Below are 57,671 nucleotides of genomic sequence, written 5' to 3' on the forward strand. Positions count from 1 at the left end.
GGCTCAACCTGATCGAGGGCTTCTTCTCCAAATTTGCTCGCTCAGTGTTGCGCCACATCCGGGTGACATCAAAACACGAGCTGAAGCAACGCATCATGGCCGGCATCGACGACGTGAACCGCCATCCGGTCATCCACACCTGGTCCTATAAACTCGCCGAGGCCGCCTGATATGATTCGAACCAAGGAAACGCTCGACTAGTGGTCGAGTCCACGCTCCACGAGCCGCCTTATTGCCTCTGATAGCTTTGGTTGGTCAGGTTGGCGCTCTGCCCATTTGAGTATTTCGGCGCGAAGCTCGGGTGACCCGCGAAAACCGAGCAGCGGCGTTTGACCTGTAGCTGGCCTCCCTCTCGACCTTTTTTGCTTAACAGGGGTTGCCTTCTTCATATTTTTTGTTTAACAATTATTCAGGTTGGGACTGGCACGATGCGTTTGCTCGCAGTTGACGAAGATTTGCCGGGGTTCGGCGTCTACACAGGCTCCGACCATAGGTTAGTCTACGCAATCGCGACCGAGACAGGCGGCGTGCCTGTCACGGAGGTAATTGGCTCCATTACCGAGATGAGCTTCGAACAGGCGCGACGAGTTGCCCTTGAGCGGAGATCGGCCCAAAAACCACCCTCACCTGATCCGGTAAGGACGCACGCGAAACGTCCCGTCAAACGCCATCTCCACCCGCCAAGGAATCGGAAGGGACAGGCCGCGCCAACCGAGTCGGTCCGCCGTGTTGAGGTAAGCGCCCCTCCTCCTGATTCGCCTCGCAAGCTTCTGACCTTCGCCGAACTCAAGTCGAAGTACAACATTCCCTTGGGACGACGGCAAATCGACCGTCTGGAGGCGGAAGGCAAGTTTCCGAAGCGCGTCCCAATCGGCGTCCAGAGGGTTGCTTGGATTGCGACCGAGATCGAGGCCTTTATCGAGACCCGCATCGCTAAGCGCTCCGAAGCACTCGGAACTCTCGGGAGCGGCGGGGCTCTGAGGCGAAACCAGCGCGCCCCTTGAGGCCCCTGCTGGCGTGCTTCCCAATTGCTTCCCATGGAGCGTTCCGTTCCGTGTGTTGCCCACGATTTGCGGAAGGGACTTATGAGGTTGCCACGACAGCAGTCGCAGGCTCGCGATCAAGCGTTGGTGCGGTTCACCAATCGCCTGATTCAATTATGCAATTTGCGATCTGCTTCCCATATGCTTCCCATAGGCGCATTATGGGAAGCGTTGCCGAAATGCAACAACATCAAATCGTTGATTTTGTTCGGAAATTTGGCTCCCCGGGCTGGATTCGAACCAGCGACCATCCGATTAACAGTCGGATGCTCTACCGCTGAGCTACCGAGGAAAAGGGCGAACCGTTCGTTCGCGCGCGGCTGCGTATAACAAAGCCGCTTGCGCTTGCAAAGGACGAATTCGTCGTCATCCGCAACGCGCCCGGGAGAGGCCAGGAATGGCCTCTCCTCCGGCCGGGCCCGGCAAGGACTATTCGGCCAGGAACGAGGTGGTCTTGGTGCCGGGGTCGTAGCGCAAGCGTAGCGCGGTGAGCTTGCAGAGATTGACGTTCTTCCACAGCACCGACTCGTCATAGTTCTTCCAGTCGACCCGGATGTTCCAGACGCAGCCTTCATCGTCGTCGTCGAACTCCACATAAGTGCTGGCCTGGTTCTGCAACACCTTGTCGAGCTCGTTCTCCCATTCGTCCAGCCCGTCATCCGGCGCGTTGAAACCCAGGAACTTGATAGCATAGCCGGTCTCGTTGACGACGGTGACGTTGCGGGCATCGGCCGCAAGCGACGGTGCGGCGGCGATCGACAGGCCGATGGCAATCAGTCCAGACAGAAATTGCTTCATTGCGAAATTCTCCGATCGAAACAGGTCTCAGCGCCCGACGTCGATCGACGCAGGCGCCGCGGCAAACAAAACGTTGCCTCAAGACAAGTCCGGAGCGGGATCGACCGATTCAAGGCACGATCGATCCGCGCTCCGGAACATTCGCGCGACGCGCGACGCGCCCCGCCTGTTTATCGTTTCGAATTCTCAGCAGCAATGAACGGGCATTCACAGGTCGGCGGCGTTTGTTTTCTCCGTTACTGGCCCCGGCACGGCCGCGCCGTTGCTCTTTCCCGTCACGGCGCCAACCAGCGCCCTCACCGGATCCTCGTCCGGCGCAAAGCCGCTCTGGCGCAGGATTTCGTCGATCATCGGACGCAGCGCATGGACCTTGAGCAGCTCGCCGGCCAAACCTTCGCCGAAGCCGACATTGCCTCCGCTCGCACCGTTGCCGCCGAACGCGCCGCCGGTGTGCAGGATGCGGACGTCCTTGAGGTTCGCGATCGGCTTCACCATCTCCGCCAGCGCGGACGGCATGGTCTCGATCCGCTTCTTGGCGATCTCGAAATCGATGACGTTGCTGCCGAGCTTGTTCTGCGCCTCGTTCTTCATGGTGATGACCGCGGCTTCCGCCTCGCCGATGTTGCGGACGCCGACCGCCTTGATCTTGTTGGATTCGGCTTCGGCGGTGGCCAGCGTCTTGACGGCTTCGGCGCGATCGAGCGAGGCCTTCTTCTCGGCCTCGGCCGCGACGATCAGCTCGGTCGATTTGCGTTCGGCCTCGGTGCGTGCGGCCAGCACCTGGGTCAGGCGGGCACGATCGGCGACTTCGATGGCGCGCGCGGTGACGACCTTTTCCTCCGCGGAGACGGCCAGCGCCTCGGCGGTCTTGGCTTCGGCGACGGCTTCCGACGTCTCCTTGCTCTTCGCCGCGATCTGGATCTCGTTCTCCTGCGTCGCGATCTGAATCTCGCGCTGGGCGTCGGTCTTGCGCTTGTTGATCGCCAGCTCCGACTCGATCACCGCGGTTTCCTTGACCTGCTTGGCGCCCGCCTCCTTCTCGGCAACCGCGCGATCGGTGTCGATGCGTGCGTTCTCCTCGGTCAGACGCGCGGTTTGCGTCGCGGTCGCGACCTCGGCGCGGGTGCTCGCCGTCTTGTTGGCGATGTCGCGCTCCTGCGACAGCTCGGCTTCCTTCTTGGTTCGCTCGATCCCGAGGGTCTGCTGGCGCGCCTCGAGGTCCTTCTGCGCGATCGCCACCTCGTTATCGCGCACGATGGCGTTTCGATCGCGGCGCCGGGTCTCGGTGACCGTCTTGAGCTGGGTCAGACCCTCGGCGTCGAAGAAGTTCTCCGGGTTGAAGAATTTGACGTCGGTCTGGTCGAGCTTGGTCAGCGACACCGATTCCAGCTCGAGCCCGTTCGACTTCACGTCGGACTCGACCGTGGATTGCACGTGTTTTACGAAATCGGAGCGCTTCTCCTGGAGCTCCAGGATGGTCATGGTCGCCGCGACCGAGCGCAGGCCGTCGACGAATTTCGCCTCGACCTGGTTGCGCAGCGCCTCGGCGTCGTTGGTCAATGCACCGAGGGTCTGGCTCGCGAGCGCGATGCTCTCCTCGTCGGGACGGACGCGGACGTAGAACTCGGCAACGATGTCGACGCGCAGGCGGTCCTTGGTGATCAGGGATTCCCGCTCCTTGCGCTCGACGGTGAGGCGCAGCGTTTTCAGATTGACGCTGGCATAGGAGTGGAAGATCGGCAGGATCATGGCGCCGCCGTCGAGCACGATCTTCTTGCCGCCGAGCCCGGTGCGCACGAAGGCCTCGTCGCGCGTGGCGCGCTTGTAGAGAATGGTGAAGACGATCCCCAGGACGACGATCAGCGCGACGCCGATCACGGCCGGGACTGCGATGTCGAACATGACTTTCTCCGCTGTGGGACTTGCTAATTGCTTAGAGTTGGCTTGGACGGCTTAAGTTCATCGTCGGCCTTCACCGCGACGAATCGCGTGCCGTCGCGGTCGACCAGGAGGACCATGGTTCCCTGCGGCAAAGGTCCCGATGACGGCGCCGCGACCGCCGAGACGAAATGGCGGTTGCCGTGGATGTCGGCGACGCTGACGCGGCCGGGCGGCCCCTGATCGAGCGGGCCGACGACGACCTCCCCGATGCGACCGACGAGATCCCCCAAGCCGACGACGTAGCTTTCGTCCTTGGGAATGATCCGCGCGATGGTACGGCTGGCAACGCGGACTAGCGGAACCGATGCGGCGACTGCCCCGATCGAGGCGACCGTGGCCGGCAAGGGACCCGCAACCATTCGCGCGAGGTCCTGGATCAGAAAGCCGGTGATGGAGAAGGCGCCGAGCAGCAGCAGCAGGAAGATCAACAGCGGCACGCCTCCGACATTGATCCAGGAGATGGCGTTGAGCACGCCGTTGTCGCTGGGATGAGCAAAATCGATGTTGGTGCCGAGCATCTCGCTCAAGGAGGCCCCGACCAGCATCGAGATCACCTCGACCGAGCCGACGATGACGATCATGGCCGCCGCAATCGCGAACGGCCTGACCTCGGGCGCCATGACGTGTTCGAGCAGAGCGCTCATGACACCGTACTCAGGCGCCCGACTTCAACCGGGCCAGCCTCGCTGCAATTTCCTTGTCGCGATGGAGCGTGCTCAGCTCGTCGATGTCGCTCGAATAAGGAATTCCCGGCGGCACGCCGGTGGCCCGTGCCACCGCCCTGCCCGCCCGCAGCGCCTTCGCGGCGGCGGAGGTGCCGCCGGATTTCCGCGACGACGTCGATGCCTGTGGGCTGGCCTGTGCCTCGCTCTTTTCGAGATCGGCGCGTCGCTGCTCGGCATCCTGGAGCGCCGACAGCACCGCGCGGAGCGACGTCACGCATTGCTCGATCTTTTCGTTGTTCTCGTCGATGGCGCGGGAGAGCACCTCGAACTGCGCCTCCAGGTCCATTTGCCGCGCGATGCCGGCGCGGGCGAGATCGTCGCGCCCGTCTGCGATCGCGGCCTCGATCTTGGCGGTCAGATCGGTCATCGCCCGCTCGATCTCGCTGCGGCGCGCGTTGAGGCGATATTCCTCGGCCCGCGCAGCGGCGAGCGAATCGCGTGCTTCGGTCTCGGCGCGCTCGATCTCGCGGATGGCCTGGCCGACCACCTTCAGCTTGTTCTTGCCTTCTGCCTGCTCGATCGCGTCGTATGCGATCCCCGCGATCAGGCGCCCGACCCGGGACAGGAAATTGTCGGGAGCGGCAGCGATGGTATCCATGGCGTTCTCCTCCTCTGGCAGGCTGTTCGGCGTGACGCCGTAGTGAACTTCGAAACTGTCGTCGGTGCGGATGAGGCGCGCCGGCAAGCTCTGTCCCCAGCCCTCGGCATAGCCGGCGTAGTCGAAGGGCACGCTGAAGCGCCCTTGCACGGTCGCAATCGAAATGGTGGCAGGCCCCTTGATCTTGGCGAGCTTGTCGTCGAGCGGCAGGCGGCGCCCTTGCACGGCGCGATACTCCGCGCGGTCGCGCAGCCCCAACGTCACCAGCCGCGAAGGCAGCGCCGTCTGTTTGCGGATCGGCTCATAGGCATGGGCATGGAGCAGGACCACATTGGAACCCACATTGTGGATCCGCGCCACCTCGTCGAGGATTTCCATCATGCGGTCATAGGCCTGGAATGTCGCCTCGATGGCGGCCTTGGCGGCCGGGTCAGGGGCAAGCCGGTAACGCAGCGCGGACGGCGCGTATCGGGGCGATTGGCTCATCGAAAGCACTAAAGCACCATTTTAGTGCTTTAGGAAGAGGAACCTCGATCACGTTCTGCTGATCCTTATGCACTCTGTCGGTTAGTCGCGACGCTCCGGGCCCACGTTCAAAGCGGCCGATCACCCCTAGCTCACGGCAGATCAAGACTTCCTGCACGCGACGGTTGCAATTTGAGATGAAATGCGGGAAGCGTTCGGTAGGCTGTCACTCTCTCGGCGCGTTGTAGCGCAGCGGCGGTTCCGGATATCGCTTCGCTCAATCCAGGCCACGCGCCTAGACCGTCAAGGCCGCCGGCACACCAGATCGATCTCGATCAGCGCATCATAGGCCAGGCCGGTGACGCCGACGCAGGTGCGGGCCGGCAGGCGATCCGGTGCGAAGAACGTGCGATAGGTCTCGTTCATGGCCGCATAGTCTTCCTTGAAGCGCGTGAGATAGATCCGCGTCATCACGACGTGCTCGAGGCCGAGGTCGAGGCCCGCGAGAACCACTTTCAAATTCTCCATCACGGCCTTCGTCTGCGCGACGATGCCCTCGGGCAGCACGCCCGGCGTCTGCGGCGTATCGGGCATCTGGCCGGTCACGAAGACGAAGCCGTCGGTCTCCACCGCGTGGCTGAAGGGCGCGACCGGCTTCGGTCCGCCGCTGATCATGTGGAATTTCACTTGGATGTCCTGGTTAAGATGCGTCCTGAAACAGGCGCTTGCTGAGAATGGCGTGCACGCCCCAATTGCCGTCGACGACCTGTGTCACACCGAAATCGACCGCCGCCGACATCAGCGCGATCGCCTCGTCCTCGCTGAGGCCTTTGACGTTCATCAGAAAGCGCCGCATCTTGCGGAAAGCGTCTTTCATGGCGAGATCGAGCGAGGATTTTGCGTAGACCTCGCTCTGCCCCTGCGCGCCGAACTCGGCGAGATAGTTGGGGTGGCTGAAGCCGGTCAGCACCCAGTCGCTCTCGGTCTCGATCAGGGGATAGGAGAGATCGGCGAAAGGACGGCCGGCGAGATCAGCTTTCTTGTGCAGGATCACCTCGAAGGTGCCGGTCATCGAGCATTCGATCGCGGTGCCGCTGAGCTCGCCGTCGCCCTGTGCGGCATGGGGATCGCCGACCGACAGCAGCGCGCCGGGGACCGACACCGGAAGATACACTGTCGCCCCCTTCCCCAGCCGCCAATTGTCGAGATTGCCGCCGAAGTAGGACGGCGGCACGGAATCGACAAAATCGAGCTCGCGCGGCGCCAGCGCGATGACGCCGAAATGCGGCCGCAGAGGAATCTTGATGCCGTCGAGCACGGCGTGCCGGCGCTTGATCGTACCAGGTGCGACGGGAACGCCGGGATAGTCGTAAGTGGCGTGCACCACGCCGAAGGGATCGGTCTGCGGCTCCCAGCGATAGGAATAGAGCGCGCGGGCGTGCGGCAGCTCGGCGTCTTCGAAGATCTCATAGATGGTGACGGCTTCGCGCGGCTTGGGACCGCCGAGAAATTCGTTGTAGTGATAGCCCCACCACGCTGCGACAGAGGAGCCGAATACACGGCCCGCATGGCTCGGATTGCGACTGGCCCGCGGCACGATGTCGAGGATGCGCACCTCCAGCACATCGCCGGGCTGGGCGTCCTTCACCGCGACAGGCCCGGTGCAGATGTGCACGCCAAACCCCTCGCCGGCACCGCGGCCGAACACGCTGGCATCCATCGGGCCGGCGCCGCGGCGGTCGACGTTCTTCTTGCCCGGCGTCCAGCCGAATACGCTTTCTGCGGCGCCATCGCCTGATATCATCAACTCGGGATCGTCGGAGGCGTGCTGCGTCAGCGTCTCAATGGTGATGGTGTCGCCTGACGCGATCTCGATCTGCGGCGGCAGCGAGCGGCTGAAATAGCCCCAATGAACGCGGCTGGCCTCGACCGGGAGATGGTGATGACGGCGTTCGGCGGTGGTCGGCGCCCCGGCGCCAGCACAGGCGACTCTGCTGCGGACCTCCACACTTTGATGCGCGCGCAATTGCGCCAGCGCCTCCTGCGGCCAGCCACGTTGGCCGGCGACGCCATGTTGCACGGTCGCCCGTTCGGCCTCCTGCTGTCGGAACTCGCGCGGCGGCAGGCCGAAGCGATGCCGGAAGGCGCGGCTGAAATGCGCGGAGTCGCCAAAGCCGTAGGCGTAAGCGATCTCTGAGATCGACCGATGCGCCTCCGACGGACTGGACAGATCCGCCCAGGCGCGCTGGAGACGACGCTCGCGAACATAGTGGGTGAAATTGTCGCCGACCGTCTCGAACAGCTTTTGCAAATAACGCTCGGAAATGCCCTCGGCTTGCGCGACACGCGCCGGCACCAGATCGGGATCGTCGAGGCGACGCTCGATGGTCTGGCAGATCCGGTGCAGCAGCGCGGCCTGCGTCGCGCTCGCCCCGGCGTCGGACGTCGATGCCGCCAGTTGATGCGCGAGCGTCAGGAGAAGATCGACGAGCGACTGCGCGAGCAAATTCCATTCGGAATCGCTCAAAGCGTCGAGCGTGCGCGCGGTCGCGTCCAGCAGGCGCGAGAACACCTCGGCAAAGCCGCTGGTCGGAACGACGCGCGGCTCGCCGAGCCGCGGCTTACCCGAAAGGCGTCCGTGCAGCGCCTCGGAGGTGACTGACAGCACGATGGCGCGCATGTCCCGCTGGAACACGACGCTCCAGTCCCCGCTGCGCGGCAGCATCAGGAGATGACCGACGGGAACGATGCGGTGTCCGCCGGCGGTTTTCAACACCATGCCGTCCTCGACCGGCATCAGCGCGATCGGAAGGTCTTCGTTCGCTCGTGCCAGCGGACCGACGCTCTGCGCGCCCGCGGCCATGCGCGTCAGCGCAACACCGGCAGTCTGGCGATGGGAGGCGGTAGCATGCCCGTCAAAGAAGGAATGGCCGCCTGCCGGCTGCAGGCCGACCGCCGCAAGCACGTCCCGCCAGGCTTCGGGCCGGTCGTCTTGCGCGTAGGACTCGCTCGTGAACGGGCGAAAGCTCATCGGATCGACCCAGATTGCAGTCGATCGAAGCAACCTCTGTGCCAGACGCACGCGGTCCTCCGTCGCTGCGACGGGCCGCAAATGGTCTCCGCTTGTCACCTGCTCATCCCGAAAATGGTCCGCGTCTCAATGCATTAGTCGCAGCGGAAAATGTTCTTTCTGATCGTGCCGTGGACGCCCCAATTGGCGTCGACCACCTGCGTGACGCCGAAATCGGCGCCGACCGACATCAGCGAGATCGCCTCATCCTCGCTGAGGCGGTGCACCGTCATCAGAAACCGGCGGAGCTTCCTGAACGCATCGCGCATCGCACGGTCGAGACTGCTGTGATTGGCAATCTCAGTTTGCGCGTCGGCGCCGAGCGCGGCGAGATAATTCGGATAGGTGAAGCCGTAGAACGACCACGCATGATTGGTCTCGAGCATGGGATGGTCGAGGCCTTCGAGGCTGGTGCCGCCGAGGTCGGCCTTCTTGTGCAGGATGAATTCGAAATCGCCGGTCAGCGAGGTCTCGATGGCGGTGCCGCCGAGCTCGCTGTCGCCTTGCGCGGCATGGGGATCGCCAACCGAGAAATAAGCGCCGGGGACCGCGACCGGATAGAACATCCGCGCGCCCTTGCCGATGCGCCAGTCGTCGATATTGCCGCCGGTATAGCTCGGCGGGATCGAGCTGACGAAATCGGCTTCCGATGGCGCAAGGCCCATGGTGCCGAAATGCAGCCGCGCCGGCACCCTCACGCCGGAAAGGATGTTCTCGCGCTTCCTGATGGTGGCATGGTCCACGCGCACGCCCGGATAGTCGATGGTCGGGTGCACGATGCCGTCAGGATCGGTCTGCGGGGTCCAGACGTAATTGTAGACGGCCTTCGCATAGGGCTCGCCGGAGGTGTCGAGCTCGAAGATGGTGACGACCTCGCGCGGCTTTGGCTCCTCGATCAGGTCGTGATAGTGGAAACCCCAGTTCGCCGCGACATTGGAGCCGAAGCAGCGGCCGGCATGACAGGCATTGCAGCTCGGCCGCGGCCGGATATCGAGGATGCGCACCTCCAGAATGTCGCCGGGCTCGGCGCCTTCGATCGCGACGGGGCCGGTGAGCAAGTGCACGCCGATCCCCTCGCCCGCGCCGCGGATGAACGGGCCTTTCGTCGGGCCCGAGCCGCGGCGCGCCACCGCCTTGTGCTCGCGCGTCCACAGGAACACGCTTTCGGCACCGGGGTCGCCCTGAACCATGCGCTCGTAGTCGTCGTTGGCGTGGTGGGTCAGCGTCTCGATCGTGGCCCGGTCTCCGGAGCGCAGCGTCAGGGCCGGCGTGACTGTCTTGGAGAAATAGCCCCAATGGACGGTCTTCGGCGAAACCGGCAGCGTGACATGCTTCATGACGTGACCTCTTCGGGGATCTTGCACAGGGTGGAGAGAGGGCTCATCGCACCGTCTCCGGCGCCTTGTCGGTTTCCATCACGCTGAGGAAACGCGCCGTCAGCGGATTGCGTGGATTGGAGAGCACCTCGTGCGCCGGCCCCTCCTCGATGATGGTGCCACCGCTCAGGAAAGCGACACGGTCCGCGACCTCATCGGCGAAGCGGATCTGGTGCGTCGAGATGATCATGGTGAGGCCGTCGTCGATCGCGAGGCGGCGGATCACCTCCAGCACTTCATTGACGAGCTCGGGATCCAACGCCGAGGTCGGCTCGTCCAGCAGCAGCACGCTCGGATTGGGCGCCAGCGCGCGGGCGATGGCAACGCGCTGCTGCTGGCCGCCGGAGAGATGTCGCGGCAGCGCATCGGCGCGGTGTGACAGCCCGACGCGGTCGAGCAGCTCGGTGGCGCGGCGGTCGGCGTCGATCCGGGTCATGCCGTGGACCCAGCGCAAGGGCCCGGCGATGTTCTCCTTCGCCGAGAGGTGAGCAAACAGGTTGAATTGCTGGAACACCATGCCAACGCCGACACTGGCCCGCTCGTTGGCGATAGCGCGCGGCGACAATGGCTTGCCATTCTCGCCGAAGCCGAGCCGCCTGCCGCCGACGCGCACCGTGCCGGCGTCCCAGTTCTCCAGATGGTTGATGCAGCGAAGCAGCGTGCTCTTGCCGGAGCCGCTGGGACCGAGCAACGCGACCACCTCGCCCACGCGCACGGTCAAGTCGAGGCCGTTGAGCACCTTTTGCCCGCCGTAGCTCTTGGTGAGGTCCTTGGCCTCGACCGCGATATTGTTGCGCGCGATCGTCGCCGCGCGGCGGGCGCGCTCCTCGCGGGTCAGGGCGAGCGGCGGCGTTTCGGCCAGCTCTGCCGGTGCAGGCTCGGGATCGGGGCTGGCCGCATCGGCAAGGTCGAGCTTGGTGACGAGTTCGACACGGCGCCACGGCAGATAGTCGGCCAGCTTGCGCTGGCGGCGCGTGGTCCGGTCGAGATCGAGCAGCCATTCGACGAAGAGCTGGATCGCGCTGATGGTCGCGGTCAGCAGGAGATAAAGCAGCCCCGAGGCAAAGAAGATCGAAAAGAAGTCGAAGGTCGAGGACGCCAGCTGCGTCGAGCGTAACGTCAGCTCCTGCACCGCCACGACGGAGGCAAGCGATGAATTCTTCAGCGCGCTCACCGCCTCGTTGCCGAAGGCCGGGATCATGGTGCGGATCGCCTGTGGCGCGATGACCCTGCGCATCAGCACCGACGGCGTCATGCCGAGCGCCTGCCCCGCCGTCACCTGGCCGCGGTCGACGCCAAGCACGCCGGCGCGCAGCATCTCCGCAATGAACGGCGCCTCGTTGCAGGCGAGCGCAAGGCCTGCCGCCAGCACGGCCGGCAGCTTGATCCCGATATGCGGCAGCGCGTCGTAGGCGAAAACCATTTGGAGGATCAGCGGCGTGCCGCGGAAGATCACGGTATAGGCCCTGGCGATCGCCGCCAGCGGCCAGAAGCGCGAGAGCTGCATGCCGGCGAGGATCAATCCGAGGATCAACCCGCCGCCGAGCCCGAGGGCGGTCACCTCGAGGGTGAGCTCGATGCCCGCGAGCAGATACGGCATGCTGAGGTAGTGAAGGAACAGCGACATCAGTCGACAGTCATGACAACGTGATCGGGTTTGGTCGAAGACGGGCGCTTCGAGGACGGGCCACCTCTCGAAGCGAAGCTTCGGCTACGTCGCATCGTTCGATGCGATCGGGATGAAAGGTTACGCCCCCTCACCCGGCGCTTCGCGTCGACCTCTCCCCGTCGAGGAGAGGTCGACCGCGCTCAGTCAGTCAGCCGTGAGAATTTCCGGCTCGATGAAATTGTTCACATCGAGCCCATGCTTCTTCAGGAGCGCCATGTGCGTGCCCGCCTTCTGCACCTCGATCAGGGCAGCGAGCACGGCGTCACGGAATTTCGGCTTGCCCTTGGGAACAGCGATGCCGACCGAGTATGGGATCGTCACAGCGACCGCCTTCTCCAGCTTGTCCGGATAGGCCTTCACGGCGCTGTCGACGGTGTTGACGTCGTTGATGTAGGTGTCGGCGCGGCCGGCCAGAATCGCCTGGATGCAGTTGGCGTTGTTGTCGTAGAGCTGGATGGTCGGCTCCGGCTTGCCGGCCTTCTTGCACTCCGGGATCAACGCCTGGATCAGGGGCACCTCGACATAGCCGGTGTTTTCGGCAGCAGCGGCGCCGCACAGCGACAGGTTGATGCCGTTGATGCCCTTGGGGTTGCCCTTGGCGACCAGCACGCCATCGAACACCTTCGAATAGGTGATGAAGTCGGCCGCCTTGGCGCGCTCCTTGGTGGCGTAGATGTCGGAGATCACGATGTCGGCCTGACCGGCGGCGAGCGTGGTCAGGAGCGCCGCGAACGTCACCGCCTTGTAGGTCAGCTTGAAGCCGAGACATTCGCCGATGGCTTCGCCGAGATCGATGTCGAAGCCGATATATTTGCTGGGGTCCTTGGGATCGATCGTCTCATAGCCCGGCGTGTGCGGGTTGATGGCGTTGACGAGCGTCTTGCCCTTCCAGTCCGGATACTTTTCCTGAAGCGCGGCGCAAGCAGCGGGCGCTGCGGCCTGCGCGCTCAGCGGTGAGGCAACCACGAGACCGAAAGCAATGGCGGCGCCGAGCATGAGCTTGCACCGCGGCAATGATGCGCGCGCCATTCCCCGCCGCGCCTGGGGCCAAATCGATTTCTCCATCTCGCCAGTTCCTCCGAAATGTCATGGCCTCTGCCATGCTCCAGTGATCGGGGATGAAGCGTGCGGGAGTGGGCAGTGAAAAGCTTGTCCGCGGGCGTACAAAAAATTGGACGGAGCCCGCCCGGCATTTGGGCAAACGGTTGCCCAAAAACTGTCCGCGGACCGCGACGCAAGTGAGGGATTCCGAATTCGGGGGATTACGAATTGCTCTCGGCCGCAGCAGCGATCTGCCGGCTCGCCGGATCATTCGGTGAGCTCATTTGACGGAGATATGACGATTGGCGACCAAGATGCGGTGAAGGTACGAAGCATCCACGTCCAGCATCCGCAGCAAATCCACAGCATATCCACAGGGTGGCTGTGACGGATTCGCGAGCCCCTGCGAGGGACTTGCTGCGCACAAACCCACAAGCCGGCCGTTCAGCCACCCGCTTGGTCGAACACGGATCGGCAGGCCTCGCTGAGGCTGGCGCGGTTGCGGCGCAGGCAGGCGGTGATGGCGCGGACGTTGGGGATCTCCCCGGCGCAGAGCCGGTAGACGTCGGGGGTACAGGCCCGCCGCTGCTCCGCCGTTCCCTGTGCATGGGCCGCAGAGGCAAACAGCGTCAGGAACAGCCCGACCGTCGAGGCGCCCCGCGCCCGGCTCTTCACGCCCGCAAACCGCAAGAACCTCGCCTTCATGACCAGTCTCCCGCTCTGCACTGCCCGCTCAGGCCTGCATTGGCCGGCACGGTGCAAAGGGGTTACGAGAAATAAACCGCCAGGAATGTGATCTCCTTCACACCCGCTGCGCGGCGGCGGCACGTAGGGTTGCCCTGGGGATTTTCAGGAATCGCTAACCATTCGGATCCCGATCGCCGCATCGTTAAAATGCGAACGATCGGGTCAATCCGGTAACAAATCGGCTTTGCGACATTGCGCCGTCCGCGTTCTGCGAGGGTGTGATGAGCGAAGCCGAATTCAATTTGCTGCTGGATGCTGTCCGGGACGCCATGGTCTTTGAGGATTTCGCGCCTGTGCCGGTGGAGGAATACGTGCCCCTCTCGTGGAGCTTCCATGCGACGCCCAAGGGGACCAATGACAAGGCTGCCAATGACAACGATGGAGCCTGGCCCCTCTTGCCCTTCCCCGACGACTGGTACGCGGCCTGCTGAGGCCACTTGAAGTGAACCGATGCGTCCGCCTTGCGGGCGGTTCGGCACGACCGAGCGCCGGGGACCGGCGCAGCCCCGATCAAGTCTTGACGCGTTCCTCGCCCTGCTGCGGCGCCCGGTCGGGTGCAGCCGGCGGGAAGATGCTGTCATAGATCGCGCGCGCCTCCGCAATGAGGCGGGCCCGCTCCAGCTCGGATTTCGGGACAAATCGAACGACGTCGCCCACGTGCTCTCTAGCTCCAGGGTTTGGATGCGTCTCTTCGCAGATGCGAAGTCTATGCCAGAGGACCTGAATCGCACCTTTCCGCCAAGCCCCGGGCAAAACCGGTGGCTGGCTGACGCGTGCGGCGCCGGCGGAACCGCCTATAAGTCCAAATTTTGCGGAAAATCAGAGACTTGTGATGGAGGCCACGACCAGAATTGAACTGGTGTACACGGTTTTGCAGACCGTTGCGTAACCACTCCGCCACGTGGCCCCGTAAGGGCGGACCAATATAGGGGATCAATGGCTTAGGCAACCCCACGGCCCGCGGGTAGCACAGCGAAATGTCCAGCCGAAATCAGGCGCGCTTGCCGCGCCGGAAGTCGCGCCGGCGGCCCTTGGGCGCGGGCTTGGGTGCCAGTTCCGGCATCTCGTCCTGGACCTCGCGGTAGCGGGCCAGCATCCGTTCGAAACTGGCATGAAGCGTCTCGGCGATATCAGAGCGCCGCTCGAGGGCGGCGAGGATCGTCGCGGCGGCTTCGATGGTCGAGAGGCCGTCGCGGCGCGGCTCCTTGCGTAAGCGCCCGTAGCGAGAGGGACGTGCCGGATTGAGGATCACGCGCTGGCATTTCAGCATCCAGGGATTGCGCCACCACAGCGCCTTGGCCTGGCTCCAGGTGCCGTCCAGCAGCACCACGCCTTCGAGCTTGCCGAGAATCGCGCGCTGGTTCTCCGCGACCTCGCCCTTGCGGTTGAGCGCGACAATCTCACCTTCGGCATCGAGATCGGCCGCGCGTGCCGAGCCGAGATAGAGCACCGCCCAGTGCGAAGCATTCTCGACCGGCCGTCCCAGCGCCTTGGACAGGCTCGGCCAGGACAGGCCGACCCGCACCGTTGCATCGGCAAAATGCCTGGCCAGCAGCCGCGCCGTGCCGAGTGCCCTGTCCTGCTCCTGCGGATGCTGCAGGATCAGGAGCGAGAGCCGGTTCTCGATCGGCATCACGCTGTCGCAAATGCACAGCGGCATCGGCTTCTGGCAATGCGGGCATTCGGGGATCGGTTCGGCCGGCGCGGCGGCAGTGTCGGGCGGATTGGACATGGTCGCCGCTATACGCTTCGCGCGGCGCTGCAACAACCTATTCCGCCGGTGCCGCCAGCGGACGCGGCTCGGATCGCCGCCGCAGGCGGTCGATCAGGAGGTAGATCACGGGCGTCGTGTACAGCGTCAGGATCTGCGAGACGAACAGGCCGCCGATGATGGTGATGCCGAGTGGGCGGCGCAGCTCCGTGCCGGGGCCGGTCGCGATCACCAGCGGAATGCCGGCAAACAGCGCCGCCATGGTCGTCATCAGGATCGGGCGGAAGCGCGCCTGGCAGGCCTCGAAGATCGCCTCGGCCGAGGACAGGCCGCGCTGGCGCTCGGCATCGAGCGCGAAATCCACCATCATGATGCCGTTCTTCTTGACGATGCCGATCAAGAGGATGATGCCGACGAAGGCGATCACCGTCAGCGGCGTGTTGGTGAGCTGCAAGGCCAGCAGCGCACCCAAGCCGGCTGAAGGCAGTGTCGAGATGATCGTGAGCGGATGGGCGAGGCTCTCATAGAGCACCCCGAGCACGATATACATCGCGACCAGCGCGCCGAGGATCAGGAGCGGTTGACGACCGCTGGTTCTGGCGAAATCGCCGGCATTGCCGTCGAAGCTGCCGCGAATGCCTTCGGGCATGTGCAACTCGTCGACCGCACGCTGGATGTTCTGGGTCGCCGCCTGAAGCGGCACGTCCGGCATCAGGTTGAAGGACACCGTGGTCGATGGGAACGACTGCGAATGATAGACGGCGAGCGCAGCGAGCCCGCGCGTCGCGCGCACCACGGCCGACAGCGGCACCTGCGCATCTCCCGCGCCGGCGACGTAGATGCGATCGAGATTGGAGGGGTCGACCTGGAACTTCGGGTCGATCTCCAGCACAATCATATACTGGTTGCGCTGGGTGTAGATGATCGAGATCTGCCGCTGTGCGAAAGCGTTGTTCAGCGCGTTGTCGATGTCCTGGACCCTGACGCCGAGCGCGGACGCCTTCTGGCGGTCGATGGCGAGCGTCAGTTGCAGCCCGCCGGGATCGCGATCGCTGGAGATGTCGGTGATGCCCTCCACGCTCTCCAGGCGCTTGGCCACGATCGGCGCCCATTTCTGCAGCAGGCCGAGATCGGTGCTGGTGAGCGTATATTGGTAGTCGGAATCGCTCTGCCGCCCGCCGGCGCGCACGTCCTGGGCGGCGAACATGAAGAGGCGGATGCCGGGTACGGGATACAGCGCACGCCTGAGCCGGTCGATCACGACCTCAGTCGACACGTGGCCACGCTCCTCCGGCGGCTTCAGGCTGATGAACATGGTGCCGCGGTTCGAGGTTGCCGGCCCCGGGCCCCCGCCTCCGCTGCCGACGGTCGAGCCGATGCCGGCCACCGCCGGATCCCGCATCACGATCTCGGCGAGCCGCTGCTGCAGGCCGAGCATCGACTGGAACGAGATGTCCGCCGAGGCGCGCGTCGCGCCGATGATGAGGCCGGAATCGTCGGTCGGGAAGTAGCCTTTGGGGACCTTGATGTAGAGCGTCACCGTGAGCGCGATGGTGGCGAAGAACACCAGCAGCGTCAGCAGCGGGAATTCCAGCACGGTGCGCAAGCTGCGGGCGTAGAACGCGATGGTGCGCGACAGCGCGCCTTCGATGATGCGGTCGAACAGCGTTGCCGTGCCGGAGGTGGTCTGCCGGATGTATTGGGCGCAGATCATCGGCGTGACCGTCAGCGACACCAGCGTCGAGACCAGGATGGCGAAGGTCAGCGTCAGCGAGAATTCGCGCAGGAGCCGGCCGACGACGCCGTCCATGAAGATCAGCGGCGTGAAGGCGGCGATCAGCGACAGGCTGATCGAGACCACGGTGAAGCCGATCTGCTTGGCGCCCTCCTGCGCCGCCCGGAACGGCCGCATGCCTTGCTCGAGGTTGCGGAACATGTTCTCGATCATGACGATGGCGTCGTCGACGACGAAGCCGACGGAGATGGCGAGCGCCATCAGCGACAAATTGTCGATGGAGAAACCCGCGACCCACATGCCGGCGCAGGTGCCGGCGAGTGCCAGCGGCACCGAGATGCCGGCCGCGATGGTCGGCGTCAGCCGCCGCAGGAACACGAACACGACGACCATCACCAGGACTGAGGTCGCCAGCAGCGTCCATTGCATGTCCAGCACGCTGGCGCGGATCGTGCCGGTCCGATCGACCAGGGTGGAGATTTCGACACCGGCCGGAATCCACTGCTTCAGCTCGGGGATCAGCGCCTTGACCCGGTCAACGGTGTCGATGACGTTGGCATCGCCCTGCTTGGTGATCTGGATCAAAACCGCCGGTTGCCTGTTGAACCAGGCGATCGAGCGGACGTTGCGGACGGAATCCTCGATGTCGGCGACGTCCGACAGCCGTACGAAATTGCCGCCCGAGCTCTTGATGACGATGTCGCGGAACTCCTTCGCGGTGCGCATCTGCTTGTTCAGCGACAGCGTCTCGCTTTGACGCTCGCCTTCGAAGATCCCGACGGGGCCGAGCGCGTTGGCGGCGACGATCGCGGTCCGCACGTCGTCAGTGCCGATTCCGGCATTGGACAGCGCAACCGGGTTGAGCTGCACGCGCACGGCCGGCTGGTCGGCGCCGGAGATCGACACGTTGCCGACGCCCGGCACCTGGGAGATGCGTTGCGCCAAGACGCTGTCGGCGACGTCGTAGATCGCCGACGGAGAGATCGTCTTGGAGGTCAACGCCAGCACGAAGATGGGTGCGCCGGCCGTGTTCGCCTTGCGGAAACGCGGCAGCGTCGGCAGGTCGCTCGGCAGGTCGACCATCGCGGCGTTGATGGCCGCCTGCACGTCGCGCGCGGCCTTGTCGATGTTGCGGCCGATGTCGAACTGGAGCTGGATGCTGGTCGTGCCGAGGCTCGAGGTCGAGGTGATCTGGTTGATGCCGGCGATCTCTCCCAACCGTCGTTCCAGTGGCGAAGCGACCGTCGCCGCCATCACGGACGGATCGGCGCCGGGCCGGCTGGCGGAGACGAAGATGGCGGGGAAGTCGACATTCGGAACCGAGGCGACGGGCAGGAACTGGTAGGCGACGACACCCAGCAGGAACAGCCCGATCGACAGCAGCGTGGTCGCGACCGGGCGGCGGATGAAGGGCTCCGAGATCGATGCCATCACTGCATCCCCTCGGTCGCGCCGGCGACCGGCGGGCCGCCGGATCCAGCCGGCGGCAGCGCCTGCTCGAGGCGACGGTTGACGCGATCGAGCGCCAGATAGATCACGGGCGTCGTGTAAAGTGTCAGTAGCTGGCTGAGCAGCAGGCCGCCGATGATGGAGATGCCGAGCGGAAAGCGCAGCTCGGCGCCGGTGCCGCTCTCGATCGCGAGCGGCAGCGCCCCGAACAGCGCCGCCAGCGTCGTCATCATGATCGGGCGGAAGCGCAAGAGGCAGGCCTGCACGATCGCTTCATTGGGCGACATGCCCTTCCCGCGCTCGGCCTCGAGCGCAAAGTCGATCATCATGATCGCGTTCTTCTTGACGATGCCCATCAAGAGGATGATGCCGATCAGGCCGATCACCGAGAGGTCCTGTCCGCACAACATCAGCGCCAGGATGGCGCCGACGCCGGCTGAGGGCAGCGTCGACAGGATCGTGATCGGGTGGATATAGCTCTCGTAAAGCACCCCTAACACGATGTAGATCGTGATGACGGCGGCGAGCAGCAGCCAGGGCTGGCCGGCGAGTGCCTTGGCGAATTCGGCGGCATCGCCGGCATAGACGCCCACGATGCTGCCCGGCAAGCCGATGCGGGTCTCGATCACCTTCACGGCTTCGACGGCGTCGCCGAGCGCCGCGCCCGGCGCCAGGTTGAAGCTGAGCGAAACCGACGGAAATTGCGCCTGGTGCGAGATTGCGAGCGGCGCCGTGGTCCGCTTCAGCGTCGCCACGGCCGACAGCGGCACCTGGGCATTGGGCGCGCCGGCGGTGGCGCTCGCGGCACCCGGCAGATAGAGCTTTGACAGGACCGAGGGATCGCGCTGATACATCGGTAGCGCCTCCAGCACCACGCGGTACTGGTTGGCCTGACCGTAGATGGTCGATATCTGCCGCTGAGCGAAGGCATCGTTCAGCGTGTCGGTGATTGCTTGCAGGCTGACGCCGAGCTGGCCGGCGCGGGTGCGGTCGACATCGAGCTGCGCCCGCAGCCCCCCCTCCTGCGCCTCGGAGGAGACGTCCCGGAACAAGGGATCGCGCCGCATCTCCGCAACCAGCTTGCGCGCCCATTCCGAGACCAGCGTCGCATCGGTGCCGGTCAGCGTGTACTGGTATTGCGAGCGGCTCGACTGGGTCGAGATCTGCACGTCCTGCACCGGCTGGAAATAGACGGTCATGCCGGGGATGCCGGAGACCCGCTCCTTCAGCCTTGTCACGACCACGCTGACATCGTCGCGGCGCTCGCCGCGCGGCCGCAAGCTCATGACGAGGCGGCCGACATTGGTGGTCGGGTTGACGGAGCCCGCACCGATCACCGAGACCACGCCGACCACGTCAGGGTCGGCCCTGATGGCCTCGGCCGCTTCGGCCTGCCGCCTCTTCATCTCCGCAAACGACACGTCGGGCCCCGCCTCCGTCACCGCAGTGATCGAGGCGGTGTCCTGCAGCGGCAGGAAGCCCTTGGGCGCGACGACATAGAGCACCAGCGTCGCAATCAGCGTGGCGAAGGTCACGACCAGGGTGGCGCGCTGGCGCTCCAGCACCCACAAAAGCGATCTGTGATAGGCATCGACGGTACGGTCGATGAAGCGGCTGATCGCGGCCAATCCCGGCACGGCCAGCTCCTCGTGCGCGTGCTTGAGCAGCCGCGAGCACATCATCGGCGTCAGCGTCAGCGAGACCACCGCCGAGGTCACGACCGCGATGGTCAAGGTCAGCGCAAATTCGCGGAACATGCGCCCGACCAGGCCCGACATGAACAGGAGCGGGATGAAGACCGCAATCAGCGACACCGTCAGCGAGATCACGGTGAAGCCGATCTCGCTGGCGCCCTTCCGCGAGGCTTCCATGGCGCCGTCGCCATTTTCCATGTGACGCACGATGTTCTCGATCATCACGATGGCATCGTCGACGACGAACCCGGTGCCGATCGTGAGCGCCATCAGCGACAGATTGTCGAGGCTGAAGCCGGCAAAATACATGATGCCGAAGCTCGTGATCAGCGACAGCGGCAGCGCGACGCCGGCGATCACGGTTGCGCGCAGCGAGCGCAGGAACAGCAGCACCACGAGCGTCACCAGCACGACGGCAAGGACCAGCGTGAATTGTACGTCGCGCACCGAGGCGCGGATGGTGACGGTGCGGTCGGAGACGATGGTGAGGTTCACGCCGGCCGGGATCGCGCGCTGCAGTTTCGGGATCTCGGCGCGGATCTGGCTGACGACGTCGATGACGTTGGCGCCGGGCTGGCGCTGGATGTCGAGGATGACCGCTGGCGTGCCCTGGTACCAGCCGCCGGTGCGGTCGTTCTCGAGGCCGTCGACGATCTGGGCGACGTCGGCAATGGTCACCGGCGAGCCGTTGCGGTAGGCGATGATGACGGGCTTGTAGGCGTCGGCCGCCGCGATCTGGTCGTTGGCGGCGATGATATAGGATTGCTGCGCGCCGTCGAGCGAGCCTTTCGGCCCCGAGACATTGGCATTGGCGATCGCGGTGCGCAGATCTTCCATCGCGATGCCGTAGGCTGCAAGGCGCGCCAGATCGGCCTGGATGCGCACGGCCGGCTTCAGCCCGCCCAGCACGGACACGCGCCCGACGCCGGAGATCTGGCTCAAACGTTGCGCCAGAATGGTGTCGGCGATGTCGCTCATCACCCGCAGCGAGATCGTGTCCGAGCGCAGCGCCAGCGTCATCACCGGCGCATCCGCCGGATTCACCTTGGCGTAGGTCGGTGGGTAAGGCAGCGTCCTCGGCAGCACACCCGCGGCGGCATTGATCGCGGCCTGCACGTCCTGCGTCGCCCCGTCGATATCGCGGTTGAGGTCGAACTGCAGCGAGATCTGGCTGACGCCGAACGAGCTCGTCGAGTTCATCGCCGAGAGCGACGGGATCTGCCCGAGCTGCCGCTCCAGCGGCGCGGTGATCAGCGAGGCGATCACGTCCGGACTCGCGCCCGGCAGCTGCGTCGTCACCTGCACGGTCGGGAAATCGACCTGCGGCAGCGCCGAGACCGGCAGCGCGAAATAGCCGAGCAGCCCGCCGATCAGAAGCGCGATGCCGAGCAGCGAGGTCGCGATCGGCCGGCGGATGAAGGGTTCGGAGACACCCATGGGTTATGCCTGCCGCTTCAAGCGGCTGTTGTCGGGATCATGGCTGCTTGGCTCCACTTTCCGATGCCCCCGGCCCCGGCGCCGGTCCTGTCTGCCCCTTCTGGTCGCCTTCGCTGCTCTTGCGCTTGGCGCGCAACTCGCCGTCCTTGCCCTGCCCGTCCTTCTGGCCTTCGTTGGCGCCATCCTTCTTTTGGGCGTCCGGCGCGCGCGTGCGCTTGCGCGGGGCAAGATCGGCCGACGGAGTCTGGTCGTCGCGGCCGACGATCACCTTGGAGCCGTCGGACAGATTTGCGAAGCCCGTGGTGACCACCCTGTCGCTCGCCGACAGGCCGCTGGCGATCACGGCGTCATGCTCGTTCTGCTGGGTCACCGTCACGGGCTTGGCCGAGACGATGTTGTCCGCGCCGATGACGTAGCTGAAAGTGCCGATCGGGCCGCGCTGCACCGCCGAGGTCGGCACCACCAACGCCTGCGTCAAGGTCTCGACCTTGAGGCGGACATTGACGAACTGGCCCGGCCAGAGCTGGTAATTGGCATTGGGGAATTCGGCCTTGAGCTTGAGCGTGCCGGTGGTCTGGTCGACCTGGTTGTCGATGCCGGTGAGCTTGCCGGTATCGATCACCGTGATGCCGTCATTGCCGAACACGTCGACCGCGAGCGGCCCCTTCGCCGCCGCCGCGTTGACGCGCATGATCTGCTGTTGTGGCAGGCTGAACCACACCGCGATCGGCTGCAATTGCGTGATCACCACGAGGCCCGTGGTGTCGGAGGCATGGATGATGTTGCCCTGGTCGACCAGGCGCAGGCCGACGCGGCCCGAGATCGGCGCCACGATCTTGGTGTAGCTCAGCGTCGCCGCCGCGTTGTCGATCGCAGCCTGGTCGGCCTTGACCAGCGCCTCGGTCTGCGCGACCAGCGCACGCTGGGTGTCGGCCTGCTGCTTGGAGCCGGCGTTGGAGGCGGCGAGCTGCTCGTAGCGCGCGAGGTCGATGCGTTGGTTGGCGAGCTGGGCCTGATCCTGCGCCTTCTTGGCAACCGCCTGGTCGTACTGCGCCTGATAGATCGCCGGATCGATCTCGCCGAGCACGTCGCCCTTCTTGACGTCCTGACCTTCCGTGAAATTGACCGCGATCAGCTTGCCGTCGACCTGCGAGCGCACGGTCACGGTGTTGAGCGCGCGGATCGCGCCGACGCCGTCGAGATAAACCGGCACGTCCTGGATGCGCGGGCTCGCCGCCAGCACCGGCACCGGCAGATCGGGGCGCTGATTGCGGTTGTTCGTCTGCTGCTGTTGCATGACGATCCAGCCGACATAGCCGAGGCCGCCGAGGATCGCGAGCGTGACCAGGGTCATGACGATGCCGCGGCCGCGCGATCTCTTCGCCGTCCCCTCTCCCGCGCCCTGCTTGGTGTCCGGCTTAAAGAGCATTGACCGGTTTCTCCATTCGCGGCTCCCAGCCGCCGCCGAGCGCCTGGTACAGGCTGACGATGGCCAGAAGCCGTGCGAGTTGGGCCTGCGACAGCGCATCTTCCGCCTGGAACAGGGTCAGTTGGGTGTTGAGCACGGTCACGATGTCGGCGGTGCCGGCACGCAATTGCTGCTCGGAGAGATCGAAGGCGCGGCGCGAGGCGGCGACGACGTCACGCTGCAATTGCAGCCTGATCGTGGTCTGCTTGATCGAGAACAGCGCGTTGTCGACGTCGGCGAAGGCCTGGATGATGGTCTTGCGATAGGTTTGCAGCAGCTCGTCCTGCCGCGCCTTGGCCAACTCGAAATTGCCGAGGATCCTGCCGCCGTCGAAGATCGGCTGTGTCGCGCTGCCGACGAGCTGGAAGAAGGCCGCATGCGGCTGGAACAGCGAGACCAGCGCCGAGCTCTGATAGCCGCCATTGCCGGTGAGCTGGATGGTCGGAAAGAACTGCGCGCGGGCATTGCCGATGTTGGCAGTGGCCGAGGCGAGCTGCGCCTCCTGTCGGCGGATGTCCGGCCGCTGCGTCAGCAGCTCCGACGGCAGGCCGGGCGTCACGCGCGGGATCGCGATCCGGTCCAGAGAGCCGCCGTGGACGCGCACGCTCTCCGGCGGCCGCGACACCAGCACGGCGAGCGCATTGATGTTCTGGTCCAGCGTCTGGCGCAACGGCGGCACCAGCGCCTTCTGGTTCGCCAGCACGCTCTCCTGCTGGGCGACGTCGAGATCGGTGCCGGTGCCGGCCCTGCGGCGCTCCCTGACCGCATCGAGGATGCGCTGGGCGCTCGCGATGTTGCGCTGTGAGGTCCTGATGCGGTCCTGCGAGGCCAGCACCTGGAAATAGGCGTTGGCGACGGCGGCGAGCGTAGTCAGCGCGACCGTGTCGCGATCGAAACGGTTGGCGTTCGCCGTCTCCTCTGCCGACTGCAGCGCGTCGCGGTTCTGGCCCCAGAAATCGAGCTGATAGCTCGCGCTCAGCGAGGCCGAATAATTGACAACCTCGCGCCCGCCGATGGACAACCCCGAAGCGCTCGAGCCCGATGTGCGCGAATAGGTTTCTGATCCGCCTGTCGAGACACTCGGCAGCAGCGCCGCGCCGGCCTGCCGCGCCTGGGCGTCGGCCTGGACGATGCGCGCCACGGCCGCGGCGATGTCGAGGTTGACGGTCTGCGCCTCCTCCATCAGCTGCGCCAGCTCCGCAGAGCGGAAGCCGCGCCACCAATCCAGCGACGGCGGCGCATCGCCCCTGCCGGCATATTTGTAGTGCGTGGGAACGTCGAGCGCGGGATCGGGAAGATCCTGGGTCAGCACGCACGCCCCCGAGCCGGCGGCGAGGCACAGCACCGCAATCCATCGCGCCGCGCGCAGCGTCCCGAATGCAGAACCGAGAGACCGCCGCGAGGCGATCACTGGAACTTGCTGTGTCACATCCACCCCCCGCCGGGCAGATCAAGCCGCCGCAACGCTGCCGGATTAACCGATTCGCGGCGGGATGATCGGGAGGCTTTGGACGACGCGCTCACAGTCATGATGCTTTCTGCGGAACTTAAGCTTCATACTAGCCGGGCGCGGAACGGCGGGACAGTGCCGCAATTGCGAGATGCCCGTGCCAACGAGGCGGGAGCGAACCGACTAGAATGCGAAAAGCACCTGTCTCGCAGAGACTTCCTTCATTGCGAAACATTGGGAAACGTAAGCAAGCTTACCAAGATTTCATGTGATATCGCGGCCACACCCTTAGCTTCGCTCTTTATTCCGACCGCGTTGCACGCCTTCAGCTCAGTCCCACCCTCCGGGCGACGCGCAACACTCGTCAATCTTGCCGAAAACGAAGCCGTCCAACGTGCCGATATCTCTTGGGCCGTCACCGCAGTCCACCTGTCCTGTCGCGACCCGTCTCGCCAGTGGCAAGAATCGGTCGCGACAGTGCTGATCGGGAGCGCAATCGTTTCGTGCCCTGGCCGGGGTTCGGTCGTTTCCTCCTACCGATATCCCGCCTCGCGGCCGCGCGCATCAGCGCCGGTCTCGTCTCGGGCATATCACTGTTTCCGCGGGCGTTTCTGTCGGGTTCACCGCAGCGCAAAAGCCTTCCCCTTTGGCCTCCCAAGCACTAGGTTCGGGCCAAAGCCGATCAACCCCTTGGTAGTGATTTCCCCCAACATGACCATTCGCAACGACGTTGTCGAAGCCATCGGCAACACCCCCCTCATCAAGCTCAAGCGCGCTTCGGAATTGACCGGCTGCACCATCCTGGGCAAGGCCGAGTTCATGAATCCCGGTCAGTCGGTGAAGGACCGCGCCGGCAAATGGATGATCCTGGAGGCCGAGAAGCGCGGCGAGCTGAAGCCCGGCGGACTGGTGGTGGAAGCGACAGCCGGCAATACCGGCATCGGCCTTGCCGTCGTTGCGAGCGCGCGCGGCTACCACACCCTGATCGTGATCCCGGAGACGCAGAGCCAGGAGAAGAAGGACTTCCTGAAGCTTTGCGGTGCCGAGCTGATCGAAGTGCCGGCCCTTCCCTACGCCAACCCCAACAACTACCAGCATGTCGGTCGGCGGCTCGCCGATGAGCTCCGCAAGACCGAGCCCAATGGTGTGTTGTTCGCCGACCAGTGGAACAACCTCGACAACGCCAAGGCGCATTACGAATCCACGGGGCCTGAGATCTGGGAGCAGACCGGCGGCAAGGTTGACGGCTTCGTCTGCTCGGTCGGCAGCGGCGGCACGCTCGCCGGCGTCAGCCGCTATCTGAAGGAGAAGAACAAGAACATCCGCATCGCCTGCGCCGATCCGCACGGTGCCGGCATGTACGAATATTTCAGGACCGGCGATGCCAAGGCGACGCCGGGCGGCTCGATCACGGAGGGCATCGGCCTCAACCGCGCCACCGCGATCGTCGAGACCGCCAAGGTCGACGACGCCTATCTCATTCCCGACACCGACGCCGTCAGTGCGATCTACGAGCTGCTCCAGCACGAAGGTCTGTGCCTCGGCGGCTCGACAGGCATCAATGTCGTCGGCGCGATGCGGCTTGCGAAGCAGCTCGGGCCCGGCAAGACGATCGTCACCGTCCTGTGCGATTCCGGCAGCCGCTATCTGTCGAAGCTGTTCAACGCCGACTTCATGCGCGCCAAGAACCTGCCGGTTCCGGAATGGCTGGAGAAGCGCAGCAACATCAAGCCGCCCTTCGTTTGATCATCGCGCACGTGATCGGGCCGAGGGCGCAGATCCACAAAATCTGCGCAGTTCGACCGGCTCAAGCGACTTGCCCGGTTTCCGAGGCCGCGGCACAATAGTCGCGCCAGAACTTGCGGTAGCCCTCCTCGACCCTGCGCGTGTAGGTTTCGACGTTGCCCGCGGCCGAAGCTGCGATCCGGGCCGGCAATTCCGCGCGCAACTTTGCCAGATGCGCGGGCTGGGCCGCGAATTTGCACGCGATAGCGGCGTAGCCCTCGTCGTCCTCGGCCACCCAGTCGCCGAGACCGACGGCGGCCACGATGGAGCCGCCGGCGCGCGAGGATGCGCCGTGGCCGAGCTTGGCGACGACCGGAACGCCCGCATAAAGGGATTCCCAGGTGCTGACCCCGCCGTTCTGGGGAAACGGATCGAGCGAAATATCGACCAACGCGAAGGCTCGCAGATGATCGGCGCGCTCGGACGAGCCGAGGCAGGCGATCCTCTCCTCGGCAATCCCGTGGGCGACAAAGCGCGCGAGAAGGCCGTCGCGCACCAGGGGATCGTCGAGCAGCGTATGCTTGATGATGACCTTCGATCCGGCCACCTCCCGCATCACGTTCGACCATACCCGGATGGCCTCGTCCGAGATCTTGTTGACGCGGTTGAACACGCCGAAGGTGACGTAGCCGTTGCGAAGCATGGGAAGCTCCGAAGGCGGCACATCGAGGATGGGATCGATCGTGATCAGGCACGGCAGGTCATAGACCTTTTCAGCCAGCAGATGCCGTGCCGATTGCGGAATGAAGACGGGGTCCGCGAGCACGTAGTCCATCGTCCGAAGGCCGGTGCCGGTCGCGTGTCCGAAGCCCGTGACCTGGATGGGAGCCGGCTTGCGGGCGAAGACCTGAAGCCTGTTGCCCGACGAGTGCCCGGACACGTCGATCAGGATATCGACCTTGTCGGCCTCGATACGATCGGCCAGTTCGTCGTCGAACATCTGCCAGGCATCGACCCAGCCGTCTGCCGCCGACTTGAATTCGGCTGTGATCGCATCTCGTGTCGGCGAACACGAATAGCAGACGACCTCGAAGCTGGCATGATCGTGATGGCGCAGCACCGGCAGCAGGCCGAACGCCGCCGAATGATACCAGAATTCGGCGGAAACATAGCCGATCACGATCCGCCTGTCGGGATCGAGCTGCCGAGGGGCGAGCTTCCTCTGCGGCACGCGGGCACCGATCGCCTCGCCCCAGGACTTTCGTGTCGCCTGCTGGATCGTGAAATCGGCGTCGGGGAGAAAGTCCAGATAGTAGATCTTCCGCGCCATCAAGTCTGGATCCGGCGAGATCGCCAGCGCGGCGTCGAGATGTTCGATTGCGGACGCGATTTCGCCCTGATTTGCGAAACAGGAGCTCAGCAATGCCAATGCGATTGTGGAACGTGGATTTTGCTCGAGCAAGGTCGTGCAGGCCAGGATCGCCTGTGCGGTGTTTCCCAGGCTGAGCGAGACCTCCGCCTTGCCCCGCAAGGCCATCTCGAACCGGGGTGAAAGTGCAAGTGCCGCATCGAAGTCCGCCGCCGCCTGTTCCAGCCGCGACAGGGCCGAGTTGAGGCGTCCGCGCTGCGCCAGAATCTTGGCCGAATCGGGCTTGATCGCGAATGCCGCTGCGAGCGCAGCTTCCGCCTCATCGTAGCGCTTGAGTTCGATGCTGACCACGCCCTTGCCGATGAGCGCTTCGACGTGGCGCGGCTGAAACAACAACGCGCGATCAAAGCTCTCCCTGGCGCGGTCAAACCGGAACAGCGCCAGCTCCGCCACGCCACGATTGCAAAGCGCGTCGGCGTAGTCGGGCTTCAGCTTGATGGCGCGATCGTAGACCTCGATGGCCTGTTCGGGCAGGTTCATCTGGAGCAGGATGTTGCCGAGACCGGCCAGGGCCGGCGTAAAATTCGGCTTCAGCGCGATCGCTTTCTCCTGACAGCCGCGGGCCGCTTCCAATTTCTGAAGCACGAAGTAGACGGCCGCGAGATTGCTCTGAGCCTCGTGCGAGCGCGGATCGATCGCAATCGCGCGCTCGAGCAGCTGTTGGGCCTCGTCGAGGCGCCCGCCCTGCTGCACGCTGAGGCCGAGCACGTGCGTGGCGTCGAAATGATCCGGAACGGCTTGCAGGATCTGGCGGCAGAGCGCCTCGCTCTCCGCATATCTGCCTTGGCCATAGGCGCTCGCCGCGGCGGAGATGACGGCGTCGGCCTGCTTCTTCAATTTCTTCTGCAACCGCGCATTCTGGAATGCGCGCGCGCCGACGCTGCTCTGCAAGGTGTCTCTCCGGAAGATGGCCCAAGGCCGAGTCTAACTGATTCGGGGACCGGCCCGGCCGGGCTGCGGGAGCAGAAATCCGTCCGGGATATCCCGGGGTTCGCCAGTAGGATGCGGCTCAGGAGCCGCCAGGTGCGTCCGCCCCGCTGCCCGCAGCGTCGTCGCGTTCAGCGGCAGCGGCACAATAGTCGCGCCAGAACTTTCGGTATCCCGCCTCGAGCTCACGCGTGTAGATCTCGACATTGCCGGCGGGCGAGGCTGCGATCTGGGCCGGCAAGCCCGCGCGCAACTTCGCCAGATACTCCGGCTGCGAGGCGAACTTGCGGGCGATCTCGACATAGCCGTCGTCATCCTCCCCGACCCAGTCGCCGAGGCCGACGGCCGCCACGATGGAGGCGCCGGCACGCGAGGAGGCTCCAATGCCGAGCTTGGCCACGACCGGAACGCCCTTGTAGAGGGATTCCCAGGTGCTGATGCCGCCGTTCTGCGGGAACGTATCGAGGGAAATATCGATCTTGTCGAAGGCCATCAGGTGGGCGTCGCGCGAGGTGGTGCCGAGGCACGTGATGTCCTCCTCCGCAATTCCCTGCGCGATGAAGCGCGCGATCAGGCTATCGCGCAGCAGGGCATCGTCGAGCAAACCATGCTTGAGGATGATCTTCGATCCCGGCACCTCCCGCATGATACGCGACCACACGCGGATCGCATCATCCGAGATTTTGTAGATTCGGTTGAACACGCCAAAGGTGACGTAGCCGTTGCGGAGCATCGGCAGCTCGGAAGGCTGCAGATTCGTCACCGGCTCCATCGTGATCAGGCACGGCAGGTCGTAGATCTTTTCCGGAAACAAATGCCGGGCCGATGGCGGAATGAAGATGGGATCGGCGAGCACGTAATCCATAGTCGGCATGCCCGTGCCCGTCGCGTGTCCGAAGCCGGTGGCCTGGATCGGAGCCGGCTTCCGCGCGAAGCATTGCAGCCTGTTGCCGGTCGTGTGGCCGGAAACGTCGATCAGAATGTCGATATTGTCGGCCTGAATGCGATCGGCGAGCTCGTCGTCGGAAAGGTCCCAGGCGTCGACCCAGACATCCGCCAGCGCCTTGAACTTGGCGGTGTACTCATCCGCGCCCGGCCAGGAGTAATAGCAGATGATCTTGAACTTGGCGTGATCATGATGGCGCAGCACCGGCAGCAAGGTGAGCCCCGCCGAGTGTTGCCGGAATTCGGCCGCGACATAGCCGACCACGATCTGCTTGTCCGGATCGAGCGGCCGCTTCGGCGGCGTCCGCCGCGGCTGCTTGGAGCCGATCCGATCCCACCAGTCGCGTCTTACCGCCTGCTGGAGGGCGAAATCGGCCTCGGCGCGATAGTCCTGCAGGAAGATCTTTCCCCTGATTGCATCCCCATAGTCCGGCCTTATCGCCAGCGCGCGATCGAGATATTCGATCGCCGAGTCCATCTCGCCCTGGTTCGAATAGGCAAAGCCCATCAGCGCCAGCCCCATCTCGGAGCGCGGATTCTGCTCGATCAAAGCCGCTGCCGCCGCCGTCGCCTGGGCGGTCTTTCCCATGACGAGGCAGACCTGCGCCTTGCCCCGGAGCGCAAGCTCGAGCTTGGGCGAGACCGCGAGCGCCGCATCGAAGTCCGCAAGCGCGGGCTCCAGGCGCTGCAGCTCGTAGCTGAGCCGTCCGCGCTGGGCCAGGATCCTCGGCGAGCCCGGCTTGATCGCGAGCGCCATGGCAAACTTGGCCGCCGCCTCCTCGTGGTGCCGGAGCTCCATGGCGACCATACCCAGGCCGACGATCGCCTCGGCGTGGCGCGGCTGAAACAGCAAGGCGCGATCGAAGCTCTCCTTGGCCTTCGTGACCTGCCCCAGCAATATCTCGATCATGCCGCGATTGCAGAACGCGTCAGCGTAGTCCGGTTTGATTTTGATGGCGCGTTCGTGCATCTCGAGCGCCTGCGCGTACTGGCCCAGATGCATCAGCGTGTTGCCGAGATTGGTCAGCCCGACTGCGAAATTCGGCTTCAGCGCGATCGCCTTCTCCTGGCAGCGCCGCGCGTCTTCGAGATTGCCGAGGTCGAAATGCACGGTCGCGAGGTTGTTGTGGGCATCGTGCAGGCGCGGATCGAGCGCGATCACGCGCTCGAGCAGCTCCCTCGCCTCTTCCAGGCGCCGGCCGTCATGGGCGCACATGCCCAGCAGGTGCATGGCATCGACATGATCCGGAAGGACTTTCAGGATCTCGCGGCACAGCGCCTCGGTCTCGGCATATCGGCCCTGGCCATAGGCGTCCGCTGCAGCGGCAATGACGGCGTCGGCCTGCTTCATCAACTTCTTCTGCAATCGCGCATTCTGGAACGCGCGCGCGCCGCCGCCGCTCTTCTGCAAGGTGTATCTCCGGAGGATGCCCTCAGCAGAGTCTAACTGATTCGCGGAGCTTGGCCCGCCGGTCACCGGAGCCCTTCGCCTCCGGGATTTCCCGGGGCCCGGCGCAAGATCCTCCTACGCCACCTCCGAAGCGGCGGCACAATGATCGCGCCAGAACCGGCGATAGGCCGCTTCGACCTCGCGCGTGTAAAGTCCGACGTCGCCAGCCGGCGAGGCTGCGATCCGAGCCGGCAGATCCGCCCGCAGCTTTGCCAGGTGGGCCGGCTGCGCCGCATATTTGCACGCGATCGCGGCATAGCCCGCGTCATCCTCGGCGACCCAGTCCTCCAGGCCGACGGCCGCGACGATGGAGCCGCCGGCGCGCGACGAGGCGCCGCTGCCGAGCTTGGCGACCACGGGAACGCCGGCATAGAGGGACTCCCAAGTGCTGATGCCGCCGTTCTGCGGGAAGGTGTCGAGGGAAATGTCGACCATCGCAAAGGCCCGTAGATGCTCGGGGCGCGAGGTCGAGCCCATGCAGACGACGTTCGCTTCGGCGATGCCCTGTGCCGCGAACCGCGCGATCAGGCGATCGCGCAACAATGGATCGTCAAGCAGCCCGTTCTTGACGATGATCTTCGAGCCCCTCACCGCATGCATCACGTTCGACCACACCCGGATGGCCTCGTCCGAAATCTTGAAGATGCGGTTGAACACCCCGAAAGTGACGTAGCCGTTGCGGAACATGGGAGGCTGCGAAGGCGGAATGTCCAGAATCGGATCGATCGTGATCAGGCACGGCAGGTCATGGACCTTCTCGGCCAGGAGATGACGCGCCGATTGTGGAATGAAGATCGGGTCCGCGAGCACGTAGTCCATGGTTTGAAGGCCTGTCCCCGTGGCGTGCCCGAAGCCTGTGACCTGGATCGGCGCCGGCTTGCGGGCAAAGACATGAAGCCTGCTGCCGGTCGTGTGCCCGGAGACGTCGATCAGAATATCGATCCCGTCGGCCTGGATGCGGTCGGCCAGCTCGTCGTCGGACAATTGTGCGGCATCGACAAAGACATCCGCGAGAGGCTTGAATCTCTCCGTCATCTCGTCCTGTACCGGCCAGCAGGAATAGCAGACGATTTTGAACCGGGCGTGATCATGATGACGCAGCACCGGCAACAGAGAGTACGCCGCCGAGTGGTTCCTGAATTCGGATGCGACGTATCCGATCACGATCCGCCGGTCAGGATCGAGCGGCCGCGGCGCCAGCGTCCTTTGCTGCAGCTTCGCGCCGATCGCGTCCCACCAGTATTTCCGCGCGGCCTGCTGCGCGGCGAAATCGGCCTCCGGCAGGTAGTCCAGCACGAAAATCTTGTATCCGATCGCCTCCGGAAAGTCGGGCGCGATCTCGAGTGCCGCGTCGAGGTGTGCGAGCGCGGTCCCGATATCTCCCTGGTTCACATGGCACGCCGCCAAAAGCGCCAACCCCATCTCGGATTGCGGATTGATCTCGAGCAGCGTCTTGACGCCTGCCATCGCCCGCGCCGTGTTTCCCGCGAGAATGTCGATCTGCGCCCGCCAGCACAGCGCGAGCTCGAGCCGTGGCGATTGCGCCAGCGCCGTGTCGAGGTCCGCGGCCGCCTGCTCCAGCCGAGCTAAACTCAAATTGAGCCGTCCACGCTGCAGCAGAATCCGCGGCGAACCCGGCTTGATCGCGAGCGCGGCGTCGAAGGCGGCGGCCGCTTCCGCGAAGTGCCTGAGCTCGAGGTTGACCATTCCCTTGCCTGCCATCGCCTCGGCGTGCGATGGCTGAAACGACAAGGCTTGCGCGAAGCTCGCCTTGGCGCGCTCGAACTGGCCCGTCATCAATTCCGCCATGCCGCGGTTGCAAAACGCATCGGCATAATCCGGCTTCAGCCTGATCGCCCGCTCGTGCAGCCCGATCGCCTCGTTGCCGAGGCCGATGTGCAGCAGCGTATTGCCGAGATTGGTCAGGGTGATCGGACAATTCGGCTTGAGCGCGATGGCCTTCTCCTGGCAGGCGCGGGCGCCAGCGAATTTCTCCAGCGCGAAATAGACCGCCCCGAGATTGCCGTGCGCATCGGGCGAACGCGGATCGAGTGCAATTGCACGCTCGAGCAGGAATTCCGCCTCATCGAGCCGCCCGCCGTCGAACGCGCGCAGGCCGAGCAGGTGCGTGGCATGAAAATGATCCGGCACCTCCTTCAAGATCTCGCGGCAGAGCATCTCGGCCTCATCAGGCCTGCCCTGCCCGAGTGCCTCGATCGCGAAGGCCATGACGGCGTCCGCCTGCTTCTTCAGCTTCTTTTCCAGTCGCGCATTCTGGTATGCGCGCACGCCGGCACTGCTCTGCAAGGTCTCTCTCCGGAGATGGTCCGAAAAGAGGCAAGCCGATTCGGATGGTGCCAGGCTTGCGGTCAGACCGGCGAGGCCACAGTTTGCCGGGCTCAGCGCAGAATCTGGCTCAGGAACAGCTTGGTGCGGGCGTGCTGCGGGGAGGCGAAAAACTCGTTCGGGGTGTTGGCCTCGATGATCTGCCCGGCGTCCATGAACACGACGCGGTTGGCGACCTCGCGGGCAAAGCCCATCTCGTGGGTGACGACCAGCATGGTCATGCCTTCCTCGGCGAGGTCGACCATGGTGTCGAGCACCTCCTTGACCATTTCGGGGTCGAGCGCCGAGGTCGGCTCGTCGAACAGCATCACCTTCGGGTTCATGGTCAGGGCTCGCGCGATCGCGACACGCTGCTGCTGGCCGCCGGACATCTGGCCCGGGAACTTGTTGGCCTGGTGCGGGATCTTGACCCGCTCGAGGAACTTCATCGCCGCCGCCTCGGCGTCCTTCTTGGGGATGTTGCGGACCCAGATCGGCGCCAACGTGCAATTGTCGAGCACGGTCAGATGCGGGAACAGGTTGAAGCTTTGGAACACCATGCCGACTTCACGGCGGACCGCGTCGACGTGCTTGAGGTTCGGCCCGAGCTCGATGCCGTCGACGACGATCTCGCCCTCCTGGAATTCCTCCAGCGCATTGATGCAGCGGATCAGCGTTGACTTGCCCGAGCCCGAGGGGCCGCAGATCACGATGCGCTCGCCCTTCCGCACCGCCAGATCGATGTCACGCAGGACGTGGAATTCGCCATACCATTTGTTCAGGCCGGAAATCTTGACGATGGGCTCGGACATGGTGGCCTCGATCAGTTGCGGCGGTGGGCGTTGAGGCGGTGCTCGACGAACAAGGAATAGCGCGACATGCCAAAGCAGAACAGGAAGTAGATGATCCCGGCGAAGGCGAAGCCGGTGAACGCCGTCGAGGGCGTCGACCATTTCGGATCCGCGAACGAGGCGCGCAGCGAGCCGAGCAGATCGAACAGTGCCACGATCGAGACCAGCGAGGTATCCTTGAACAGCGAGATGAAGCTGTTGACGAGGTTCGGAATGACGTGCCGCAGCCCCTGCGGCAGCACGATCAGCGAGGTCGTCTTCCACCAGGACAGCCCGAGGGCGGCGGCCGCCTCGCTCTGCCCGCGCGGGATGGCCGCGAGCCCGCCGCGGACGTTCTCGGCCTGATAGGCGCCGGTGAACAGCGCGATGCCGATCAGCGCACGCACCAAGCCGTCGACGGTGAAATTGCCGGGCAGGAACAGCGGCAGCATGTAGGTTGCGAAGAACAGCACGGTGATCAGCGGCACGCCGCGCCAGAACTCGATGAAGGCGATCGAGAAGATTCGGATCAAGGGAATGGTCGAGCGGCGGCCGAGTGCGAGCGCGATGCCGATCGGCAGCGAGGTGACGATGCCGGTGACGGACACCACCAGCGTCACCAGGAGGCCGCCCCACAGATTCGTCGTCACGACCGGCAATCCGCCGCGGTCGAGATCCATCAGCTTGATGACGATGGCGATGGCAATGAAGGTGGCGATGCTCGAGGCCAGAGCCCGCCCGCCGGTGCGAACGCCGCCGCCGAGAACGAAGGCGATCAGGCAGACGATCCCGGCCGTGACGGCGAAATCCGCCCAGACCGGCTGGCCCGTGCCCTGGATAAAATCGCGTAGCCAGGTGAGCGGAAAGATCAGCCAATGGATCACCGTGCCGAGCAGCACGATGAGGCTCCCGAGCACCCACAGCAGCGGACCGACCGCGGAGGTCCTGCTCGAGGTGAGCAGCGCCTGTCCGGCACCGACGATGCTCTCGTCGAACAATTGCAGCAGGCCGGCCGTCCAGCTCAGCCCGAAGCCCTTGATGCCGCCGCCGTGCAGCAGGAAGAACGCCACCACCGGAAAGGCGACGAAGAACAGGCCGGCATTCAGGCTCTTGGCCGGCAGCCGCGGAATGAGCAGCGGCAACAGCAGGACCACTGCGAGCAACAGAGTCAAGTTCACCCGCCAACGCTCGGCCTCGGGATAGAAGCCGTAGATCAGTTGCGGCAGCTTCGCCTGGATGTAGGGCCAGCAGGCGCCGACCGCAAAGCCGGCGTTCTCGGCCAGGCACGCGGTGCGGTCCTTACCGCTCCAGACCGCATCGACCATCAGGAACTTGACGGAGGGAACGATGGTGAACCAGAGCAGCAACGCGCCCACGATCGTCAGCAGGATGTTGGTCGGCGAGTTGAACAGGCGGGTGCGCATCAGGCCGATGAAGCCCGTGGTCTTCACCGGCGCGGGACGCTCGGCGAGCAGGTCCTGGCGGACGAAGCTGGACGAGATGACATCGCTCATGCGCCGAGACTCCGGCTGACGCGCCAACCGTAGACGCTCATGATCGCGCTGGTCAGGAGCGAGATCAGGAGATAGACGCCCATCGTCATGGCGATGATCTCGATCGCCTGCCCGGTCTGGCTCAGCGACGTGCCGGCAAACACCGACACCAGGTCAGGATAGCCGATCGCGACCGCCAGCGACGAGTTCTTGGTGAGATTGAGGTACTGGTTGGTCAGCGGCGGCACGATGACGCGCATGGCCTGCGGCACGACGATGAGGCGGAGCGTGGCGCCGCGGCTGAGGCCGAGCGAGGATCCCGCCTCCATCTGCCCCTTGTGAACGGACAGGATGCCGGCGCGCACGATCTCGGCGATGAAGGCCGCGGTATAGGTCGCCAGCGCCACCGTCAGCGCCACGAATTCCGGGATGATGCGTGAGCCGCCGGCGAAGTTGAACCCCCTCAGCTGCGGCAGCTCGAAGGTGAAGGGCAGACCGAACACCAGCATCGTGGCCAGCGGAAGCCCGAACAACAGGGCCAGCACGGAAGGCCAGATGCGGATCACCTGCCCGCGCTGGAACAGCGCTCGCCTTGCGTAGACGCGCAGCGCCAGTGAGGCGACGATGCCGAGCGCCAGCACCGCCAGGAATGGCGCAAGACCGCTCTGACCAATCGGGCTGGGAATGACGAGGCCCCGATTGCTGATGAAGGCAATGCCGAACAGGGAAATGCTCTGCCGCGGATTGGGCAAGGCCGCGAGCACCGCCAGATACCAGAACAGGATCTGGAACAGCAGCGGCAGGTTGCGGATGACCTCGACATAGATCTCGCCGACCCGCGACAGCAGCCAATTGGGCGACAGCCGGCACAGCGCGACGATGAAGCCGATCACCGTGGCGAAGACGATGCCCACCACGGAGACCACGAGCGTATTCAACAGCCCGACCACGAACACGCGCAGGAACGTATCCGAGCCGGTATAGGAGATCAGGGTCTGGTTGACGTCGAAGCCGGCATTGTTCCTGAGAAAGCCGAAGCCGGCGGCGATGTGCTGGTTCTCGAGATTGGCCCGCGCATTGGAGACGATCTCGTAGCCGATCCAGCCCAGGATCGCCGCGAAGGCGAACTGGACGGCAACGCCGTTCCAGCCTGCCTTGCCGCCCAGAATGCGCCGGATCTTCAACGCGATCTGGGGCGGCGGTTTTCGAGCCTCGGTGCTCATGCCGCTGCCGGCCGATCAGGGCTGATCAGCGGATCGGCGGCGCGTACTGAAGACCGCCCTTGTTCCAGAGATTGTTGACACCGCGATTGATGGCGAGCGGAGAGCCGGCACCGACGTTGCGATCGAACACCTCGCCGTAATTGCCGACGGTCTTCACGATCCGCACCACCCAATCCTTGGTCAGGCCGAGCTGTTCGCCGAAATTGCCGTCGCTGCCGAGCACGCGCTTCAGCTCGGGATTTTCCAGCTTCGCCTTCTCATCGATGTTCTTCGAGGTCACGCCGAGCTCTTCGGCGGTGAGCATCGCGAACAGCGTCCATTTCACGATGTCGAACCACTGGTCGTCGCCGTGCCGCACCATCGGACCGAGCGGCTCCTTCGAGATGATCTCGGGCAGCACCATGTGGTCGTTGGGGCTGGCGAGCTTGAGGCGGTTGGCGTACAGGCCCGACTGGTCGGTGGTGAAGACGTCGCAGCGGCCGGCCTCATAGGCCTTGACGGTCTCGTCGTTGGTGGCGAACGCGATCACCTCGTACTTCATGTTGTTGGCCTTGAAGTAGTCGGCGAGATTCTGCTCAGTGGTGGTGCCGGTCTGCACGCAGACCGATGCGCTGTTGAGCTCGAGCGCCGAATTCACCTTGAGCGACTTCTTCACCATGAAGCCCTGCCCGTCGTAATAGGTCACGCCGGTGAAATTGGCGCCGAGCGAGGTGTCGCGCGAGATGGTCCAGGTGGTGTTGCGCGAGAGCACATCGATCTCGCCGGATTGCAGCGCGGTGAAGCGGTCCTTGGCCGACAGCGGCACGAACTTGACCTTGGTCGGATCGTTGAAGATCGCACCGGCAATGGCGCGGCAGACGTCGACGTCGATGCCGGTCCAGTTGCCCTTGTCGTCGGGCGAGGAGAAGCCCGGCAGGCCCTGGCTGACGCCGCAGGACACCATGCCCCGATCCTTGACGGTCTTGAGCGTTTGCGCCTCGGCGGCTTGGGCGGTGAGGCCGGCGGCGAGAGCAAGGGAGAGAGCCAGGGTTACGCGTTTCATGGGCTTTGGGCCTTTCAAGGTCGTCTCAAGGTCAGGAATGTTGTCTTAGGATCGTCTCTGCCAGGCCAGGTCCTTCAAGAATCTGGCCTTGCAAGAGTCATGCTGGAAAACCTTGCCGAACACTCGCCGATCTCGGGAGGCCATACCTTCATCCCCGCCGCCGGCGCCCGCCATCTCTTGGCTGTGACGCGACGTCCGGTCAGGCAATGGATCGAAGGTCGCGGCAGGCCCCTCAACATGCGGCGACTGAATAGCACCTGCGCATCACAGAACGACTGGCGTTCCGGGTCAAGGGGTTGACGGGACTCTTCTGTGTTCTGTTATTAACGACCGCGGCCTTTCGGCCGGCCCAGGGGCGCGATGCGTCCGGTGGAAACGCGGTTTTGAAAGCAGGCGCATGGATTCTTCGTCCTCCCAAGAGCAGCACGCCGAGACCCGGCTGGTCACCTCCGGCCGCGACACCAAGGCGCAGAAGGGGTTCGTCAATCCGCCGGTCTTCCACGGCTCGACCGTGCTCTATCCGACCGCAGAGGACCTGCACGCCCATCGCGGCGAGTTCACCTACGGCCGTCACGGTTCCCCGACCACCAAGGCGTTCCAGGAGACGCTGATGGCGCTGGAGGGTCCGCAATGCGCCGGCGTCGGTATCGTGCCGTCGGGGCTGTCGGCGATCTCCACCACCCTGCTCTCGGTGCTGAAGGCCGGCGACCACATCCTGGTGGTCGACAGCATCTATCGACCCTCGCGCAATTTCTGCAACGGCATGCTCACGCGCTACGGCGTCGAGACCACCTATTTCGATCCGATGATCGGCGCCGGCATCGACAAGCTGTTCAAGCCCAACACCCGGGCCGTTCTGGTGGAGGCGCCGGGCTCGCAATCGTTCGAGATGCCCGACATCCGCGCCATCGCCGAAGTCGCACATGGGCGCGGCGCGCTCGTCATCGACGACAACACCTGGGCGACGCCGCTCTATCACCGCTCGCTCGACCAGGGCGTCGACATCAGCATGCAGGCCGCCACCAAATATATCGGCGGTCATTCCGACATCATGTTCGGCACCATCTCGGCCAACGCCAAGGCCTGGCCGATGATTGCCGAAGGCATCCGCCTGCTTGGCGTCTGCGCCGGTCCCGACGACGTCTTCCTGGCGCTGCGCGGCCTCCGCACGCTATCGGTGCGGCTGGCGCAGCATCATCGCTCCGGGCTCGAGATGGCGCGCTGGCTGGCGGCGAGGCCCGAGGTTGCGCGCGTGCTGCATCCCGGGCTTGAGACTGATCCCGGTCATGCGATCTGGAAGCGCGACTTCACCGGCGCCTCCGGCCTGTTCAGCATCGTGCTGAAGCCAGCGCCGCAGAAGGCGGTCGACACCATGCTCAATACGCTGAAGTTGTTCGGCATGGGCTTTTCCTGGGGCGGGTTCGAGAGCCTTGCAATTCCCTTCGATTGCGATGCCTATCGAACCGCGACCAAATGGGCGCCCGGCGGCCCGACGCTGCGTCTCCACATCGGGCTCGAGAGCACCGACGACCTCAAGGCCGATCTCGATCGCGGCTTCGCTGCCCTGAAAGCGGCCATGTGAGCATCAGGATTGGGCATCTCGCCCAGCAACGTGCCAGGCTTCAACGGAGCCGAACGCTGGATCAGCGGTCCAGCGTCTTCGAGGCGGTGCCGCGGTTCTTCCATATCAGCATGATGTTTCTGATATAGATGATGGTCGCGAGCGACTGTCCGAGGATGATGACGGGCTCGCGCTTCACGACGCCATAGACCAGCGTCATCAGCCCGCCGCCCATCGAGCAGAACCAGAACGCCATCGGCACCACGCTGTTGCCGGCGCGCTCGCTCGCGATCCACTGCACCAGGAAGCGCGCCGTGAAGAACAGCTGCGCGACCAGGCCGAATGCCAGCCAGAAGTCGAATTTGGCGACGAAGACGTCATAGAGATAATTGCTCAGCGCCTGACCGTATTGAATGATCATGCGTTCACCTCGGTCACCTCAGGCGTCGGCTTCTTGCGGCGGATCAGCCACCACACGCCGGCGAGATCCATGATGCCGATCCACAGCCGGTCGAAGAAACCATAATTGGACACGCCCGAATGGCGCGGCCGGTCGATCACGTCGACATAGGCGATGTCGTAGCCTTCGCGGCGGACCAACGCGGGAAGGAAGCGATGCAGCCCGTCGAAATAAGGCAACATCAGGAAGACGTCGCGGCGGAACGCCTTCAGCCCGCAGCCGGTGTCGCGCGTGCCGTCCTTCAGGATGCCGTTGCGAACGCCGTTGGCGACGCGCGACTGGAATTTCTTGAAGCCGGTGTCCTTGCGCCCGATCCGCTGGCCGGCCGCGAGACCGACGCGCCCTGCCCCCTTCTCGACTGCCGCGATCAGGTCGGGCAGGAAGGCCGGATTGTTCTGGCCGTCGCCATCGAGCGTCGCCACGATCTCTCCGCGCGCCGCGCGCACGCCGCTGCGCACGGCTGCCGACTGGCCGCCCGATCGTGCATGGCGAAGCTGACGCAGATTGCTCCGCTGCTTCATGATGGCGCCAAGCCGCTCGCCGGTGGCGTCGGTCGAGCCGTCGTTGACGTAGATGATCTCATAGGGCCAGCGGCCATCGAGTGCCGCGCCGATCTCCGCGATCAGCGGCGCGATGTTGTCGGCTTCGTTGCGCACGGGAACAACGATGGACACCGAAGGCTGGGACGTCGACAAATCGAGGCTCGTGGTTGGAATTGACCTGCCCAAATCGACCTGCCCATGGGAACCGGCGGTCCCGGCAGGCAGCCGCTTTTATGGGGCGGATGCCCGGTGGGCAACCCTTTTAAGGCGATCGGAAAACGTCCCTGAAAGCGGCACGATGGTGCCGTCGGCGCGAATGGCAAATCCGAGCTTTCGGGCCGCGAACCAGTAATGAACCGCCATGGCGCCCACCGTTCCGACCAGAGCGCCGGCGACCACGTCGCTCGGATGATGCGCCAGCAACACCAGGCGCGTCAGCACGATCACGATTGCGTAAGTGAACATGAAGACGCGCAGACGCGGCCACAGTGCCGAGACGGCAAACGCCAGGGCGAACGCGGCCACGGCGTGGCCTGACGGCAGGCTGGCATAAGCCCCTGTCCCCTCGAACGGGACGAAGTTGAACGGATTGGCCTTGCCCCCGACGAACGGACGTCCGCGGCCGATGGCATATTTCAGGATCTCGGCGACGAAGGCCGACACGGCAACCGACAGAAACAGGAATTGCAGCCGCGTGCCGAAGCCGAGCAGCAGCGCGCGGCGGCTCCCACGCAGCCCAGCCGCGACGAGCGCCAGCACCACCAGCGCAGCCCCCAGCACCGAGAGGATATACTCGTCCTTGCCGAAATCGGTGAGGATGCGGATCGGCCACAGGCTCGGCGTGCCGCGCGGCGGCATCAGCAGGATTTCCGTCTGATCGAACGCGACCATCAGCACGATCACCAGCGCTGCACCCGCCGCCGCAAGCCACAGCGAATGCCGCGCCAGCTTCCGGGCGGCCTCGGCGCGGCGCGAGTGCGAGGGCGACCGCACGAGCTGCGCCAGCGCGCGCCAGGACACCGCTAGCAATTGCGCGGGATAGCCGGCATGCGGTGCAATGTCGGTCGGAGCCCGCATCCTATTCGGTACCTTCCGAGCGGAAGATCGAGATCGAGATCGCGCGCCCTTGCGAGAAATTATAGCCGTCGATGCGGGCGCCGACCTTGTAACGCAGCCCGATCGCCTCGGCGCGCTGCACGAAGCTGCGCTCCGAGCGCTGCTCGATCAGCGCGAAGCGGCAGCTGCCCTGCCGCAGAAAATCCGCCGCACCGGAGCCGTCGGTGAGCAAGGTCCGGGTGCCCGCCAGGAAGACGAGGCTCGGCTCGTGATAACCGGCCGCAGCCGCCTTCGGTCCGATGCAGGTGACGTTGCGAAGCGCGCGCGCGATCTCGATGCTGGGAAATAGCGGCGTCAGCGACGGCAGCACGATGCCGTAAATCGTCACGGCGAGCATCAGGCCTGCGACCAGGGCGTTGAGCAACGAGCGCTCGGCGCGGTTGGTATCGAACAGCCACCAGGCGAACAGACCAAAGATCAGCGCGGCCGCGATGAACGGCCAAGCTGCGAAAGCGGGCTGCCGCGTCAGTATCACCGAGCCGACCACCGCAATGATGGAGGCGGCTGCGGGGATCGCGAACCACCAGGCCGAGCCGCGCATCAGCCAGGAGCGCGACAGCACGCGCCGCTCCACCGCGCCGGCGGTGAGGATCGCGATCGCGGGATACAGCGGCAGCACGTAATGCGGCAGCTTGGTCAGCACCGCCTCGAACACGATCCAGGACGGGATCAGCCAGGCCAGCAGGAACTGCGCGCCGGGCTCACGGCGGGCCCGCCACACCGCGGGCGCCGCCATCGCCGCCAGCGGCGCACCCGGCCAGAACGTGATCCAGAACAGCGCCAGGTAAAGTCCGGGCGGTGCGCCGTGCGATTCCTGGGCGCCGAGCTTGCTCAGCATGTCGCCGCCGACGGAGGTGGTGAAGAAGGTCTCGCCCGCGCGCCAGAAGATCGCGACGAACCAGGGCAGCACCAGCACCAGCATCCACATCAGGCCCCAGACAGGCCGCAGCTTCCACAGCCAGGAGGCGTCGCGGTCCTGGATCGCGAGCGCGACGATGGTCAGGCCTGCGAACATCAGGATCAGCGGGCCCTTGATCAGGATGCCCACCGCGAGTGCGGTCCAGAAAATCGCGGGCCAGCTCCAGGGCGGATGCGTCTCGTCCTCGGCGCGCTGCCAGGACAGATAGGCCCGCGCCATCGCGCCCATCGCGGCGACCACGCAGAGCAGCAGCATGGCGTCGGTCTTGGCCAGGCGCGCCTCGACGCCGAGCAGCACGGAGGCGCACATCATCAGCGCCGCCAGCACCGCGGCACGTCGTGTGATGAATCCGAGCGCGGCCCAATAGGTCATCAGCACGGCGCCGATCGCCCCCATCAGCGACGGCAGCCGGTAGACCCAGATACGCAATTCGGCCTTCGGCAGCTTGAGCATCGATGCGGCTTCGACGGTTGCCGATTGCAACCAGTAGATGCCGACCGGCTTCTTGTAGCGGACGTCCTCCTGAAAGCGGATGTCGACATAGTCGCCGCTCTCGACCATCTGCTTGGTGGCCTGGGCAAACCGCGCCTCGTCGCGGTCGATCGGCGGGATGGTGAAGAAGCCCGGCAGGAACAGCAGCAGCGCGCACAGCAGCAGGAAGCCGACCGCGCGCGGGTGGCTGGCGGTGACGATGTCGAGCATGCGCACGAGCCCGCTGCCCGGATTTGTGGGCGATTTCGACTCGCGGGGGGCTCCAAAACGGGGGCTGGGGTAGGTCTCGGCCATTGGTTCCGCTTACGCTGAAACCGCCATGGCCACAACCGCTTAAGGCAGGGTCATTGAATTCGAATGACGACTGTGTCCGCGGCGCCCGTGGCGTCGATCACGGTGAGCCGTGCAAAGCCCGGGCCGGGCGGATCGATCAGCCGCTGACGGCGGCCGTCGATCTCGCCGAGCGCGGTTCCGTTAACCATGACGGTCATGGGCAGCACGCCGCCGGCGACCTTGACTGGCATCGCCGCGCTCTCCTTGCCACCCGATCGATCGACGTCGATCCGCGAGCCGTTCAGGGGAAACTGAATGTGCAGCGGCTGCTCGCCCCCGCTTCGCACCAGTTCGCCGACAGGACGGAACCGCTTCAAGGGCAGCGGCAGCTTCGCGTTGTTTGCGACGAGGGTTCCCTTGGGCGGCTTCGGCAAGGCGGCCAGCGTCTTGCCGCTGCGGGCGAAGGCATCGAACAGGATGGGCGCGGCGGCGACGCGTCCGATCAGGCCGGGAACCGGCGCTCCGTCCGGACGGCCAACCCAGACGCCGATGGTCATGCGACCGTCGAAGCCGACCGACCAGGCGTCGCGATAGCCGTAGGAGGTGCCGGTCTTGAAGGCGATGCGGTTGTGGGCGGCGTTCTCCGGCGGGGGCGTGCCGAGCAGGACGTTGCCGACCTGCCAGGCTGCGACCTGATCCAGCAGCCGCAGCGGCTCCCGATCGTCCCTGGCCGTGACGATCTCGCGCAACGGCTTGGTGGTCCCGAGGCGGGCGAAGCCGGCATAGAGCTGGGCGAGGTCCTGGAGCGTCACGCCGACGCCGCCGAGCCCCATGGCGAGGCCGGGCGCTTCGTCCTTGGGCAGGACGAGGTTGCCGCCGGCCTGCCGCAGCCGCGAGGTCAGCCGGCTCGAGCCGACGCGGTCGAGCAGCACGATGGCCGGCACGTTCAGCGACAATTGCAGAGCCTTCCTCACCGGAACCGTGCCCTGGAAGGTCATGTCGAAATTTTCCGGGGCATAGGAGCCGAAGCGGACCGGGCGGTCGTCGATCAAGCTGTCGGGATGGACAAAGCCGTCCTCGAAGGCGAGCCCGTAGATGAAGGGCTTGAGCGTCGAGCCGGGCGAGCGGATGGCGCGGGTCATGTCGACCTGCCCCGCCCGGCTCTCGTCGAAATAATCGGCCGAGCCGACGCGGGCAAGCACGTCGCCGCTCTCATTGTCGATCACGACGATGCCGACCGAGATGTTCGGGCCGAGCGCAATGGCGCGGTCGCGCGCCAGCGGCTCCAGCACCTTCTGCAAGGTCGCATCGAGCGTCAGCTTGATGACCGGCGTATCCTTGACCGTCGACAGCGCGAAGTCCGAGGCATGCGGCGCCAGGATCGGCATCGGCCTGCGCAGTTTCGGCACCGGCACCGCCTTGGCCTGATTGGCCTCGTCGGCGCTGACCACATGCTCCTCGACCATGCGGTCGAGCACGCGGTCGCGCGCCTTGCGCGCAGCCTCCGGGAAGCGGTCGAGCCGGCGCGTCTCGGGCGATTGCGGCAGCGCGACCAGCAACGCGGCCTCCGCCAGCGACAGCCGCTTCGGCTCCTTGCCGAGATAGGAGATCGACGCCGCGCGGATGCCTTCGAGATTGCCGCCATAGGGCGCGAGCGCCAGATAGAGATCGAGGATCTGCTCCTTGCTCATGCTGCGCTCGATCTCGATGGCACGCACGATCTGCCGCAATTTTGCGTAAAGCGAGCGCTGCCGCCGCGGCTCCATCAGCCGGGCCAGCTGCATCGTGATGGTCGAGCCGCCCGAGACGATGTGGCCGCGCGTTCCCAGCTGCAACGCGGCGCGCCCCAGCGCCAACGGATCGATGCCGTTATGGTCGTAGAAGCGCTGGTCCTCATAGGCGAACAGCAGTTTCAGGTAGGTCGGATCGACGTTGGTCCTGGCATCGACCGGCAACCGCCAGCGCCCATCCGCCATCGCATAGGCGCGCAGCAGCTTGCCGTTGCGATCGACGATGGTGGTTGAAACCTGGCGGGCTTCGTCGAGCGGGAGCGGGCCGAGGGAGTAGACCCAACCGACGAAGCCGATGATGGCGAGGATGAGGATGAGCGCGGCTGCCGAGAGAAGGCGAAAGGCGATCCGCCCTCTCAGCCCGTCATGGCCGGGCTTGACCCGGCCATCCACGCCAACACCCACCGCCGGCGCGGCCGTGGATGCCCGGGTCAAGCCCGGGCATGACGACGGTGTATGTCGCTCGACCTCGCTCATCTCACTCACTTCGCCGCCCGCACCTCGACACTGCCTGTGCCGGTCCGCCCATAGCGCGAGGGATTGTACATGTCCTCGACATAGGCCTGCGGCAGCACGTATTTGCCGGGCGAGACCGCGCGCACGACATAGGCGACCGTGAAGACCGACTTGGAATCCGAGGCCCGGTCGACGGCCGCGGTGAAGCGGTCGTCGCGGAATTCGGTATGTTCAGGCTCCTCGCCGTCCTCAATCCAGTCCAGCGTGCCGCTGTCGCCGGACGACACCAGCTTCGGATTGTCGATCTCCAGGCCTGCCGGCAGATAGTCGGACACCATGATGTGGCCGTACTCGGGCTTGGCCTCGGTGATTTTCAGCACCACCGCAAAGCGCTGGTTCTGCTTGACCCTGCTGATGTCGGCGGGCTTGCCGTCGAGCGTATAGTAGCTGCGCTCGATCTTGAAGCCGTTGGACGCCGCCGGCTCCGGCGCGACCGGCGAGCCCGACACCGAGACCACCGCCTGCACCGGCGCATCGCCGGTGTTGGTGATCTTGAGCGGCTTGCCACTCAGCGTCTCTGCCTTGTAGCTGCGGTACAAGGCGGTCTTGACCGGCTGGCCATCGACCTCGATCGAGAGGTTCTCCTTGGCGAGCGCACGCGCCGCCAGCACCAGCCACGCATTCTCCTGGGTGGAGGTGTAGGGCGTCAGCCCGCGGGCGGTCTCGACCCGCGACACCGCCTGCGTCAGCGTCGTCCTCGGCGCGTTGCCTTCGCTGGCAAGCGACACCAAAGCTGCGGCATCGCGCAGCTGCGAGCCGTAGTCGGTGCGGCCGAATTCCAGCGCGGGCTTCGGCGCAAGGCTGTCGAGCGCCGCGCCATAGACCCGTTCGGCGCGGTTGCGGTCGCCGACCAGGGCGAGCGCCGCAGCAAGCTGCGATTTCGCGATTGGGGTCGCGAGGTTGGCGAGCTTGGTATCGGCGAGATAGCGGAGATCGCCGATCGGAGCTGCGCCGTTACGGGCGAGCACATACAGGCCATAGGCGAGATCGCGGCCACCATCCTTCTCCGGCTCGTCGGCATTGACGACGGAGTTGCGGATGCGGTCGAGCGCGTTCTTGAACAGCACGTCCGGCACCGCAAACCCCTTCTCCCGGGCGCGGGTGAGGAAGTCCGTCACGTAGGCATCGAGCCAGGCATCATCGCCGCCGGCCAGCCACAGGCCGAACGAGCCGTTCGAGCCCTGGCGTGCCAGCAGCCGCTCGATCGCGTCGCGGATGCGCTGGTCGACCTCGGTGTCCATGGCAAGATGCGCGCCGGCCGCGAGCTCGTTGACATAGAGCAGTGGCATCGCCCGGCTCGTGATCTGCTCCGAGCAGCCATGGGGATAGCGGTCGAGCGCTTTCAGGATCGTTGCCGCATCGAGCGCGGTCGACAGGCTGGCCGAGACCGAGACAGTGCCGGTGCCCGGCACGAGATCGGAGAACATGTCCGAGGTCAGCGTCAGGCTCTCGCCCTTCGCCAGCGTGCGGATCGAGCGTCGCGCCAGCACCTGCGTCGCCGGCTTGACGTCGAACGCATAGTGACGCGCCAGCGCAAGGCCATTCGGGCCCTTGATGTCGACGTCGAGCGTCGCCTGCCCCGCCGCGGTCGCATCGAGCGCGAGCGAGAACGCATTGCGCTGCTTGGCGGCGAGCTTCACCGTGGTGGCGGGATTGCCGGTCATCTTCACCGGGCCGCCCGCCTTCACGTTGATGACGTAGTCGCCGGCCTGGCCCTCGACATTGTCGATCTCGAGGTTGACCGTGCCGTGGTCGCCATTGAGCAGAAAGCGCGGCAGCGTCGTCGTCAGCACCACGGGATCGCGGATCACGACGTCTGTATTGGCGCGGCCGAGCTTGGTCGCGGTCCACGCCACCGCCATCACGCGCGCGGTTCCCGCGAACTCCGGAACATCGAAGCTCACCTCAGCCGAGCCATCGGCGGCGACGGTGACGATGCCGGAATAGAGCGCGAGCGGCTTCTGCGTGGGCGGCGAGCCCTGGAGCTCGCCACCGGCGTCGCCGCCGGACTTGATCTGGCCGCGCGTGCCCGACATCCCGTCGATCAACTGGCCGTAGAGGTCGCGGATCTCCGCGCTGAGGCGACGCTGGCCGAGATAATAATCGTCCGGCGCCGGCGGCTTGTAATTGGTGAGATTGAGAATGCCGACATCAACCCCGGCGATGACGACCTTGGCGTCTTCGCCGGGATTGAGCCCGTCGAGCTTGACGGGAATCTTCAGCGTGGAGTTCGGACGGATCAGCGAAGGCGGCGACAGCTTGACCTGCAAGGTGCGCGCCTGCTTGTCGATGCCGAACCATTTCAGCCCGATCGCACGGCCCGGCATGCGCTGGGCGGCGGCATCGAGTGGACGGCGCAGCGTCGCCACCACATAGGCGCCAGTGCCCCAATCCTTGCCGATCGGGAGCTTGACCTGCGCGGTGCCTTCCTTGACGTCGATGGTCTGCGTCGTCAGCAGCCGCTCGCCGAGCACGTTGATTGTGAGCTTGCCGGCGCTGCGGACGTTGACGGACACCGTCATGGTGTCGCCGGAGGCGTATTGCGGCTTGTCGATCGAGGTCTCCAGCAGGTCCGGCGTGTCGGCGCTGCCGTCGGAGTACCAGCCGACGTCGAACTGCACCGAGGTCACCGGGCCGTCGGCGTCATTCGTCTTGACGTCGAGCCGGTAGCGGCCAGGCTGCGGCGCGAGCGAGATTCGCGTCGGCTTGTCGGCAGCGATCGTGACGTCGCCATCGGCGACGCGCGAGGTCGACTTGACCGGCTCGTACTCCCAGTAATTGTTCTGGCGGTACCACTGGTAGCGCGACTCGATCTTCAGGAGCTCGTAGCGCAGACCGTCGCGGCGCAGCTTCTCGCCGTCCGGCGAGACGAACACGACGTCGAACTCGGCCTTGTCGCCCTCCGTGACGTTCTTGTCGCCGAACAGCGGCTTGATGCCGATCTGCGCCGTGGCGGGCGCGACCGGCAGCACGATCTTGCGCTCGACGGCGCGGCCGCCGGTCTCGACCATGCGGACGAAGATCTGCGCCTCCTGCGGACGGGTCGAGGCTGGCTGCTTGTCCAGCGTCACCGGGAAGGTCGCAACGCCATGGGCGTCGGCCTCGGGCAGGTTCTCCAGCGGGGTGCGCTCGTTCGAGGTGGTCTCCTCGTCGTCGACGCCGAACTTGTAGCCGGCAAAGCCGGGCCGCTCGGCCGCGGGCGCGATCAGCATGTCGCCTTCGAGCTGCAGGCCCGAGGCCGGTGCGCCATAGAGGAAATGACCGTCGGCCTTAAGCTCCACTGGAGCGTTAGCTTTGATCAGCTTGTCCTTGGTGGATAAGTCGAATTCGATCCGATCGGGGACGTAATCCTCGACCATGAAGGTGGTCTCGCCGACCGAAGCTCCCTTCGGATCGGTGAAGGCGCGCACCCGCCACGTGCCGGTCGGTACGGCCGAGTTGAGCGGCACGGACAGCGTGCGGCCGCCGGCGCCCTGATCCGCCAGCACGGCGCGACGATATTCGACGCCGTCCGGGCGCTCGACCACCAGCGTCATCGGCCCACCGGTGACGGCATTGCCCTGCCCGTCGCGGAGCAGCGCGGTGAGGAACACGGTCTCGCTGGAACGGTAGACGCCGCGCTCGGCATAGACGAAGGCGTCGGCGCCGGCGGGCACCACGCGCCCCGAAACGCCGCGGTCGGACAGGTCGAAGGCCGAGGTCCTCAGGCTCAGGAAGGCATAGTCGGCTTTCTCGCCGGTGACCGTGAGCATCGCCGGCGACAATCCGCCCTCGCCGCGCGCAAGGCCGGCCTCGAACAGAACGTGACCGGCGTCGTCGGTCTTGCGCGTCGCCAGGATCTCGTTGTTGCGCGCGACCAGGCGCACCTCCGCCTTACCGACCGGATCGGTCGACGCCAGTGAGTTGACGAAGACATGAATGCCGTCATTGCCGGAGTAAGCGGCGATGCCGAGATCGGAGACGATGAACCATTGCGTGGCGAGCTGGTAGTCCTCGTCCGAGGCCCTCGCCGCGGCCGTCATGACGTAGACACCGGGCTGGAGCTCGCCGAGCGCCTGGTCGACCGGGAACGCCGTGGTGACGTCCTGGTTCAGCGTGGTCGCAGTCGCAAGCTCGCCGGTCCACACCTTGATGCCGCGCTCGTCGCCGAGTTCGCTGAGCTGATACTTGGACAGCGTCTTCTGGAAATCGCTGTCGACCACCGTGTTGATCAGGTTGCGGTCGCCGATCCGGAAGACGTTGATGCTGACCGCCGGCGTGTTGACGCTGACGACGGGAATACCGCGCTGGCCGGTCCGCGGCAGCACATAGGCGCGGCTGGTGAAGCGCACGAACGGCTTGCGGTCGCGCACATAGATGTTGAACTCGGCCGATTTCGGCAGCCCCTCCTTCACGGTCGACGGCAAACCGGCGCGCAGGTTGATGTTGTAGCGCTCGCCGTGCTTCAGCCCGTCGACGCAGAGCTGCTTGCCTTCCGCCGACAGCGCCGGCTTGTCCTGCCCGGCGAGAGCCAGGAACGGCGCGAAATCGGTGCGCTTGGCGAGCTCCTCGGAGAACTGGAAGCAGGCGCGCGGGCTCGCCGAGTCCGAGTCGACGGTATAGTCGAGCAGCCGGAAGCCGTGCTCGTCGCGCATCTTCTCATATTGGCCGCGGACGTCGGCGACCTCGCGCATGTCGAGCGACAGCCGCAGCGCATCCAGTGCCGGCCGCCACAGCTTCCGGTCGGCCAGCGCCTTGCCGAGCACGGCAAGCGCGTCGGCCTCCTCGCCCGGATTGCCGGCGCGCATGTAAGCGATATAGGCCGCCGTCGAGGCGCGCTCCAAAAGGAAGGTCTGCTCGCTCGAGCTCTTCGGCGAGATCTGGAAGATGACCTTGGCGAGCCGCAGCCAGTTGCCGGTATCCTCCGGCGTGGTCGCGGCGATCTGGCCGAGCACCGAAAGGCCTGTGCGGTAATCATTGCGTCGGAAGGCGGCGTCGGCGTCCGTCTTCAGCGTCGCGCTGGACTTGGCGACCGGCCCCGCCTCGCTCTTGATCTGGGCCTCCAGCTTGATCGCGGAATCGGCGAGGTCGTCGCGTTTGAACGCCTTGTCGGCAGCCTGCGCAGCGACGAGGCCGAGCGCCAGCGCGGCGCAGATTGTGACGGCGCGAACAAGACCGATCATGAAGGACTCCCGGAAAGCGCGGACGAACGCCGCGGCGGCAGATGAGATGCGCGGAAAGGTGTCGGACTCAAGGCGATGGAACCAGAACGTGCAAAGCGTCGCTTTCGCCATGACAAAGGCAAGCCCAGAGGAGACCGGCCGAGATATCGCCGCGCACGCCGTCCTGATGGCGCAGCTCTACCTGACCAGTCGACCGGCGGCCGTGTCCCGGAAGCTGTTCAGCGTTCCCGGCGATGTGATCCATCGTCCAGTCCGCTGCCGCTCAACCCGGCACCCTGACACGCCACCGTTCCGCTTTGTCGTCGCACTGAGGAAAACGGTTCGGTTCAGGCTTGGCGAAACACCAGATTTTTCATATTGGCATGCTACATGAACGGCCAGCCGCCCAATCCGGGCGGTCCAAACCGGCCGGCTCAAGACGGTCCCGTAGCTCAACTGGATAGAGTAGCGGATTTCTACTCCGCGGGTTGCAGGTTCGAGTCCTGCCGGGATCGCCAGCGCGTTGCCTCGCCGCCGCTCTTCACGAACGCGTGGGTAACCATATGCCGGCCTTTGAACGGCGCCGATCAGCCCTATCTAAGCGCCGGGTGAGACGCACCCATAGGTTTCTGAATGCAGCAATCCGAATTGACGAGAATGGCGATCGCATCTGCGGTCGCGACCGTTGCGATCTCGTATTTGGCCGTCGATGCGGGCGTGGTGAACACAAACGTGGTCACGAGGCCCATCAAGGTGGTCCAGGCCTCGATCATTGGCGCCGCAATGGGACAACGTCAGCCTGCATTTGCCGTTGAGGACTGGAAGAACGGCCACGACAAGCCGCGCCGCGAATATTGCCTGGCGCTCGACTGATCGACGGGCCCGCCCTCCGGTCTATCCACAGCCTGTCCGCTGATGACCCCGCCACCACCGCGCAATGGCAGCGGTGAGATCCTCCCACACCTCCGTCGGCAGGTCCGGAACAGCCACGCGGACGCTGTACTGGTCCGTCGTCGCGTCGTGAAACCACTCGGTGGCGGCGAAGTCGAAGCCGAAGCTGCCGGCGTGGCGGATGGGAAAGCCCGCGCGGCGCAGTTCGCAGCTCATGTCCTCAGCAGCCTGCCGCGCTGCCGCCTCGTCGAGCGCGCGCCTTCCGCGAAGGGTCACGTACAAGCCGTGGGCGAAGCGAAGCTGAGCCGAGAGCGCCGGAATCTCGGCGGCAAAATATCGCGCCGAGATTCGGCCGTTGCGCAAGATCGCCGCCACGCGCCGCTTCGTCAGCGCCCAATACGCCGCGCTGCCCGCGAAGGGCGGGAAGTGAGCCGGCAATGCCGCGCCGCCGAGCAGCCGCACTGCGTTGCGCGTTTCGGACGCGAGACGTGACCAATCGGCGTCCCCTGCCCGCGGTGGACACTCATGCCCGCGCACGAAGACGGCCGAGCCGAGGCGGCCATATTCCGCTCCGAGCGAATCGAGCTTGTTGTGGCTTCGCACCAGCACCAGCGCAATTCCGTGTCGCCTGGCCCACCGCACGACTCGCCTGATGCGGCCCGACCTGCCGGCGAAGCACGTCGTATCGAAAATCAGGAGGTCGAGGCCCGAGCCCTCACCGCGCAGCACCGCCTCGATGGCGCCGGCAACGGAGCAGGAATCCAGCAGCAGGATCCGCGGCGAGCTCACCCGTGCAAGGGCATCGCCGAGCGGCAGCGGCAAGGGTTCGATCCGCAAATGCGGCATGAAGCTTCGGATCAGCTCCAGCGTCTCGCCATAGGACCCTGGCAGCACCAGGATATCGGCCTGCGCAACGATCCGCGCGGAGGCAAGCAGCACCGCGGAGATCGCCGCCATCCCCGAGGCGGTGTAGATCGCCGTGCTCGTGCAGCCGCCGTCGAGCTCGTAGAATGACGGACCGCGCACCGTGAGATCGGCCCGCTGATAATCGTAACTGAACTCGAACGGCCCGCTGGCGGGGTCGGCCGTGTGCGACCAGGCGGTCTCGGTCGCCTTCCACTCGTGTAGTTCATGCTCCGCCCTGAGCGCCGCAGTGATCTGGAATTTGAACCTGACGACGTCATCGACGGAACGCGGCGGCGCCAAATCGAGCGGGTTTCTCAGGCCGTCGTTCAACAGCTTGAGTTCCCAGTGCTTGCGTTCCAGATAGGCCCGAACGGTCTCCATCGCGCTTCTTGACAGATCCAATCAGGCATCAACGTCCGGAAATCCCAACGGGTCCAAACGTGTCTGCTGCAACGAACAGGCGCCTTCGCAGTTGAAGCCATGCAAGGAGGACAGCATGGCTGACATCAGAGAGCACATGAAAATCATCGGCAAGGACGGCGCACATGTCGGCACCGTCGATCGTCTCGAGGGCAACCGCATCAAGCTGACGCGCAAGGACAGCCCGGAAGGTCACAAGGACCATCATCACTACATCGACACGAAATATGTCGGTGCCGTCGAAGGCGACGTGGTCAAGCTGTCGGTGAATGCCGACGCCGTTCCGAAGACGGAAGCCGCGTGAAACACTGAGCCCCTGCGGGGGCTTTTTGTTTGTTCACGGTCCGACTCCGCTTCGTTCGCGAGCACGAATCGCGACCGCGATTCGATTGCGCGGAGCATTCGTTAACGATGACTTTCTGCGGAAGGTCGCTGCAATTCGATCGGATTTCAGCGCTGCGGATTGATCGGGAACGAATGCGCGATCAACGCGTTGGATAACCGAACAGAGTGGTGCCGACCCGCCAGCCCCGGTCGGCTTTGAAGGACCCTGTGCTTGTCCCCCGAGCACGGGGTTTTTCTCATGCCAGTACTATCCGGCCGCCGGCCCGCGCCCGGCTGGATGCGAGGGGGCTTGCTCATCGCGCAGATCGCGGGCGAGCTCGTGCCATGCCAGGGCCAGCTGAATCAGCCGTTGCCTGTCGGCACCCTCGGCCTCCGCGGCGCGCTTCATTGCGGCCTCGGCCTCGTGTTGCGGATCGTACTCAGTGTACATGAGGCGGACTCTAGCCGGCCATCTGGACGAGCGCGTGGCAATTTCGTCCGTATGATTGCGGGGTAACCCCCGCCAGCCTTCGTGGACCGATCTGTGAACCACGTCACAGCCTGTCCGCTGCATCTCCGCTAAACAATTGTCCAGGCTTCATGGGTGATGTCCGGTCATGACACGCAAAGCAGCAACCGAAGTCATCGTCCCGAGGCAGCGACATCGCGCGGACCTGCTCGGAATCGCCTATCTCGGCACCATCGGCGTCGTCATGGTGGCCTGGATCGCGGGCCTCGTCTGGGCCTCGATTGCGTTCTTCGACTGGCTCGTGTCCTGACGGAGCAAGGCAATTCGCCTGCCCGCCGATCCCGCCTTAGAGCAGGTAGGGCAACGCCTGCGAGAGTTTAATTCCGCCGCAAACGATCATGGCCCAGAGCGCCACGCTGATCTGGATGGCATCCAGCATGTCCCGCATCCCCCGCGAATCATCCCGTCATTTTTCTTTGAAATTGACGTGAGGGGGCGACGAGCACCAGAGCTAATTCAAAGCAACCGCCGGCGTGCAAAACGATGAGGCGGGCCGAAGCCCGCCTCCATGCGCCAATCGGCCTGGAGAACTCAATAGCAGGCGCGGGGATCGGCCTGCACATATTGGCCGTTCGGATAGCGGTAATAGCAGGTGCCCTGCGCCCAGTAATAGCCGGGCTGGGATGCAGCGGTCGCGCCGGCGATTGCGCCTGTCGCGCCGCCGACAACCGCGCCTGCGGCAGCCCCTGTTGCATTGCCTGAGATCAGGCCGCCCAGCAGGCCGCCGACGATCGCGCCGCCGAGCGCGCTGGCGCCCGGATCAGCCGGTGGCGGCGGCGGAGGCGGCGGCGCATAGGCCACCGGAGGCCGGGCGTAGACCACCGGCACGTCGTCGATATAGTCCTCTGAAATGTAGGCGGGCGGGCCGGCCACACGCTGCGGATAATAATACCAGACGCCGCCGACATCCCACCACCAGCCGGAGCGACCGTTGCGGACCTCGTGGCGCCAGCGTCCACCATCCCAGGCGCGATTGCCGCGATAGGTGTGTCCACCCCAATCACGTATGGGAGCAGGACCGCGCGCGACGTGACGCGCGGACGGCGGACCCCCGGCGTTGTGACCGGCATGGGGCTGACCGCCGGGCTGCGCAGGCCGGGTCGCTTGCTGCGGCGGAGGGCCCTTGCGCATGGGCGGATTGGCCTGAGGCGGTGCGCCTGCTGCCGGCCCGGCCGGCGGTTGGACCACCTCTTGCCGGGACCTGGCCTCTTGCGCCTGCGCCGACAGCACGAGCAGCGACGTGGCCGAAACCAAGGGAATGAAGATCTTCATATGTTTGGACGCACTCATGCGTGCTCGCCCCCTGCTCTCTCATGGCCGTGAATCCCGGGCGCGATCAACGAATCGCCACGCGTCGGGCTGATGCCGGCCGAAATCACTGCCCTGCTTGATCGGCTAAGTCCCGTTACAAATGATTAAGATCAGGGCATTTTTTCGGCCCATGGCCATGCTGAAGAGCGCGCCTAGCGAGCCGGCTCGATCACGTTGCAATTGCTTCGCCCGGACATCAGGCAATCCTGCATCTTGCTGGCTGCCGTCAGATCCCGGGCAAGCCACCAGCCGACGCCGAGGATCACGACCGCGATGATCAATCCTGCAAGCGCGCCGCGGCGGTCGCCGCCGGACGGAGGCTTGGGCTGACGGTTCGGTCGAGGATGGGGCTCCTCGCCCGGTTCGGATCTGGACTCTGGCTTCGACATGGCCGCCTGGTCACGCTGGCGCGCTGGCTTTACCACCTCTGCGGCGTCACGTCACATCCCGATCGTCCGGCCCAATTCAGCCCCGGGTCTGCTGGATTGCATCGTTGCGCAAGGTTTCGACCGCCGGAATTGCCTCCTGAACGCGCGGTGCGCAACTCGTGAGCACGAATGCGGTCTGGGTGCATTCCCAATCCGCTCCCAGGAGCGCACTTTCAACCGGCTGCGGACGAGCGAGCAGCAGCGCGGCGCCGGCCACGCCTGCCAGGGCGACGGCAATCGCGAGCGCCTTCAGGCTTGGTCTTGAGATCGTCATGCCCGTGCTCCGTCTCGTACGGGGCGGACGCTAGGCGTCGCCCATGTGCTCCCTTTATGAGGGAGATCACAATTCGGCAGTTTTTCCGGGCTACGAGAGATCGTCGGAGGGCGATTTTTCGTTGACCTGATCAGCTGCGATTATGGGTGGCTTCGCGACGCGTGCCGATGTACACGCTTCTGCGTCGCGTGGCGCCTGCTATGCCCAGCCGACGTACCAACAGGCAGCGATGTAGTATCGAAAGCGAGGAAGACAAGGCTCGTCGATGAGTGGATTCAGGGAACCCGGCTTTGCAGACCGGCAAAAGGCGGCGCAGGATGCCCGCAAAAATCTTTTGAACAAGTTCAAGTCGCAGCCGGGGCCCGATGATCCCGCGGTGGCGGCGAAGCGCGCCGAGCGTGAGGCCCTCGCGGCCAAGCGAGCCGAGGCAAAGGCCGCGCGCGAGGCCGAAAAGGCCGAGCAGAAGCGCCTCGAGGAAGAGGCCAAGGCAGCCGAAGCTGCGCGGATCGCGCGGGAAGCCGAGGAAGCCGCCGAGAGGCAGGCTGCGATCGAGGCCGAGCAGAAGGCCAAGCGCGATGCGCGCTACGCCGCCCGCAAGGCGAAGCGCAAGTAAACCTCGCTGGTCACGTTCAATTGAACTTGAACTGATCCATCATTCCGGAGGCGGCCTCAAATGCCGCCGCCGGAATGCGAGAGGACGCGGCCCGCCCAAGGGCGTTGCGCGATGACGACCCGGGATCAGTTCTTCTTCATCATCCCGTCGTCCTTCTTCATACCGTCCTTCGACATGTGATCCTTCTTCATGCCGTCGTCCTTGGACATGGTGTCCTTCTTCATCATGCCGTCCTTGGACATCGTGTCCTTTTTCATCATGCCATCATCCTTGCCCATCTTGTCCTGAGCAAAGGCGGCCGGCGCAAACGCGAGGCCTAGCGAGAGAGCGGCAGCCGAGACGCCGAGCACGATGCGGGTGCGAATGGTCATGGTTCATCTTCCTTCGTGATGGTGTTTGTCAGCGACGGACGCCGCTATCCTGTCTCGACGGATAGCCGTGTGGGGTTGTTACGCTGACCATCGATAAATTTCTGCGGCCAGCCGCCCTCCTTGATTGGCGAGCCCCATGGATCGGAAGTGCTGCAGCGCAGCACAACCGGCACTTGCCGCGACACTCTGTCTCGAACTATCAGATGAAAGATCATCCGGATGGAGACCGGCTTGGATTGGCCCACGCGGTCGCGACGAACCCAGCTCAAATCAACTCTGCCAAAAACACTCCCAGAAACGCCCAAGGGGATCACACCATGCTCACGCGCCGCCATCTGCTCGCGACCGCCGTCGCGGCACCTGCCATTCTCCGCTTCGGCACCGGCACCGCGCAGGCCGCGACCACGCTGAAGATCTCGCATCAGTTCCCGGGCGGCACCATCGACAAGGGCGATTTCCGCGACCGGCTGTGCCGCATGTTCGCCGCCGAAGTGAACAAGCGCAGCAATGGCGACATTACCGCCGAGATCTATCCGAACTCCTCGCTGATCAAGACCAACGCGCAGTTCTCCGCCATGCGCAAGGGCGCGCTCGATATCAGCCTCTATCCGATGCCCTATGCCGGCGGCGAAGTGCCGGAAACCAATATCGGCCTGATGCCGGGCCTCGTGACCACCTACGACCAGGGCCTGCGCTGGAAGAAGGAACCCGTCGGCAAGGCGCTGACCGACTTCCTCGCCGACAAGGGCATCATCCTGCTCACCTGGGTCTGGCAGGCCGGCGGCGTCGCCAGCCGCTCCAAGCCGATCGTCGCTCCTGAAGACGCCAAGGGCCTCAAGGTGCGCGGCGGCTCGCGCGAGATGGACATGGTGCTGCAGACCGCCGGCGCCTCCGTGTTGTCGGTGCCGTCGAATGAGATCTACGCGGCAATGCAGACCGGCGCCTGCGATGCCGGCATCACCTCCTCGACCAGCCTGATCTCGTTCCG

Annotated in this window: 45 protein-coding genes and 3 tRNA genes (1 of these 48 running past the window's edge); 11 read left to right on the top strand and 37 right to left on the bottom strand. The window is 65.1% G+C overall.

Translation table 11 applies throughout. The features are described from left to right. Positions 1 to 428 precede the first annotated feature (428 nt). Positions 429 to 1,004, top strand: coding sequence for a helix-turn-helix transcriptional regulator (locus P0R31_RS25745; RefSeq protein ID WP_275517127.1), 576 nt, complete (start codon positions 429 to 431; stop codon positions 1,002 to 1,004). A gap of 256 nt (positions 1,005 to 1,260) precedes the next feature. Here P0R31_RS25745 and P0R31_RS25750 read toward each other — a convergent pair. From P0R31_RS25750 to P0R31_RS25800, 11 genes are all read right to left on the bottom strand, one after another. Continuing rightward, positions 1,261 to 1,335: transfer RNA gene (locus P0R31_RS25750), tRNA-Asn, on the bottom strand. Positions 1,336 to 1,472: 137 nt separating this feature from the next. Continuing rightward, positions 1,473 to 1,841 (bottom strand): hypothetical protein, encoded by a 369-nt coding sequence (locus tag P0R31_RS25755; RefSeq protein ID WP_275517129.1) that lies wholly within the window; start codon positions 1,839 to 1,841, stop codon positions 1,473 to 1,475. 207 nt (positions 1,842 to 2,048) lie between these two features. Next, a complete protein-coding gene (locus tag P0R31_RS25760; protein ID WP_275517131.1) occupies positions 2,049 to 3,743 on the bottom strand; it encodes a flotillin family protein in 1,695 nt (564 codons plus the stop codon). Positions 3,744 to 3,766: 23 nt separating this feature from the next. Next, complete coding sequence (locus P0R31_RS25765) at positions 3,767 to 4,426, bottom strand: OB-fold-containig protein (protein ID WP_275517132.1); 660 nt, start codon at positions 4,424 to 4,426, stop codon at positions 3,767 to 3,769. Positions 4,427 to 4,436: 10 nt separating this feature from the next. Further along, positions 4,437 to 5,600 (bottom strand): PspA/IM30 family protein, encoded by a 1,164-nt coding sequence (locus P0R31_RS25770; RefSeq protein WP_275517133.1) that lies wholly within the window; start codon positions 5,598 to 5,600, stop codon positions 4,437 to 4,439. A gap of 273 nt (positions 5,601 to 5,873) precedes the next feature. Next, entirely contained in the window at positions 5,874 to 6,257 is a 384-nt protein-coding gene (locus P0R31_RS25775) for a RidA family protein (protein WP_275517134.1), read from the bottom strand. 13 nt (positions 6,258 to 6,270) lie between these two features. After that, positions 6,271 to 8,601 carry an acetamidase/formamidase family protein gene (locus tag P0R31_RS25780; RefSeq protein ID WP_275517276.1) on the bottom strand — a complete coding sequence of 777 codons (2,331 nt, stop codon included), beginning with the start codon at positions 8,599 to 8,601 and terminating at the stop codon, positions 6,271 to 6,273. Positions 8,602 to 8,735: 134 nt separating this feature from the next. Then, the gene (locus P0R31_RS25785; RefSeq protein WP_275517135.1) at positions 8,736 to 9,977 is read right to left on the bottom strand and encodes an acetamidase/formamidase family protein; all 1,242 of its coding nucleotides are present in this window, start codon (positions 9,975 to 9,977) and stop codon (positions 8,736 to 8,738) included. Positions 9,978 to 10,020: 43 nt separating this feature from the next. Further along, complete coding sequence (locus P0R31_RS25790) at positions 10,021 to 11,643, bottom strand: amino acid ABC transporter permease/ATP-binding protein (protein WP_275517136.1); 1,623 nt, start codon at positions 11,641 to 11,643, stop codon at positions 10,021 to 10,023. 186 nt (positions 11,644 to 11,829) lie between these two features. Next, a complete protein-coding gene (locus P0R31_RS25795; RefSeq protein WP_430516861.1) occupies positions 11,830 to 12,714 on the bottom strand; it encodes an ABC transporter substrate-binding protein in 885 nt (294 codons plus the stop codon). A 456-nt stretch (positions 12,715 to 13,170) separates the two neighbouring features. Then, positions 13,171 to 13,431 carry a hypothetical protein gene (locus tag P0R31_RS25800; RefSeq protein ID WP_025036239.1) on the bottom strand — a complete coding sequence of 87 codons (261 nt, stop codon included), beginning with the start codon at positions 13,429 to 13,431 and terminating at the stop codon, positions 13,171 to 13,173. Positions 13,432 to 13,694: 263 nt separating this feature from the next. Here P0R31_RS25800 and P0R31_RS25805 point away from each other — a divergent pair, with 263 nt between their 5' ends. Further along, positions 13,695 to 13,904: a hypothetical protein gene (locus tag P0R31_RS25805; RefSeq protein WP_275517137.1), complete on the top strand. Its 210-nt coding sequence runs from the start codon at positions 13,695 to 13,697 to the stop codon at positions 13,902 to 13,904. Positions 13,905 to 13,983: 79 nt separating this feature from the next. Here the strand turns inward: P0R31_RS25805 and P0R31_RS25810 are convergent, their stop codons facing one another. The 7 genes from P0R31_RS25810 to P0R31_RS25840 form a co-directional block, all read right to left on the bottom strand. After that, positions 13,984 to 14,130, bottom strand: a complete 147-nt coding sequence (locus P0R31_RS25810; protein ID WP_167361661.1) for a hypothetical protein — start codon at positions 14,128 to 14,130, stop codon at positions 13,984 to 13,986. 176 nt (positions 14,131 to 14,306) lie between these two features. Next, a tRNA-Cys gene (locus P0R31_RS25815) sits at positions 14,307 to 14,380 on the bottom strand. An 84-nt stretch (positions 14,381 to 14,464) separates the two neighbouring features. After that, complete coding sequence (locus P0R31_RS25820) at positions 14,465 to 15,205, bottom strand: tRNA-uridine aminocarboxypropyltransferase (RefSeq protein WP_275517138.1); 741 nt, start codon at positions 15,203 to 15,205, stop codon at positions 14,465 to 14,467. A 37-nt stretch (positions 15,206 to 15,242) separates the two neighbouring features. Beyond that, positions 15,243 to 18,350, bottom strand: coding sequence for an efflux RND transporter permease subunit (locus tag P0R31_RS25825; RefSeq protein ID WP_275517139.1), 3,108 nt, complete (start codon positions 18,348 to 18,350; stop codon positions 15,243 to 15,245). Continuing rightward, a complete protein-coding gene (locus P0R31_RS25830) occupies positions 18,350 to 21,499 on the bottom strand; it encodes an efflux RND transporter permease subunit (protein WP_275517140.1) in 3,150 nt (1,049 codons plus the stop codon). Before P0R31_RS25830 ends, P0R31_RS25825 begins: the two co-directional genes overlap by 1 nt. Positions 21,500 to 21,536: 37 nt before the next feature. Continuing rightward, on the bottom strand, positions 21,537 to 22,928 hold the full coding sequence (locus tag P0R31_RS25835) for an efflux RND transporter periplasmic adaptor subunit (RefSeq protein WP_275517141.1): 1,392 nt from the start codon (positions 22,926 to 22,928) through the stop codon (positions 21,537 to 21,539). Then, positions 22,918 to 24,402 carry an efflux transporter outer membrane subunit gene (locus P0R31_RS25840; RefSeq protein WP_275517142.1) on the bottom strand — a complete coding sequence of 495 codons (1,485 nt, stop codon included), beginning with the start codon at positions 24,400 to 24,402 and terminating at the stop codon, positions 22,918 to 22,920. Before P0R31_RS25840 ends, P0R31_RS25835 begins: the two co-directional genes overlap by 11 nt. 726 nt (positions 24,403 to 25,128) lie before the next feature. On the opposite strand from P0R31_RS25840, the gene P0R31_RS25845 reads away from it, so the two are divergent. Next, entirely contained in the window at positions 25,129 to 26,163 is a 1,035-nt protein-coding gene (locus P0R31_RS25845) for a cysteine synthase A (protein ID WP_275517143.1), read from the top strand. A gap of 61 nt (positions 26,164 to 26,224) precedes the next feature. On the opposite strand, the gene P0R31_RS25850 is transcribed toward P0R31_RS25845, so the two are convergent. From P0R31_RS25850 to P0R31_RS25880, 7 genes are all read right to left on the bottom strand, one after another. Further along, complete coding sequence (locus tag P0R31_RS25850) at positions 26,225 to 28,462, bottom strand: tetratricopeptide repeat protein (protein ID WP_275517144.1); 2,238 nt, start codon at positions 28,460 to 28,462, stop codon at positions 26,225 to 26,227. A gap of 118 nt (positions 28,463 to 28,580) precedes the next feature. Next, positions 28,581 to 30,854, bottom strand: a complete 2,274-nt coding sequence (locus P0R31_RS25855; protein WP_275517145.1) for a tetratricopeptide repeat protein — start codon at positions 30,852 to 30,854, stop codon at positions 28,581 to 28,583. A 114-nt stretch (positions 30,855 to 30,968) separates the two neighbouring features. Then, positions 30,969 to 33,200: a tetratricopeptide repeat protein gene (locus P0R31_RS25860; protein WP_275517146.1), complete on the bottom strand. Its 2,232-nt coding sequence runs from the start codon at positions 33,198 to 33,200 to the stop codon at positions 30,969 to 30,971. 92 nt (positions 33,201 to 33,292) lie between these two features. Next, positions 33,293 to 34,030, bottom strand: a complete 738-nt coding sequence (locus tag P0R31_RS25865) for an amino acid ABC transporter ATP-binding protein (RefSeq protein WP_275517147.1) — start codon at positions 34,028 to 34,030, stop codon at positions 33,293 to 33,295. A gap of 11 nt (positions 34,031 to 34,041) precedes the next feature. Further along, the gene (locus P0R31_RS25870) at positions 34,042 to 35,562 is read right to left on the bottom strand and encodes an amino acid ABC transporter permease (RefSeq protein ID WP_275517148.1); all 1,521 of its coding nucleotides are present in this window, start codon (positions 35,560 to 35,562) and stop codon (positions 34,042 to 34,044) included. After that, positions 35,559 to 36,764, bottom strand: coding sequence for an amino acid ABC transporter permease (locus tag P0R31_RS25875; RefSeq protein WP_036027974.1), 1,206 nt, complete (start codon positions 36,762 to 36,764; stop codon positions 35,559 to 35,561). The genes P0R31_RS25870 and P0R31_RS25875 overlap by 4 nt, the downstream gene beginning before the upstream one ends. Positions 36,765 to 36,789: 25 nt before the next feature. Continuing rightward, positions 36,790 to 37,806, bottom strand: coding sequence for an amino acid ABC transporter substrate-binding protein (locus tag P0R31_RS25880; RefSeq protein WP_275517149.1), 1,017 nt, complete (start codon positions 37,804 to 37,806; stop codon positions 36,790 to 36,792). Between the two features lie 397 nt (positions 37,807 to 38,203). Between P0R31_RS25880 and metC the strand changes: the two genes are divergently transcribed. After that, on the top strand, positions 38,204 to 39,388 hold the full coding sequence (gene metC / locus P0R31_RS25885; RefSeq protein ID WP_275517151.1) for a cystathionine beta-lyase: 1,185 nt from the start codon (positions 38,204 to 38,206) through the stop codon (positions 39,386 to 39,388). Between the two features lie 61 nt (positions 39,389 to 39,449). On the opposite strand, the gene P0R31_RS25890 is transcribed toward metC, so the two are convergent. The 6 genes from P0R31_RS25890 to P0R31_RS25915 form a co-directional block, all read right to left on the bottom strand. Next, a complete protein-coding gene (locus tag P0R31_RS25890) occupies positions 39,450 to 39,788 on the bottom strand; it encodes a lipid-A-disaccharide synthase N-terminal domain-containing protein (RefSeq protein WP_025036223.1) in 339 nt (112 codons plus the stop codon). Further along, positions 39,785 to 40,522, bottom strand: a complete 738-nt coding sequence (locus tag P0R31_RS25895; RefSeq protein WP_275517153.1) for a glycosyltransferase family 2 protein — start codon at positions 40,520 to 40,522, stop codon at positions 39,785 to 39,787. Before P0R31_RS25895 ends, P0R31_RS25890 begins: the two co-directional genes overlap by 4 nt. Before the next feature lie 78 nt (positions 40,523 to 40,600). Further along, positions 40,601 to 41,446: a phosphatase PAP2 family protein gene (locus P0R31_RS25900; RefSeq protein WP_275517154.1), complete on the bottom strand. Its 846-nt coding sequence runs from the start codon at positions 41,444 to 41,446 to the stop codon at positions 40,601 to 40,603. 1 nt (position 41,447) lies between these two features. Next, positions 41,448 to 43,190, bottom strand: coding sequence for an ArnT family glycosyltransferase (locus tag P0R31_RS25905; RefSeq protein WP_275517156.1), 1,743 nt, complete (start codon positions 43,188 to 43,190; stop codon positions 41,448 to 41,450). Positions 43,191 to 43,240: 50 nt separating this feature from the next. Further along, positions 43,241 to 45,352, bottom strand: a complete 2,112-nt coding sequence (pbpC, locus tag P0R31_RS25910; RefSeq protein WP_275517158.1) for a penicillin-binding protein 1C — start codon at positions 45,350 to 45,352, stop codon at positions 43,241 to 43,243. Between the two features lie 89 nt (positions 45,353 to 45,441). Then, entirely contained in the window at positions 45,442 to 50,637 is a 5,196-nt protein-coding gene (locus P0R31_RS25915; RefSeq protein ID WP_275517159.1) for an alpha-2-macroglobulin family protein, read from the bottom strand. Between P0R31_RS25915 and P0R31_RS25920 the strand changes: the two genes are divergently transcribed. The 3 genes from P0R31_RS25920 to P0R31_RS25930 all read left to right on the top strand — a co-directional run bounded on the left by P0R31_RS25920 (position 50,636) and on the right by P0R31_RS25930 (position 51,489). Then, positions 50,636 to 51,010, top strand: a complete 375-nt coding sequence (locus P0R31_RS25920; RefSeq protein ID WP_275517161.1) for a hypothetical protein — start codon at positions 50,636 to 50,638, stop codon at positions 51,008 to 51,010. The genes P0R31_RS25915 and P0R31_RS25920 overlap by 2 nt on opposite strands. 47 nt (positions 51,011 to 51,057) lie before the next feature. Beyond that, positions 51,058 to 51,134 (top strand) — tRNA-Arg (locus tag P0R31_RS25925). A gap of 139 nt (positions 51,135 to 51,273) precedes the next feature. Further along, positions 51,274 to 51,489: a hypothetical protein gene (locus P0R31_RS25930; protein ID WP_271540387.1), complete on the top strand. Its 216-nt coding sequence runs from the start codon at positions 51,274 to 51,276 to the stop codon at positions 51,487 to 51,489. 21 nt (positions 51,490 to 51,510) lie between these two features. Here the strand turns inward: P0R31_RS25930 and P0R31_RS25935 are convergent, their stop codons facing one another. After that, a complete protein-coding gene (locus P0R31_RS25935; protein ID WP_275517162.1) occupies positions 51,511 to 52,794 on the bottom strand; it encodes a hypothetical protein in 1,284 nt (427 codons plus the stop codon). A 115-nt stretch (positions 52,795 to 52,909) separates the two neighbouring features. Here P0R31_RS25935 and P0R31_RS25940 point away from each other — a divergent pair, with 115 nt between their 5' ends. Beyond that, on the top strand, positions 52,910 to 53,137 hold the full coding sequence (locus tag P0R31_RS25940) for a DUF2171 domain-containing protein (protein ID WP_025036201.1): 228 nt from the start codon (positions 52,910 to 52,912) through the stop codon (positions 53,135 to 53,137). Between the two features lie 288 nt (positions 53,138 to 53,425). Here the strand turns inward: P0R31_RS25940 and P0R31_RS25945 are convergent, their stop codons facing one another. Then, entirely contained in the window at positions 53,426 to 53,608 is a 183-nt protein-coding gene (locus tag P0R31_RS25945; protein WP_275517163.1) for a hypothetical protein, read from the bottom strand. Positions 53,609 to 53,774: 166 nt separating this feature from the next. Here P0R31_RS25945 and P0R31_RS25950 point away from each other — a divergent pair, with 166 nt between their 5' ends. Continuing rightward, the gene (locus P0R31_RS25950) at positions 53,775 to 53,936 is read left to right on the top strand and encodes a hypothetical protein (protein WP_035999590.1); all 162 of its coding nucleotides are present in this window, start codon (positions 53,775 to 53,777) and stop codon (positions 53,934 to 53,936) included. Positions 53,937 to 54,217: 281 nt separating this feature from the next. Here the strand turns inward: P0R31_RS25950 and P0R31_RS25955 are convergent, their stop codons facing one another. The 3 genes from P0R31_RS25955 to P0R31_RS25965 form a co-directional block, all read right to left on the bottom strand. Then, on the bottom strand, positions 54,218 to 54,976 hold the full coding sequence (locus P0R31_RS25955; protein WP_275517164.1) for a hypothetical protein: 759 nt from the start codon (positions 54,974 to 54,976) through the stop codon (positions 54,218 to 54,220). A 173-nt stretch (positions 54,977 to 55,149) separates the two neighbouring features. After that, positions 55,150 to 55,386, bottom strand: coding sequence for a hypothetical protein (locus P0R31_RS25960; RefSeq protein WP_057029336.1), 237 nt, complete (start codon positions 55,384 to 55,386; stop codon positions 55,150 to 55,152). 76 nt (positions 55,387 to 55,462) lie between these two features. Beyond that, the gene (locus P0R31_RS25965) at positions 55,463 to 55,699 is read right to left on the bottom strand and encodes a hypothetical protein (protein WP_275517166.1); all 237 of its coding nucleotides are present in this window, start codon (positions 55,697 to 55,699) and stop codon (positions 55,463 to 55,465) included. Between the two features lie 265 nt (positions 55,700 to 55,964). Between P0R31_RS25965 and P0R31_RS25970 the strand changes: the two genes are divergently transcribed. Further along, complete coding sequence (locus tag P0R31_RS25970) at positions 55,965 to 56,312, top strand: DUF6481 family protein (RefSeq protein WP_157284263.1); 348 nt, start codon at positions 55,965 to 55,967, stop codon at positions 56,310 to 56,312. Between the two features lie 125 nt (positions 56,313 to 56,437). Here P0R31_RS25970 and P0R31_RS25975 read toward each other — a convergent pair whose 3' ends face one another. Continuing rightward, complete coding sequence (locus P0R31_RS25975; RefSeq protein WP_036027965.1) at positions 56,438 to 56,683, bottom strand: pentapeptide MXKDX repeat protein; 246 nt, start codon at positions 56,681 to 56,683, stop codon at positions 56,438 to 56,440. Positions 56,684 to 57,000: 317 nt separating this feature from the next. On the opposite strand from P0R31_RS25975, the gene dctP reads away from it, so the two are divergent. Then, on the top strand, positions 57,001 to 57,671 hold the 5' portion of the coding sequence (dctP, locus tag P0R31_RS25980; RefSeq protein WP_275517167.1) for a TRAP transporter substrate-binding protein DctP. The gene runs 352 nt beyond the window's last position; the window shows 671 of its 1,023 coding nt (coding positions 1–671); the start codon lies at positions 57,001 to 57,003; the stop codon falls past the right edge of the window.

It is taken from the genome of Bradyrhizobium yuanmingense, assembly GCF_029167105.1.
Taxonomy (GTDB): domain Bacteria; phylum Pseudomonadota; class Alphaproteobacteria; order Rhizobiales; family Xanthobacteraceae; genus Bradyrhizobium; species Bradyrhizobium yuanmingense_A.

Coding starts and splice junctions, on each gene's coding strand:
- P0R31_RS25975 (WP_036027965.1), bottom strand. CDS start 56,683: ATGACCATTCGCACCCGCATCGTGCTCGGCGTCTCGGCTGCCGCTCTC.
- P0R31_RS25880 (WP_275517149.1), bottom strand. CDS start 37,806: ATGAAACGCGTAACCCTGGCTCTCTCCCTTGCTCTCGCCGCCGGCCTC.
- P0R31_RS25950 (WP_035999590.1), top strand. CDS start 53,775: ATGACACGCAAAGCAGCAACCGAAGTCATCGTCCCGAGGCAGCGACAT.
- P0R31_RS25755 (WP_275517129.1), bottom strand. CDS start 1,841: ATGAAGCAATTTCTGTCTGGACTGATTGCCATCGGCCTGTCGATCGCC.
- P0R31_RS25800 (WP_025036239.1), bottom strand. CDS start 13,431: ATGAAGGCGAGGTTCTTGCGGTTTGCGGGCGTGAAGAGCCGGGCGCGG.
- P0R31_RS25890 (WP_025036223.1), bottom strand. CDS start 39,788: ATGATCATTCAATACGGTCAGGCGCTGAGCAATTATCTCTATGACGTC.
- P0R31_RS25820 (WP_275517138.1), bottom strand. CDS start 15,205: ATGTCCAATCCGCCCGACACTGCCGCCGCGCCGGCCGAACCGATCCCC.
- P0R31_RS25935 (WP_275517162.1), bottom strand. CDS start 52,794: ATGGAGACCGTTCGGGCCTATCTGGAACGCAAGCACTGGGAACTCAAG.
- P0R31_RS25875 (WP_036027974.1), bottom strand. CDS start 36,764: ATGAGCACCGAGGCTCGAAAACCGCCGCCCCAGATCGCGTTGAAGATC.
- metC (WP_275517151.1), top strand. CDS start 38,204: ATGGATTCTTCGTCCTCCCAAGAGCAGCACGCCGAGACCCGGCTGGTC.
- P0R31_RS25900 (WP_275517154.1), bottom strand. CDS start 41,446: ATGCGGGCTCCGACCGACATTGCACCGCATGCCGGCTATCCCGCGCAA.
- P0R31_RS25825 (WP_275517139.1), bottom strand. CDS start 18,350: ATGGCATCGATCTCGGAGCCCTTCATCCGCCGCCCGGTCGCGACCACG.
- P0R31_RS25785 (WP_275517135.1), bottom strand. CDS start 9,977: ATGAAGCATGTCACGCTGCCGGTTTCGCCGAAGACCGTCCATTGGGGC.
- P0R31_RS25870 (WP_275517148.1), bottom strand. CDS start 35,562: ATGAGCGATGTCATCTCGTCCAGCTTCGTCCGCCAGGACCTGCTCGCC.
- P0R31_RS25745 (WP_275517127.1), top strand. CDS start 429: ATGCGTTTGCTCGCAGTTGACGAAGATTTGCCGGGGTTCGGCGTCTAC.
- P0R31_RS25905 (WP_275517156.1), bottom strand. CDS start 43,190: ATGGCCGAGACCTACCCCAGCCCCCGTTTTGGAGCCCCCCGCGAGTCG.
- P0R31_RS25795 (WP_430516861.1), bottom strand. CDS start 12,714: ATGGCGCGCGCATCATTGCCGCGGTGCAAGCTCATGCTCGGCGCCGCC.
- P0R31_RS25915 (WP_275517159.1), bottom strand. CDS start 50,637: ATGATCGGTCTTGTTCGCGCCGTCACAATCTGCGCCGCGCTGGCGCTC.
- P0R31_RS25780 (WP_275517276.1), bottom strand. CDS start 8,601: ATGAGCTTTCGCCCGTTCACGAGCGAGTCCTACGCGCAAGACGACCGG.
- P0R31_RS25965 (WP_275517166.1), bottom strand. CDS start 55,699: ATGACGATCTCAAGACCAAGCCTGAAGGCGCTCGCGATTGCCGTCGCC.
- P0R31_RS25960 (WP_057029336.1), bottom strand. CDS start 55,386: ATGTCGAAGCCAGAGTCCAGATCCGAACCGGGCGAGGAGCCCCATCCT.
- P0R31_RS25930 (WP_271540387.1), top strand. CDS start 51,274: ATGGCGATCGCATCTGCGGTCGCGACCGTTGCGATCTCGTATTTGGCC.
- P0R31_RS25765 (WP_275517132.1), bottom strand. CDS start 4,426: ATGAGCGCTCTGCTCGAACACGTCATGGCGCCCGAGGTCAGGCCGTTC.
- P0R31_RS25920 (WP_275517161.1), top strand. CDS start 50,636: ATGAAGGACTCCCGGAAAGCGCGGACGAACGCCGCGGCGGCAGATGAG.
- P0R31_RS25845 (WP_275517143.1), top strand. CDS start 25,129: ATGACCATTCGCAACGACGTTGTCGAAGCCATCGGCAACACCCCCCTC.
- P0R31_RS25940 (WP_025036201.1), top strand. CDS start 52,910: ATGGCTGACATCAGAGAGCACATGAAAATCATCGGCAAGGACGGCGCA.
- P0R31_RS25760 (WP_275517131.1), bottom strand. CDS start 3,743: ATGTTCGACATCGCAGTCCCGGCCGTGATCGGCGTCGCGCTGATCGTC.
- P0R31_RS25805 (WP_275517137.1), top strand. CDS start 13,695: ATGAGCGAAGCCGAATTCAATTTGCTGCTGGATGCTGTCCGGGACGCC.
- P0R31_RS25945 (WP_275517163.1), bottom strand. CDS start 53,608: ATGTACACTGAGTACGATCCGCAACACGAGGCCGAGGCCGCAATGAAG.
- P0R31_RS25955 (WP_275517164.1), bottom strand. CDS start 54,976: ATGAGTGCGTCCAAACATATGAAGATCTTCATTCCCTTGGTTTCGGCC.
- P0R31_RS25790 (WP_275517136.1), bottom strand. CDS start 11,643: ATGTCGCTGTTCCTTCACTACCTCAGCATGCCGTATCTGCTCGCGGGC.
- P0R31_RS25835 (WP_275517141.1), bottom strand. CDS start 22,928: ATGCTCTTTAAGCCGGACACCAAGCAGGGCGCGGGAGAGGGGACGGCG.
- P0R31_RS25865 (WP_275517147.1), bottom strand. CDS start 34,030: ATGTCCGAGCCCATCGTCAAGATTTCCGGCCTGAACAAATGGTATGGC.
- P0R31_RS25970 (WP_157284263.1), top strand. CDS start 55,965: ATGAGTGGATTCAGGGAACCCGGCTTTGCAGACCGGCAAAAGGCGGCG.
- P0R31_RS25830 (WP_275517140.1), bottom strand. CDS start 21,499: ATGGGTGTCTCCGAACCCTTCATCCGCCGGCCGATCGCGACCTCGCTG.